The organism is Nocardioides sp. LHD-245 (genome assembly GCF_030929495.1).
Classification (GTDB): domain Bacteria; phylum Actinomycetota; class Actinomycetes; order Propionibacteriales; family Nocardioidaceae; genus Nocardioides.
Genome location: NZ_JAVFWN010000013.1, coordinates 56,736 through 113,174, shown reverse-complemented (window position 1 = coordinate 113,174; position 56,439 = coordinate 56,736). Strand labels below are relative to the sequence as shown.

Sequence of the window (56,439 nt, the reverse complement as noted above, 5' to 3'; positions counted from 1 at the left end):
CGGTCCCGGCCTGCACCGACTGCGGCGGCCCGCTCAAGCCGGACGTGGTGTTCTTCGGCGAGAACGTCCCCAAGCCCCGCGTGGAGCGCTGCTACGCCGCGGTCGAGGCGCTCGCCGACGGCCCCGACGGCGGCGGCACGCTGGTCGTCGCCGGCTCCAGCCTCACCGTGATGAGCGGCCTGCGGTTCGTCCGCCGCGCGGCGCAGCGGGGCGTGGCGGTGGTCGTGGTCAACCGTGGCCCGACCCGCGGCGACGATCTGGCGACGTACAAGGTGGAGGCCGGGGTCGGCGAGTGGCTCACCGGGCTGGCGGCGGCGCGGGGCTCTCGGTTTCATCACGTGATGTAGGCCGGCCATCGCTTCTGTAGCGGAGTCCCGCTACAGAAGCTCCCGCTCACCTACATCACGTGATGAACCTGGAGGCCCCGCGCCACCTGCTCCTACAACCGCTTGACGAAGATGTGATCGGCCGCCTCGGGGAAGATCTCGGCCGTCTCGCCACCGGAGCCGACGAGTACGCCGTCGGCCGTGGCCTGGATGGTGATGGTCTTGTCGGGCAGCGCGCCGACCCGGCGCATGGCGCTCATCAGCGCGTCGTCCTTCTGCATCTCCTCGGAGATGCGGCGGACCACGGCACGCGAGCTCTCGGCACCAGCGGCCTTCGAGAGCGGCTCGACGTCGGACATGAAGTTCTCGCCGACGGCGTTCTGGCCGAGCTCGGCGAGCCCCGGGATCGGGTTGCCGTAGGGCGACTCGGTCGGGTGACCGAGCAGCTCGATGAGCCGGCGCTCCACGGTCTCGGACATCACGTGCTCCCAGCGGCACGCCTCCTCGTGCACCAGCTCCCATTCGAGGCCGATCACGTCGGTGAGCAGGCGCTCGGCGAGGCGGTGCTTGCGCATGACCCGGGTGGCGAGGCGCTGGCCCTCCTCGGTCAGCTCGAGGTGGCGGTCGCCCTCGACGGTCAGCAGGCCGTCGCGCTCCATCCGGGCCACCGTCTGCGACACCGTCGGCCCGCTCTGGTGCAGGCGCTCGGCGATGCGCGCCCGCAGCGGGATGATGCCCTCCTCGATCAGCTCGTAGATCGTGCGGAGATACATCTCGGTGGTGTCGATGAGATCGCTCACCCCTCTATTCTGACCCATTAAGAGAAAGGGCGCACACCACCGCCCTGCCATGCTGGCCCGGTGACCTCCCTGCCTCCGCTGATCGTGCCGCACCGCTTCAACGGGCCCCCGCGCTCGGGCAACGGCGGCTGGACGTCGGGCGCGCTCGCCACGACGCTCCCCGCCCAAGGACTCGGCACCGCCGTCACGGTGACCTTGCGGCAGCCGCCGCCGCTCGACGTCCCGATGCCCGTGCTCCCGACCGCCGCCGGCGCCACCCTGACCCACGACGGCCAGGTCGTCGCCGAGGCCGTGTACGCCGAGGCGCGGCCGGTGCCGGTGGCGCCGGTCCCGGCGACGGTGGCGGCCGAGGCGGAGGCCCGCTATCCCGGGCACCAGGTCCATCCGTTCCCGAGCTGCTACGTGTGCGGCCCCGACCGGCGCGTCGGCGACGGCCTGCGGATCTTCCCCGGATCCGTGGGCGGGGAGCGGGTGGCCGCCTCCTGGACGCCGTACGAGAGTGCGGTGCCGGTCGCCTGGGCCGCCCTCGACTGCCCGGGCGGCTGGTCCAGCGACCTCGAGGGCCGCCCCTCGGTGCTGGGCCGGATGACGGCCGAGGTCCGCAGCCTGCCGCGCACGTCGGAGCGGTATGTCGTCGTCGGCGAGCAACGCGGTCTCGACGGCCGCCGGACGTTCACCGCCGCGACGCTCTACGGCCCCGACGACGAGGTGGTCGCCACGGCCGAGCACGTGTGGTTCACCGTCGACCCGCGGGACTTCCGGTGACGGCGCCCGCGCCCGGGCACCCCTGGTGGCGCGACGCGGTCGTCTACCAGGTCTACGTCCGCAGCTTCGCCGACGGCCTACCCGCCGACGGCGAGGGGGGCGAGGGGGGCGACGGCGCGGCGGGCGACGGGATCGGCGACCTTCCGGGCATCACGTCCCGGCTCCCCTACCTGCGCGACCTCGGGGTCGACGCGCTGTGGATCACCCCGTTCTACACCTCGCCACAGAAGGACCACGGGTACGACGTCGCCGACTACACCGACGTGGACCCGCTGTTCGGCAGCCTGGCCGACGTGGACCGGCTGCTGGAGACCGCCCACGGTCTCGGCCTGCGGGTCATCGTCGACCTGGTCCCCAACCACACCTCCGACCAGCACGCCTGGTTCCGGGAGGCGCTCGCCGCAGGGCCCGGCTCGCCCGCACGGGCCCGCTACGTCTTCCGGCCCGGCCGCGGGAAGGACGGTGCCGAGCCACCCAACAACTGGCACTCGATCTTCGGCGGACCCGCGTGGACCCGGCTGCCCGACGGCACCTGGTACCTACACCTGTTCGACTCGTCCCAGCCCGACCTCGACTGGCGCAATCCCGAGGTCGGGGACATGTTCGAGGACGTGCTGCGGTTCTGGCTCGACCGCGGCGTCGACGGCTTCCGGGTCGACGTGGCGCACGGCCTCTACAAGGAGGCCACGCTGCGTGACCAGAAGCGCCCGGAGAAGCCGGCGAAGGCGGCCGGGTCGATGGTCGAGCGGGTCCTCAACGACGAGCCGATGTGGGACCAGCCCGAGGTCCACGACGTCTACCGCCGCTGGCGCCGGGTCCTCGACTCCTACCCCGGCGACCGGATGGCCGTCGCGGAGGCGTGGACCCAGACCGCGGCGTCCATGGCCCGGTTCATCCGCCCCGACGAGCTGCACCAGGCCTTCAACTTCGGCTGGCTCGGCACGCCCTGGTCGGCGAAGGCGTTCGCCCAGGTCATCAACGACTCCATCGCCGCGGTCGCGGCCGCCTCGTCGGCGCCGACCTGGGTGCTGTCCAACCACGACGTCGAGCGGCACCCGACGAGGTACGGCGGCGGGCCGGTCGGGCTCGCCCGGGCCCGCGCCGCGACGCTGACCATGCTGGCCCTCCCCGGCTCGGCGTACCTCTACCAGGGCGAGGAGCTCGGCCTGGAGCAGGTCGACGTCCCACCCGAGGCGCGCCAGGACCCGTCGTGGCTGCGTCAACCGGGGGCAACCGGCCAGCCCGGCCGGGACGGTTGCCGGGTCCCGCTGCCCTGGTCGGGCGACCGGCCGCCGTACGGCTTCGGCGGCCCGGCCGGGGCCCAACCGTGGATCCCCCAGCCCGACGACTGGGCGGCGCTGAGTGTCGAGGCCGAGCTGGCCGACCCCGACTCGACGCTGGCGTTCTACCGGCGGGCCCTCGCCCTACGGCGCGCGGTCTTCGCCGGGGCGGACGAGACCACCCACGCCGTCGCCGACGACGACCTGCTGGTCGTCCTGCGGGGCGACGTGGCGGTCGTCCTCAACGCCAGCACCGAGCCGGCGCCCCTGCCGGCGGGCGAGATCCTGATCAGCAGCGGCCCGGTGGCCGACGGCCAGCTGCCGCCGGACACCGCCGCCTGGATCCGCTGACCAGACTGCGATAGTCCCGGCCCAAAAGCTCCGTCCGCCGCCGGTTTCTGGTGCTTTTGGGCCGGGACTATCGCAACGGGGCCGAGGGTCAGCGGTCGGCGGGGATCCCGAGCGCGTCGTTGTAGCGCCGCAGCGATGCCGCGAACTCGCCCAGCTCCTCGGCGGCCCAGTCCCCCAGCTGCTCGGCGAGCAGTTGACGCCGCTGGGCGGCGACGGCGTCGAGCCGCACGGCGCCGTCGGCGCTCACACTGAGCAGGGTCGCCCGACCGTCCTCGGGGTCCGGCGAGCGGTCGACCAGGCCGAGGTCGATCAGGTGCTGCACCTGCCGGCTGATCGCCGCCTTGTCGATCTCGAACACCGCGCACATCGCCGAGGCCCGCAGCGGTCCGTGGTCGCGGACGTAGCCGAGCATCAGGTACGACGACGGCATCAGCTCCGGGTGCACGGCCCGGGCCCGCTCACCGATCACCCGGCGGACCCGCCGGATCAGCACGCCGACCTCGGTCTCGAGGTCCGCCAGCGCATCGGTGCGGGTCAGCGTGGTCGTCATCGTCGATCAACCCGGCGGGCATCGGCCTTGCGGACGTCGCCGCCCTCGACCTCGAAGGCCGGGTAGTCGGCCGGCTCGCCGGCCGCGACCAGGGCGGCCTCCACCTCGGACTCGGCGACCGTCGGGGCGGTCGCGCCGTTGGTCGTGCGCAACGGGACCTCCTTGATGAACAGGATGCACAGGAACGCGACCACCGCGAAGGGCGCGGCGACCAGGAACAGGTGGCCCACGGCGTCGCCGAAGGAGGACTCGTAGATCGACCGGATCGGCCCCGGGAGGTCGGACAGCTTGGGGATGTCCCCGGTGGAGTGCTCCATGGCGGTGAGCTGCTCCTGGCTGATCTTGCCGGCCTTCGCCAGGCTGGTGATGCCGTCCTTGACCCCGCTGCTGACCTGGTGCGCGAGCACGGCGCCCAGCGCGGCCACGCCGGCGGAGCCGCCGATCGACCGGAACATCGCGACGACCGAGCTGGCCGCACCGAGGTCCTCCATCGCGACGTTGTTCTGCACCGAGAGCACCAGGTTCTGCATGGTCGCGCCGAGCCCGATGCCGGTCAGCGCCATGTAGCCGCCGATCACCCACAGCGAGGTGGTGGCGTCGATGGTGCCGAGCAGGGAGATGCCGGCGATGACGAACAGCATGCCACCGACCAACCACCGCTTCCACAGACCGGTGCGGGTGATCACCCGGCCGCTGACGATGCTCGAGACGAGCAGGCCGCCGACCATCGAGACCGACATCAGGCCGGCCTCGGTCGGGCTCATGCCGCGGGCGAGCTGGAAGTACTGGCTCAGGTAGACGGTCGCACCGAACATCGCGACGCCGATCATCACCGAGGCGGCGGTGGCCAAGGTGGTGGTGCGGTCGCGGAACAGGCGCAGCGGGATGACCGGCTCGGAGGCGACCCGCGCCTCGACCCAGAGCGCGCCGCCGATCAGCACCAGGCTGCCCACGACCAGCGCCGCCGACGTACCGGAGATCCAGTCGAAGTTGGTGCCGGCGAGGCTGACCCAGACCAGGATCAGGCTGATGCCGGCCATGATCAGGGTGGCGCCCAGGTAGTCGATCCTCACGTCGCGCTTGATCGTCGGCAGGTGCAGGGTCTTCTGCAGCACGACGAACGCGATCGCGGCGATCGGGATGCCGACGATGAAGCAGCCGCGCCAGCCCATCGGGCTGTCCACGATCAGGCCGCCGAGCAGCGGTCCACTGACCGTGGCGGTGGCGAAGACGGCGCCGATGTAGCCGCTGTAGCGGCCCCGCTCACGCGGGGACACCATCGACGCGATCACGACCTGGACCAGCGCGGTCAGGCCGCCGACGCCGAGGCCCTGGAATGCACGGGCGCCGATCAGCACGCCCATGTTGGGCGCCACCGCGGCGACGACGGAGCCCGCCGAGAAGATGACCAGGGCCACCTGCACGAGGAGCTTCTTGCTGAACAGGTCGGCGAGCTTGCCCCAGATCGGGGTGGTCGCCGTCATCGTCAGGAGGGTCGCGACCACGACCCAGGTGTAGCCGGTCTGGCTGCCCTGGAGGTCGGTCACGATCGCGGGGAGGGCGTTGCTCACCACGGTGCTGGAGAGCATCGCCACGAACATCGCGAGCAGCAGCCCGGTGAGGGCCTCCATGATCTCGCGGTGGGTCATCTGGCCCGGTTCGGCGGTAGCCGACGGAGCTGTCGTCATCGAGTCGTCATCTCATCTCGTCATCACTCGAATAGTTGTCGTAGATCAACCATATGACCGTTGGTTGATCTACGACAACATTCTGTGACGTGGGAGACACGGGGCGGTGGGCGCCGGGGACGCCGAAGCCGCCGGGAGCGAGAAAAGCAGCGACCCGCAGGTGTGGCCCCGGGACGGGACCCCGCCCGGTGGATGGTCCGGGCTCACCTGCGGGTCGGGTGGCTGCGTTGGATTCGCGCGCAGCCTTCAGAACGGCTGGGCTGCTAGCGAGCAGCCACCTCACGCATCCGATGAGAAATCATTCTTCGGACCACCTCCTTTCCCGTGTGCGACAACGGTAGGTCGGTCGACGGCCGCGCACAACGGGATTTTGTCGAGCGGTCCGGCGCGGGCCCGATCGGCGCGACCTCGCACCGCGCCTGTGACCGAGCCGACGTCGGCGGACGGAATGTGGAGCGGCCCGGTGTCCTTCGACCTGACATGTCCGAGCCGAGCCCTCTCATCGAGGCCCCGAAGTCCCGCCTGCCCCTCGTCATCGGAGCGGTGGTGGTGGCGCTGGCCGTGATCGCCGCCGCTGTCCTCCTGCTCACCCGCGACGGCGACGACACCCGCCGCGCGACCGAGGGCGACCAAGCGGCGGGGCTCTCGCAGGACGACCCGGTCAAGGTCGTGCTGGGCACCGTCGGCGCCAGCGACCCCTACTGGACGACCTTCGAGGACGCGGCGCGCGAGGCCGGGATCGAGCTGGAGATCCGCGACTTCGCGGAGTACCCGCTGCCGAACCCCGCGCTCGCCGAGGGGGAGCTGGATGCCAACCAGTTCCAGCACATCGTCTACCTGGCCGAGTACAACGTCGCCAACGACGACGACCTGGTCCCGCTCGGCGCGACCGCGATCTATCCGCTCGGCCTCTACTCCGACAAGTACGACGACGTCGCCGACATCCCCGACGGCGCGACCGTGATCGTGCCAGACGACGACTCGAACCAGGCCCGCGGCCTGCTCGTGCTCCAGTCGGCCGGCCTGATCGAGCTTGCCGGCGGCGGCTCGATCCTCTCCACCGTCGCCGACGTCGACGAGTCGGCGTCCCGGGTGAAGGTCGAGGCGCTCCAGGCCGACCTCACCCCGACCTCGCTGCCCGACGTCGCCGCGGCCATCGTCAACAACGACTTCGTGGAGGACGCCGGGCTGTCGTTCGACGACGCCATCGCCGTCGACGACGCGAGCGACCCGACGGCCGTGCCGTATGTCAACATCTTCGCCGTCCGGGCGGAGGACAAGGACAACCCGGCGCTGCTGCGGCTGGTCGAGGTCTACCAGCGGACGCAGGCCGTCCTGGACGGCGTCGACGCGGCCGCCGGCGGCACCGCCGAGTTCGTCACCCTCGGCCAGGCGGAGCTCGAGCAGAGCCTGCACGAGGTCGAGAAGCAGATCCGCGACCAGCAGTGACCGCTCCCCTCGTCGAGCTGCGCGGCGTCGTCAAGGAGTTCCCCGGCGCCCGCCGCGGCGACCCCGCGAACCGCGCGGTCGACGGCGTCGACCTCAGCGTCGAGCCCGGTGAGATCTTCGCGATCATCGGCTACTCCGGGGCCGGCAAGTCGACCCTGGTCCGGCTGGTCAACGCCCTCGAGCCGGTGACCTCGGGCAGCGTGGTGGTCGACGGCGTCGAGGTCACCACGCTGCCCGAGAAGGGGCTGCGCGAGCTGCGGCTCGGCATCGGCATGGTGTTCCAGCAGTTCAACCTGATGGAGTCGCGCACCGTCTGGGGCAACCTCGCGTTCCCGCTCAGCGTCGCCGGCCGGTCCCGCGCCGAGCAGCAGCGGCGGATCTCCGAGCTGCTCCACTTCGTCGGCCTGGCCGACAAGGCGCACGCCCGGGTCGGTGAGCTGTCCGGCGGCCAGAAGCAGCGGGTGGGCATCGCCCGCGCCCTGGCCACCGAGCCGCGGCTACTGCTGGCCGACGAGGCCACCAGCGCCCTCGACCCCGACACGACGCGCGACGTGCTCGACCTGCTCGCGCGGGTCAACCGCGAGCTCGGCATCACGATCCTGCTCATCACCCACGAGATGGACGTCGTACGCCGCATCGCCCACCGGGTCGCGGTGATGGAGGACGGCCGGGTGGTCGAGCAGGGCCCGACGGTCGACCTCTTCGCCGATCCGCGGCACCCGGTGACCCGGCGGTTCGTCGGCACCGTGGTCGACGACCTGCCCGACGCCGACACGCTCGCCGCGCTCCGCGCGCGGCACCCGGGACGCTTCGTCCGCCTCGCCCTCCGCGGTCACGAGGTGCGCCAGTCCGAGGTGTTCGCGACCCTCCTGCGTCACGACGTGGCCTTCGAGCTGGTCTATGGCGGCATCGAGGAGGTGCAGGGCACCACCTTCGGCAACCTCACCCTCGCCCTCACCGGCGATGCCGCGGCGATCGACCGGGCGCTGGCCGAGGTCGGGGCCCTGGTGACCTGGACGGAGGTGGCGTGATGACCGGACTCGCGACCGCATTCGGGATCGACACCCGGCTCGGCGACCTGCAACCGGAGTTCTGGCAGGCGGCGGGCGAGACCCTGCTGATGGCCACCACCGCCCTGGTGCTGGGCGGCCTGCTCGGCCTCGCCCTCGGGCTGGGCCTGTACCTGACCCGCAAGGGCGGGCTCTACGCCCACCGCCCGGCGTACGTCGTCCTCAATGTCGTGGTGAACTTCTTCCGCCCGATCCCATTCGTCATCTTCGTCGCGGCCCTGCAGCCGCTGGCGCGGGTCGTCGTCGGCACCGGCATCGGGACGCCTGCCGCGACCTTCGCGATCGTCGTCGCCGCGACCTTCGGCATCAGCCGGATCGTCGAGCAGAACCTGGTCACCGTGAGCCCCGGCGTGATCGAGGCGGCCCGCGCGATGGGGGCCAGTCGCTCGCGGATCACGTTCGGCGTGCTGGTGCCCGAGGCGCTCGGTCCGCTGGTGCTCGGCTACACGTTCGCGTTCGTCGCGATCGTCGACATGACCGCGATCGCCGGCGTCGTGGCCGGCGGCGGGCTCGGCTCGTTCGCCCAGCGCTTCGGCTTCCGGCAGTTCGACGACGTCGTCATGTGGGCCTCGATCCTCGCCCTCGTCGCGTTCGTGATGGTCATCCAGCTCGGCGGCAACCTGCTCGCCCGCAAGGTGCTGCGCCGCTGACGGTGCCGCCACGCAACGACCGATTTCGTCCCCGCGGGACCGCATCGGCGACAAATTCGGTTGGTGCGTCGCGAACCGGGTAGGCGCAGAGCATGACGAGCCCGCTCACCCGGCGTACCTCGACCCTCGCCCTGCTGCTCACCCTCGGCCTCACCGCGCTCGCGGGCTGCGGCTCCGACGAGCCCGACAGGAGCGCCCCGGCCGCGCCGTCCGCCCCGGGATCGTCGACGCCGGCCACCGCGGCCCCCGCGTCCGAGCAGCCGACCCCGCCGGCACCGGCCACCGACCTGCCGGCGCTCGTCATCCGGCCGGGCGCGATCGGCGACGCCCGGGTCGGGATGACCCGGGCGGAGTGGGAGGCGACCGGCTTGTTCGCCGACGGCGCGGCGATCTGCGAGAGCGAGCTGATCCACTGGAAGGACGACCCCGACGGCGCGGGGCTGCGGGCGCTGACCGACGAGGACGCGACCATCACCCAGCTCTGGGTGACCGCGTCCGGACCGGTGACGGCGCACGGCGACCTCCAGGTCGGCTCGACGTACGCCGAGCTCGCGGCGGCGTTCCCCGGCCTCACCGAGCCGGTCGATGACGGCTACGACCAGGCGTCGGTGTACCCGCCGGGCGAGGAGGACGGGCTCCCCTACCTCGGCTTCCTGCTCGACGCCCCGCCCGACGAGGTCACCGCCGCGACACCGATCGCCGCCATCGCGGTGACCGGCGGCGAGCCGGCGTACTTCCAGTTCGACTGCTGACCGGACCGGGCCGGACGACCGGCGGGTGCTAGGCGATGTCGAGCGGCAGCAACGATCCCGGCAGCGACACGGTCGGGCAGGCCGTCCAGTCGGTCCGGTCGGTCGGGCACGGGGTGCTGCGCTCACGGATCACCTGGACACTGCCGGCGGACGGCGTCCAGGACAGGTCGAAGGGCCGGTTCGGCTCCCCGGTGTCGCCGGCCCAGGCCATCGCTCCGCCGACCTGGAAGCGGGTCCGGGTGTCTCCTGCCGCGACCAGCCGGTGCCAGGAGCCGTCGTACGTCCAGGTCTGGTAGCTGCCGCCGCTCTCCCCGCTCCGGACGACGAACTGGACCACCACCCGCCCGCCGACCTTGTCCAGTGCGCTGATCCGCCAGCTCCGGGAGTAGCCCGGCGGCGTGCCGTAGTCGGCGGCGATCTCGCCGGTGGCCGGGTCGAGCTCGACGACCTTCTGCTCGACCGAGCAGCCGCCGCAGTCCTCGTCCTCGCCGTTGTCCTGCATGATCGCCAGCAGCGCGGAGCCGTCGAGGCTGGCCCAGAGTCGCACCAGGGGCTCGTTGCGCAGCGCCTGGGTGACCTGGTCCCCCTCGATCCGGAACAGGCCGTGATCGGTCAACGTGTCGTCCTCGCTGTTGACGCCCCACTCGACGAAGGTCACCCCGCCCAGCGTGTAGGGCCGGCCGTGCAGGTGGAACTCCGCATCGAGGCCGCCGATCTGGTCGCTCTCGGCCTCCGCCGCGGGAACGTCGATCCTGCGGACGTCGCCCAGCGCGGCGTCGTACACGAGGACCCGGGCCGGATGCTCGGTCCGGGTCGTGGTCAGCGCCTCCGGGGTGAGGCCGAACTCGCCGACGGGCACCCGGCCGGACACCGGGGCCCCGGTGTCCGGGTCCAGCACGAAGGCGTCGAACCCGTCGACCACGACCGCCCGGCCGTCCGCCCGCCAGGCCACCTCGGCGGCACCCGCCAGCCGGGTGGTGTGCGCGGGAGTGTGGACGAGGGTGTGCTGCCGGCCGATGAGGACCTGCTCGACGTACGCCGGCCCGGCCACCGGCACCACGTCGGCGCCCGGGAGACCGGGATCGAACACCGGGTCACCGCCGGACCCGACGGGGCCGCACCCCCCGAGGTGGACGACGCCCAGCACCACGAGAACGAGCCGCCTGACGAGTGTCATGGAGGCACACCTGCCCGATCACACCCGCCTCACACGGCGGCCGCGGCGAACTGCGCGGCGTGCAGCCGGGCGAACGCGCCGTCCCGCCCGAGCAGCTCGGCGTGGGAGCCCTGCTCGACGATCCGGCCGTGCTCCATCACCAAAATCAGGTCGGCGTCGCGGATCGTGGAGAGCCGGTGCGCGATCACGAAGGACGTCCGGTCGGTGCGCAGCGCCGCCATCGCCTGCTGCAGCAGCAGCTCGGTGCGGGTGTCGACCGACGAGGTGGCCTCGTCGAGGATCAGCAGCGCCGGCTGGGCCAAGAACGCCCGGGCGATGGTGATCAGCTGCCGCTCGCCGGCCGACAGGTTGGACCCCTCGTCGTCGACCAACGTGTCGTAGCCCTCGGGCAACGAGTGCACGAACCGGTCGACGTACGTCGCCCGCGCGGCCTCGCGGATCTCCTCCTCCGTCGCGTCGGGGCGTCCGTAGGCGATGTTGTCGCGGATCGTGCCCTCGAACAGCCAGGTGTCCTGGAGCACCATGCCGATCCGGCTGCGCAGGTCGGCGCGGCTCATCGTCGCGATGTCGGTCCCGTCGAGCAGGATCCGGCCCCGGTCGAGCTCGTAGAACCTCATGATCAGGTTGACCAGCGTCGTCTTCCCGGCGCCGGTCGGGCCGACGATCGCGACCATCTGGCCCGGGTGGGCGACCAGCGAGAGGTCCTCGATCAGCGGCTCGTCGGCGTCGTAGGAGAACGACACGTCCGAGAACTGCACCTCGCCGTTCACCACGGCCGAGCGTGTCGCATACGTCGCTTGCCGCCCGGCCGGGCGGACCTCCACCGGATCGACCTCCTCCTCGGCGTCGAGCAGCTCGAAGACCCGCTCGGCCGAGGCCACGCCGGACTGCAGCAGGTTGGCCATCGACGCGATCTGGGTGATCGGCTGGGTGAAGGTCCGCGAGTACTGGATGAACGCCTGCACCTCACCGAGGGAGAGCGATCCGGACGCGACCCGCAGGCCGCCGACCACGGCGACGACGACATAGTTGAGGTTGCCGATCAGCATCATCATCGGCATCACGAGGCCGCTGATGAACTGGGCGCGGTACGACGACTGGTAGAGCTCCTCGTTGGCGGCGTCGAACTCCTCCTCGACCGCCTGGCGCCGGCCGAACACCGTGACCAGGGCGTGCCCGGAGATGGACTCCTCCACCTGCGCGTTGAGCCGGCCGGTCTGTCGCCACTGGTTGATGAACTGGGACTGCGAGCGCTTCATGATCCGGCTCGTGGCGAACATGGCGATCGGCACCGACACCAGCGAGATGACCGCGAGCAGCGGGGAGACCCAGAACATCGCACCGAGCACGCCGACGACCATCAGCAGCGAGGTGAGCAGCTGGCTCATCGTCTGCTGGAGGTTCTGGGCCACGTTGTCGATGTCGTTGGTGACCCGGCTGAGCAGCTCACCGCGCGGCTGCTTGTCGAAGTACGCCAGCGGCAGCCGGTGGACCTTCTCCTCGACATCGGTGCGCATCTGCCGCACCGTCGCCTGGACGATGTCGTTGACCAGATAGCCCTGCAGCCAGCCGAGCACCTGCCCGCCGAGGTAGACGAGCAGGGTGATCAGCAGGATGTGGCCGACCTTGTCGAAGTCGACGCCCTGACCGGGGACGATGTCGAGACCGCGCAGGAAGTCGGCGAAGCCGCCGTCACCCGCGGCCTCGGCGTTCGCGACGGCGTCGGCCTTGGTGCTGCCCTCGGGGAGCCGTCCGCCGATGAAGCCGTTGAACACCTCGTCGGTCGCCCGGCCGAGCAGCCAGGGTCCGACCACGACGGACGCGACGCTGCCGATGCCGAGCAGGAGGACCGCGACCGCGCGGCCCCGCGCCGGCCGCAGCCGCGCGATCAGCCGCCGGGCGGAGCTGCCGAAGTCGTCGGCCTTCTGGCCGACCATGCCGCCCATCGGACCGCGCCCGGGCCCGCCCTGCTGGACGATCCGCTCGGTCTGCTTCATGGTGCCGCCGGCCTTCTTGGCGTCGCTCATGCGAACACCCCCTCTCCCTTGATGCCTTGCGAGGCGGCGATCTCCTGGTACGTCGGGTTGTCCCGCATCAGGTCGTCGTGGGTGCCCTGGCCGACGACCTCGCCGTCCTCGAGCACGAGGATCACGTCGGCGTCGCGGATGGTCGCGATCCGCTGCGCGACGATGAGGACCGTCGCGTCGCGGGTGACCGGCTTGAGGGCCGCCCGCAGCCGCGCGTCGGTCGCGACGTCCAGCGCCGAGAAGGCGTCGTCGAACAGGAAGATCTCCGGTCGCCGGACGAGCGCCCGGGCGATGGCGAGGCGCTGTCGCTGACCGCCGGAGACCGTCGTACCGCCCTGGGCGACGGAGGTGTCGAGCTGCTCGGGCATCGCGCGGACGAAGTCGGCGCCCTGCGCGATCTCGAGCGCCGCCCACAGCTCGTCGTCGGTGGCCTCGGGGCGGCCGTAGCGCAGGTTGGACGCGATCGTGCCGGAGAACAGGAAGGCCCGCTGGGGCACCAGCCCGATCCGCGACCAGAGCAGCTCGGGCTCCAGGTCGCGCACGTCGACGCCGTCGACCCGGACCACGCCCTCGGTCGCGTCGAGCAGTCGCGGCACCAGGTTGACCAGCGTGGTCTTGCCGGCGCCGGTCGAGCCGATGACGGCGACCGTCTGGCCCGGCCTGGCGGAGAAGGTGACGTCGCGCAGCACCGGCGCCTCGGCACCGGGATAGGTGAGGCCGACCCCTTCGACGTCGAGATGGCCGGCGACGGCGACCTCGGTGACCGGGCGTGCCGGCGGGACGACGCTGGTGCTGGTGCCGAGCACCTCGCCGATCCGGTCCGCGCTGACCGAGGCCCGCGGGATCATCATCAGCATGAAGGTGCCCATCATCACCGACATCAGGATCTGCATCAGGTAGGACAGGAAGGCGGTCAGCGCACCGACCTCCATCTGACCGCCGTCGACCCGATGGCCGCCGAACCAGATCACGCCGACGCTCGCGGCGTTGGACACGGCCATCACGAGCGGGAACATGACCGCCATCCAGCGACCGGCGCGCAACGAGACCTCGGTCAGGTCGTCGTTGGCCCGCTCGAAGCGCTGCACCTCCTGGGGCTCGCGGACGAACGCGCGCACCACCCGGATGCCGGAGATCTGCTCGCGCATCACCCGGTTGACGTCGTCGAGCCGCTCCTGGACCTGCCGGAAGGCGGGCACCATGCGGGACACGACGAGGCCGATGCAGACGAAGAGCACGGGGACGACGGCGACGACCAGCCAGGACAGGCCGAGGTCCTCGCGCATCGCCATGATCACGCCGCCGACCATCATGATCGGGATGGTCACCGCCATCAGGCACGTCATCATCGCCAGCATCTGCACCTGCTGGACGTCGTTGGTGGCGCGGGTGATCAGCGACGGGGCGCCGAAGGTGGAGACCTCGCGGGCCGAGAAGCTGCCGATCCGGCCGAACAGCGCCTTGCGCAGGTCGCGTCCGAACGCCATCGCGGTCTGACCGCCGAACCAGGCCGACGCCATCGAGCAGGCGGCCTGGACCAGGGCGATGACGAGCATGACGCCGCCGACCTTCACGACGTAGCCGGTGTCGCCGCGGGCGACGCCCTTGTCGATGATGTCGGCGTTGAGGCTGGGCAGGTAGAGCATGGCGGCGGTGCCGGTGAACTGCAGCACGACGATGGCGGCCAGCCAGCCCTTGTAGGGGCGCAGGTAGTCGCGCAGGAGCGGGGCGAGCATCAGTGCGGGTCCTTTCTCAGAACGCCGTTCAGGACGGTGTCGACGATCTCGACGGGGGTGAGCAGGTCACCGTCGGCGATCTCCTCGTGGGACGCGGCGAAGGTCAGCAGCCGCCAGACGTGGAGCACCCGGTCCGGACCACGGTCGAAGCGGTCGAGGTCGGGGGCGATGAGCAGGTAGAGCCGGTCCTGCACCTCCGCGAGGCCCTCCTTGATCTCGGGCCGCTCGGCGAGATGGTCCGGTGGGCCGACGAAGCCCATGGACCTCATCAGGCCGAAGATCGCCAGGAACCGCTGCTGGAGGACCGCGGTCATCGCTATCATCCGCTCGCGCAGTGGCAGCGCCAGGTCGATCTCGTCCAGCCGACGCAGCACGGCACCCGGCTCGAAGCACCGGGCGATGGTCGTGTCGATCAGGTCGTCCTTGGAGTCGAAGACCCGGAAGATCGTGCCCTCCGCGACGCCGGCTGTCTCGGCGATCAGCCGCGTGGTCACCCGCCGGCCGTGCTCGTAGAGCAGCGGCCGGGTCGCCCGGATGAGCATCTCCCGGCGGTCGTCGGGCGACAGCGGTGCGGCGCGGGGTGGCATGCCGGACACCATAAATGAGTGAGTACTCACTCACAAGTTCTTTTCCGGCGGCCGGGTCGCCGGAGGAGGAGATGCGGCACCACGCGACGGTCCGTAGGGTCCGGTCCATGAGCTACGTCTTCGTCATGGTGCGTCGTGTCCGGGCAGCGGACGCGACGGGACTGGGGATGGCACCCACTCCGGCCTGACTGGGCGCGGCGTCTCGTCGCCGACAGCCCCGTCGCCGCGGGCGACCTGGTCCTCGACGTCGGCGCCGGGCACGGTGCCCTGACCGGACCGCTGGTCGACACCGGCGCCCGGGTCATCGCCGTCGAGCTGCATCCGGGCCGGGCCGCCGCCCTCCGGGAGCGGTACGCCGAGCGCGGGGTGCGCGTGGTCCAGGGCGACCTGCGCGACCTGCGTCTGCCCTCCCGGCCGTTCCGGGTCGTCGCCAGCCCGCCGTACTCCCAGTCCACGCCCCTGGTCCGCCTGCTGCTCGGCACCGACCGACTGCTGTCGGCCGATCTCGTGCTGCAGTCCGCGACCGCCCGGCGGCTCGCCGCGGCGCCGCCCCGTGCCCGGCACGCCCGCCGCTACCGGCTCCGGGTCGAGCGATCCGTGCCGCGCGCCGCGTTCCGGCCGCCGCCGCGGGTGGACTCGGTGGTGCTGCGGATCGAGCGGTGAGGCCGACGGCGACCGGAACGGCGCTGCGACGCTCAGCCGCCGAGGGCGGCGGTCAGGTCGCTGCCGGGCAACACCGGGACCCGCAGCCGGGCGCCGTCGGGGCCGCCGACCCGGATCGTGTGGAGGGCGGGCAGCGACAGCGGCGAGAACAGGGACGTCCCGACGATCTGGATCCGCAGCCGGTGGCCGGCCCGGAAGACGTTGCCGACCGGCCACAGCTCGACCTGGTAGCGCCGGATCTTCCCCACCGTGGCCCGGTCCACGGTGCCGTAGTCGCCGTAGGGCTGCACCACCGCGCCGCCGGCGTCGGTCAGGGACCGGCCCGGGACGAGGTCCGGATAGCTCGTCGACAGCCGGCCGACCGTCAACGGGTGCGAGGAGCCGTCGGGGGCGACGTCGGAGAGGATCGCCCAGATCCCCGAGCCCGGCGTCGTGGTCGCCAGCGGCAGGTCGAGGGCGAGCGGACCCGCCAGCGCCACGTCGGCGGACAGCGCGTCGGTCGTGTAGGTCAGGCCGGTCAGCTTCTCGACGGCCACCGCGTTCGTACGGCCGAGGAAGGGCAGCGCCCCGGTGAGGGCCTTCGCGCCCCCGGCCTCCAGCAGCGACCAGGTCGGGACGTCGGACATGGTCGGCAGGGTCGGCAGGGTCAGGTAGGACTCCTTCCGCGCGGCGGCCGGGGGCTCCGTCGTCAGCCGCTTGCCCCCACCGAGTGCGAGTTCGGTCCAAGTGGTGCCCGGGACCGGCCAGTCGGCGGCCTCCCGGACCGTGTACTGGCCGTCGAGGTACGCCGCCCGGTCGCCGTGGGCGAGCAGCAGCCGGACCGCGGGCCGGCTCTCGATGTCGTTGTCGACACCGCGCAGGTAGTGGTCGAGCCAGGCCCGCGCCTCGCCGACGCCGCCGTCGGTGCCGGCCGGCGTACCGTCGTGGCCGCCCTCCATGACCAGGTGGGCCCCGTCGTCGCGCAGCGCCTGGAAGGCCTGGAACACACCACGCGACTCGACGTCGTAGAAGCCGTTGAGCATGAGCACCGGGATGTCGTTGGCGTCGCCGCGCCAGCCGCGCTCGGCCCACCAGGAGTCGAGGCTGGGATGGGCCAGGACGCCGAGGCCGCTGGCGAACAGCCCGCCGACCACGCCGAGAGAGGGCGCCGGGTCGCGCCGCAGCCGGTCGACCCCTTGGAGCAGGGCGGGGGCACCGATCATGCCGATCACACCGGCACCGGGGACGAGGTTGAGGATGCCGCCGGGCACGAGCAGGTCGCGGTAGAGCTCGTGGGTGCCCGAGCGCAGGATCGCCGCCTTCACACACGGCAGCCGCTGGTGCCAGGAGTTGTAGAGCACGATCGCACTGGCGGAGAAGCCGTTGACGGCCAGGTCACCGTCGCTGAACGGCTGCGTGCACGCCCACTGCAGCACCTCGACCACGTCGCGCTGGCTCCGGGGACCGAGAGCGTCGAAGGACCCGTCGCTGTCGCCGGTGCCGCGGATCTGGACCAGGAGGAAGTTGTAGTCCGGCGTCACCTCGAGCGTCTGGCTGTCGTCGCCGTACGGCGAGAACTCCACCACCGTGGGCTTGGCCGTCACCGGTCCGACGCTGGTCAGGGTCGTCTGCAGCTCGACGCCGTCGGAGGTGGTGAACCGCTGGTCGACGGCCACCCGCGCGGGTGGCGCCGGCTCGTCGGCACCGGCCGGGCGCGGCCAGGAGGACAGCCCCGTCACGGCGAGGCTGAGGGCGACGAGCAGTCTGGTGAGGGTTCGCGGTCCCATGTGAGCACAACGACACGGCCACTCCTGGGCTATGTCGTCGCGACCGACACACAATGGAGGCATGGCACGCGTCGCTCTGGTCCTCGGCTCCGGCGGCGCCCGCGGGTACGCCCACCTCGGCGCGGTCCAGGAGCTCCGCGACCGCGGTCACGAGATCGTCGCGATCTCGGGTACGTCGATGGGCGCCGTCGTGGGCGGTCTGGTCGCCGCCGGCAAGGACGACGAGTTCGCCGCCTGGGCCTCGACGCTGACCGGCCGCCGCGTGGTCCGGCTGGCCGACCCCACCTGGACGGGTGGCGGCGCCGCCACCGCCGAGCGGCTGATGGCCACGCTCGACGAGATCGTCGGCGACGTCACCATCGAGTCGCTGCCGATCCCCTACACCGCGGTCGCCACGGACCTGGCGGCCCGCCGCGAGGTGTGGTTCCAGCGCGGCCCGCTGATCCCCGCGATGCGCGCGTCCTTCGCCATCCCCGGCCTGTTCACGCCCGCCCTGGTCGACGGCCGGGTCCTCGTCGACGGCGGCCTGCTCAACCCGCTGCCGCTCGAGCCCACCGCCGCCGCGGCCGCCGACTTCACGGTCGCCGTCTCGCTCCAGGGCCCGCGCGAGCCGCACGAGCCGACCTCCCCCGCCCGCGGCTTCTCGGTGCGCCGGGCGGAGTGGGCGGCCGACCTGCGCCGCCGGTTCCGCCGGGGCGAGGAGGAGCTGGCCGAGGACGCCTCCGCACCGGCCGCACCCGAGGCCCCGGCCGAGGCGCCACCGGCCGACGCGGTCGACGTACGACCGGACGTGCGGACCTCGGAGGTCGTGTCGCTGTCCTTCGACGCGATGCAGAGCCTGATCACCCGCTACCGCCTGGCCGCGCTGCCGCCCGACGTCCTGGTCACCATCCCGCTCAGCGCCGCCCGGACCATCGACTTCCACCGCGCCGCCGAGCTGCTCGACCTCGGCCGCACCCTGACGAAGACCGCGCTGGACGACGCCGGGCGCTGACCGGCCGGACGGAACGCGGACCGGAGTGTCCGATTCCGCCCCGCGCGGCCGGATCACGAGGCAGGATGCGCCCATGGACATGGGGGTCCACCCGGACGAGCGCGCGCTGCTGGAGGCCTTGATCGCCGCAGCGGCTCCCGACCCGCTGCCCGCGGACCAGGCGATCCCGCTGCTGTGCCGGGTCGAGGAGACCGAGGTGGCGGACCTCGGCCGGCTGGCCTACCGCGCCCTGACCGGCGTCGATCCGGGAACGGCCGGCACCCCGCCCTCACCGGCCGAGCTGGTCCCCGGGTTCCCGTCCTTCGCCGCCGAGGTCATCCAGCGGGCGATCGCGGGCCCCGAGGAGCGCCGCCCCACGATCCAGGGGCTGCTGGTCGTCCTCGAGACCGTCGGTCCCGCCCTCTGGCCTACCAGCGGCCGGCCGCATGTCGTCATCGGCGAAGATGGGCCCGTGCCCGCCGACGACCCCGCAGCCTCCGACGACCTCGCGCGCGCCGAGGAGCGGCAGCGCGTGCACGCCGAGTTCCGGTCGCTGCTGATCCCCACCCGCGAGGTGCCCCGGTTCGACCCGCTCTTCGACACCCTCTCCGACCCGCTGGGCGACCCGGTGCCGGAGGACGACGCGGAGCCTGACGCGGAGGGTGCGGCGGAGCCCGACGTGGAGGGGGCCGCGGGCCCCGCCGTGGAGGCGCCGGAGGAGTCCGCGGACGAGAGCGCCGGCGAGCCCCTCGACGAGCACGACGCCTTCCGGCGGGTGGTGGCGACCGGACACACGGTGCCGCGCTTCGACCCGCTCGACGGCGCGGGCGACGTCCCAGGGCTCGGCACCGAGATCGTCCGTCGGCGCCGCAGCAAGCGCCGCCGCTCCGCGAGCCACAGCACCCGCCCCCGGCCGGTCGCTCCCGCAGCCGAGGACGTCGAGGCGATCGAGGACGAGCTCGAGGTCCTCGATCCCGACGACATCGAGTTCGAGATCGCCGAGCCGGCGCCCGACGTACCCGACGACGTCCAGCCCGAGATCGTCGAGCCGACGCCCGCCCGACCCGAGGTCGAGCCGGAGGCCGTCACCCCGGCACCGGCCCGCGCCCCCGCCGGCGGCGCCGACAAGCGCGAGACCCTGATCCTGGTCGCGGTGGTCGCGGTGCTGATCCTGCTCGGCGCGATCTACGCGGCGGCGCAGAAGTCCGACCGGCCCCACGACAGCGGCACCCCTCAGGGCGCGAGCCTGGTGACCTCCCAGCCGGTGGCGGTGCGGGCGTAGCGCAGCCGGTCGTGCATCCGGCCGGGGCGCCCCTGCCAGAACTCGAAGGACACCGGCTGGACGCGGTAGCCGCCCCAGACCGGCGGGACCGGCACGTCCACCCCGGCGAAACGCTCCTCGGCCTCGCCGTAGCGCCGGTCGAGCTCCGCCCGGCCGTCGACCACCCGGGACTGCGGTGAGGCCCAGGCGCCGAGCTGGGCGCCGCGGGGGCGCGAGCCGAAGTACGCCGCCACCTGCTCCGCCGCGAGCGGATACGCCGTCCCCTCGACCCGGACCTGGCGCTCCAGCGGGTGCCACGGGAAGAGCAGCGCGCAGCGCGGCTCGGCACCCAGCGCGGCGCCCTTGCGCGAGCCGGTGTTGGTGAAGAACGTGAACCCGTCGTCGGGGCCCTCGGCGGCGACGCCCTTGAGCAGCACCATCCGCGCCGACGGCGCCCCGTCGGGATCCACGGTCGCCACGACCATCGCGTTCGGCTCGTGCACACCGGCGGCAGCCGCGTCGTCGAACCAGCGCTGCCACAGCGGCCACGGCGCATCGGGGACGTCGACCTCGGCGAGCCCGCGGTCGCCGTACTCCCTGCGCAGCGCGGCCAGGTCGGAGGACGGGGTCGGGTCGAGGGCCATGGACCCACCTTAGGGACCGCCTCTGTGGAGCCGTGGGGCAGAATGCCGGGTGGCCCGCGGGTCGCCCGGCTCGGACGCACCTGCACTCATCGCTTCGAAGGAGTTCGCCGATGCCCGAGGTACACCACGGACTGGAGGGCGTCATCGCCTTCGAGACCCAGATCGCGGAGCCCGACAAGGAAGGCTCGGCCCTGCGCTACCGCGGTGTCGACATCGAGGATCTGGTCGGCCGGGTGCCCTTCGAGAAGGTCTGGGGCCTGCTCATCGACGGCTCCTTCAGCCCCGGCCTGCCGCCGGCGGAGGCGTTCAGCCTCCCCGTGCACACTGGCGACGTCCGTGTCGACGTCCAGGCGGCGATCGCCATGCTCGCGCCGGCGTTCGGCTTCGGCCAGACCTACGACATCACCGACGAGCAGGCCCGCGCGGACCTCGCCCGGGTCGCCGTGATGGTCCTGTCGTACGCCGGTCAGTCGGCGCGCGACCTCCACCTGCCCGTCGTACCCCAGAAGACCGTCGACGAGGGCAAGACCCTCGCCGAGAAGTTCCTCATCCGCTGGCGCGGCGAGGCGGACCCCAAGCACGCCCACGCCATCGACGCCTACTGGTCCTCGGCCGCCGAGCACGGCATGAACGCCTCCACCTTCACCGCGCGCGTCATCACCTCGACCGGCGCCGACGTCGCCGCCGCGTTCTCGGGCGCCATCGGGGCGATGAGCGGCCCCCTGCACGGCGGCGCGCCCTCGCGGGTGCTGCACATGATCGAGGAGGTCGAGAAGAGCGGCGACGCCGAGGGCTACGTCAAGGGCCTGCTCGACTCCGGCGAGCGGCTGATGGGCTTCGGCCACCGCGTCTATCGCGCCGAGGACCCGCGCGCCCGGGTGCTGCGCCGGACCGCGCGTGAGCTCGACGCCCCGCGCTACGAGGTCGCCGAGGCGCTGGAGAAGGCCGCCCTGGCCGAGCTCCGGGCCCGCCGTCCCGACCGGGTGCTGGAGACCAACGTCGAGTTCTGGGCGGCGATCGTCCTCGACTTCGCCGAGGTCCCGGCCAACATGTTCACCTCGATGTTCACCTGCGCCCGCACCGGCGGCTGGTCGGCCCACATCCTGGAGCAGAAGCGGACCGGTCGCCTGATCCGCCCCTCGGCGATCTACACCGGCCCGGCCGCCCGCCCTGCCAGCGACATCGAGGGCTGGGACGCCGCCTGGGGCCAGTGAGCACGGGGCCGGTCTGATTTCGTCGTACCGGACATATCGGTCGTGATCTCGCTGAATTCACGACCCGGATGTCCGGCACGACGCGTCTCAGAGCCGCCCTGCGTACCAGGAGAGCCGGCCGCGCGCACCCGCCCGGGTGAGCGAGATGTGCACGTGGTCGCGGTGCCGCAGGGTGCGGGAGCACTCGCGCTTCGTGGGGCAGGCCGCGTTGAGGTACGGCGCGGGGGCGAACCGCCGCCACGAGGACCAGGTCGTGTCGTCCCAGATGACGTACATGACGCCCATCCGGCGGGCCAGGGCCGCGGGGTTGCCGGCCGCATCGGGCGCGAAGAGGGCGGCGAGGAGGGCGCGGACGCGACGACGGTCCGCAGCTCGGCGTACGTCCACCGTCCAGTCGAACGCGCGTCCCTCGCTGTGCTCCGACGGACTGGCCCCGCAGGCCCGGGAGATGCCACCGAACCCGCCGCCGAAGCGGCGGACCGTCCACCGGGCGAGGGCCTTCGTCCCGGGGCGGTCGCGCGGGGAGCAGCGGACCGGCGGCTGGTACGCCGCGTAGCCCTCGAGCGGGGCGGCGTCTGCCTGTGCGGCCTGTGCGGCCTGTGCGGCCGGGGCGGGCAGGCCCGGCAGCATGATCAGCGCCGTCGCCAGGAGAGCGGCGGCGACCAGGGCGCGCAGGACGGACACACCGGTCCATCGGCGCCCGCGGCCCGGACCTGAGCCGGCGGGCCACGGTCAGAGCGCCACGCCGACCTGCTCGAGGAAGGCGGCGGCGGCCGGCGCGGGCCCGAACCTGCTCCACACGACGTGCTCGGTGCGCACCGGCGCCCGGGCGACCGGGACGGCGACCAGCCCGGGCAGCTGGTCGACGAAGGTGGACGCCAGCAGGGCCACCGCGAGCCCGGCGCGCAGGATCCGGCCCATCAGCAGCATGTCGGTGGTCTCGAAGCTGACCTCGCGGCGCAGCCCGGCGTCCGCGAACGCCCTGTCGGCCTGGAGGCGTCCGGTGCTGCCGGCCGGGAAGTCGACGAAGGTCTCGCCCGCGAGCCGGCCCAGGGTCAGCCGGGAGCGCTCGGCGAGGGGGTGCTCGGGCGCCAGCACCGCACGGTGGCGGTCGCTGGCCAGTCGACGACCGGCCACGCCGGTGATCTCCCAACCCTCGGGGAGGCCGAGGAACGCGAGGTCGAGCGTGCCGTCGGCGACCTGCTGCACGTGGGTGTCGCTGTTGCCGCTGGTGAGCCGGACCTGCACCTCGGGATGGCGCTCACGGAAGGTGCGCAGCGCCGTGGGGACGTCGACCGCCGCGACGGTGGGGATCACGCCGATCGACAGCGGGCCGCGCACCTCCCCCGTCGCGGCCGCGACCTCCGCCCGCGCCCGGTCGGCGGCGTCGAGGCACTGCCGCGCGACCGGCAGGAAGGCCTGACCGGCCGGGCTGAGCCGCACCTGCCGGCTGGTCCGGTGGAAGAGCCGTACGCCGAGCTCCTGCTCCAGCCGGGCCACCTGGTGGCTGAGGGCCGACTGCACGACGAAGCAGGCCTCTGCCGCTCGGGTGAAGCTGCCGTGCTCGGCGATCGCGACGACATATCTCATCTGCTGCAACTCCATCCATCCATCTTGAACCACGATCAATCAGATGAAAAGCATGTGTTGGACTCATAGATGGGAAGGGCGGAACCTGGAGACATGACCACGACCACCGAGATCCAGCACCCGGCGCCTGGTACCCCGGGCACCGCCGGCACCCCGGGCACCGCCGGCCTCACCGCACTGACGGCGCTCGCGCCCGCAGTATGGGGCACGACCTACCTGGTGACGACCGAGCTGCTGCCGCCCGGGCACCCGCTCCTCGCGGGCCTCCTGCGCGCCCTGCCGGCCGGGCTGCTGTTGCTCCTCGTCCTCCGACGACTCCCTCAGGGCGTGTGGTGGTGGCGCTCGCTCACCCTGGGCGCCCTCAACATCGGCATCTTCTTCCCACTCCTGTTCGTCGCGGCCGAGCGGCTGCCGGGCGGCGTCGCGGCGACCGTCGGCGCGGTCCAGCCGCTGCTCGTGATCGGCCTCGCACTCCCCCTCCTGGGCGAGCGGCCGACCGTCGCCCGGGTCGGGTGGGCGCTGGCCGGCGTCGGCGGGGTGGCGCTGGTGGTCCTCGGCCCCGACGCGACGCTCGACCCGGCAGGCCTCCTCGCGGGCCTCGGCGGAGCGCTGTCGATGGCGGCGGGCGTCGTCCTCACCCGCCGCTGGGGACGGCCCGAGGGCGTCGGCTCCGGCGTCCTGGTGAGCTGGCTGCTGACAGCCGGGGGGCTGGTCCTGCTGCCGGTGACCTTCCTCGTCGAGGGCGCCCCGCCGGCGATCGACGCTCCGGCCGCAGGCGGCTACCTCTGGCTGGGCGCGGTCGGCGGCCTGGCGGCGTACCTGCTCTGGTTCCGCGGCCTGGGCTCGCTGCCGGTCGTCGCGACCGCATTGCTCGGCCTGCTCTCGCCCGTCGTGGCGGCCGCGCTCGGCTGGCTGGTCCTCGGCGAGGCCCTGCGGCCGGTCCAGCTGGCCGGCTTCGCCCTCGCGCTGGCCGCGATCCTCGGCGGACAGCTCACCCGTCGCTGAGCGCCGTCAGCGCACCACGTGGTCGAGGAGCTCCTCGCCGGCCGCCGCCGCGACGAGCGGGTCGCCCTGCCGGATCGCCTCCAGGACCGCGTCGTGCTCGGCCGCGAGGACGTCGGCGTCGGTCATCGGCTGGATGCTCGCGCGCAGGGTCGGGACCAGTCCGTCGTACAGCTCGACGAGCAGCGGGTTGTGGGCGGCGGCCACGACGGCGCGGTGGAAGTCGACGTCGGCCTCGACGGAGGCCGGGCCGTCGCCGTCGCGGACCGCGTCGCGGCGCCGGGCCATGATCGCGTCCAGGCCCGCGAGGTCGTCGTCGGTGCGGCGCGCCGCGGCCAGCGCGGCCGCGCGCACCTCGATCGCGTGCCGCACCTCCAACAGGTGCTCGATCTCGACCCGGTCGAGCTGCTTGTGCATCAGCGCCTGCATCTCGGTCGTGGCCGCGACATAGGTGCCGTCGCCGCGGCGCACCTGCAGGAGGCCGAGGTGGGCGAGCGCCTTGACCGCCTCGCGCACGGTGTTGCGGCTGACGCCGAGGGCCGCGGCGAGCGCCGGCTCGGGCGGGATCCGGGTGCCGACCTCCCACTCACCGCTCTCGAACAGCGCACGCATGCCGGCGATGGCCTGGTCGACCAGCGAGGCGGGGCTGGCAGGGGCGAGGGGCACGGCAACCTCCCTTCATTCGTCCAATCATCCTATGTCTGTCATCCTAGAGGCATGTCCGCCTCCGTCCATGATGCCGCCGCCGGTCCCGACTGCGCAGCGGACGGCCCGCCCGCACCGGCGAACGGGTCGTCGACGCGTGCGGGCGTCGGTCTCGTCGTCGCCGTCCTGCTGGTCGCCTTCAACCTGCGACTGGCGATCACGTCGCTCGGCGCCCTGCTCGACGAGCTGCGCGACCTCGGCGTCTCCCCCGCGACCCAGGGCCTGCTGACCTCCCTGCCCGTCCTCTGCTTCGCCGTCGTCGGTGCGACGGCGATGGCGGTCACCCGGTGGATCGGCGTCGACCGCGGCCTGGTCGGCGCCCTCGGCCTGCTCACGGTCGGCCTGGTGCTGCGCGCCGTGGACGGCACCCCGGCCCTCATCGCGGGCACGGCGGTCGCGTGCGCCGGCATCGCCCTCGCCAACGTCCTGGTCCCCGCGATCGTCAAGGAGCACTTCCCCCACCGGGTCGGCGTGATGACCGGCGCCTACACCACCGTGCTCTCGTTCGGGTCGGCGATCGGCGCCGCCGCGACCGTCCCGATCGCCAACGCCGCCGGCACCTGGCGCGTCGGGCTGGGCGTCTGGGCGCTGACCGCACTCGCCGCCGCACTCGCCTGGGCGCCGTACTGCCGCCGGAGCGACCCGCGTCGCGCCGACGTCCGCCGGATCTCCCTCTGGCGCAGCCCCACGGCCTGGGCGGTCACCGTGCTCTTCGGCGCCCAGTCGCTCTACGCGTACGTCATGATGAGCTGGCTGCCCAGTGTGTACGCCGGCGCGGGGTTCAGCGACGAGACCGCCGGGCTGCTGTTGGCGACGAGCATCACGATCGGCCTCCCGTTCTTCTTCCTCGCGCCGACCCTGGCGGTGCGGCTGCGCCAGCAGGGCCACCTGGTCCTCGTCCTCACCCTCCTCACGATGCTCGGCTGGGCCGGCCTGTGGCTCGCGCCCGCGGGCGGCGCCTGGCTCTGGGCGGCCCTGCTGGGGGCGGGCGGCGCGGTGTTCCCGGTGACGCTGTCGTTCTTCGCGATGCGCACGACGTCGACGGCCGAGACCGCCTCGCTGTCGGCGATGGCGCAGAGCATCGGCTACCTCATCGCCGCCGGTGGCCCGCTCCTCGTCGGCATCCTGCACGATGCCAGCGGCAGCTGGCGGCTCCCCTGCGCCCTGCTCGTCGGGATCGGCGCGGTCCAGATCGGCGCCGGGTACGTCGCGGGGCGGCCGGTGCGGATCAGCGCCAGCCGCTTGTAACTAAGGGTTACAGCATGGTTATCCACCACATCCGTCCCACCAGTCCCAAATCGCGTACGTAACACTTAGTTACAAGCGGCTCAGCGCGCCGACCAGGACGTCGAGAGCCCGATCCAGCTCCTCGTCGGTCGGGCCCCCGAAACCCACGACGAGGCCGCTGAGCCGTGCGGTGCGGCAGTAGTCGCGCAGCAGGTTGACCCGGAAACCGGCGCGCTCGGCGGCGGCGCGGGCCCGGACCGCGCGGGCGTGCGGCAGCAGCCAGGTGGAGTACATCCCGGCGACCGGCCCGGCCAGCTCGGCGTACGGGGACAGCGCCGCGACCACCCGCGGCGCCCGCTCGGCGTACACCCGCCGGGCGGAGCGGACCACGGCGTCGACGTACCCGTCGCGGAGCAGGGTGACCAGCGCACGCTGCACCGGCCACGGCGGCGCGTCGTGGGTGAGCGCCCGGTGCTCGTCGACGGCGTCGAGCAGCTGGTCGGGCACGACCGCCCAGCCCAGGCGCAGGGAGGGCAGGATCGCCTTCGAGGCGGTGCCGAGGTAGACCACCCGAGCGCGGTCGAGCGAGGCGAGCGCGGGCACCGGCGCGACGTCGTAGCGGAACTCGGAGTCGTAGTCGTCCTCGACCACGAGCGCGTCGTCGCGGCGGGCGGTCGCCAGCAGGCGCAGTCGCTCGGCCGCGGGCAGCACCCGGCCGAGCGGGTGCTGGTGGGCCGGGGTGACGTACGCCGCCGCGCAGCCCGCCAGGTCGGTGATCGGGGCGAGCGCGGGCAGGTCCCGGACCGGCCGGCCGGATCCGCGCACCGTGGCGAACGCGGCGCGGTAGCCGGGGTCCTCCAGGGCGACCGCCCCGGGTGGCAGCACCGCGAGCAGGTGGCGCAGTCCGGCGGCGGTGCCGCCGGTGAGCCGGACCCGGTCGGCGTCGACGGCGAGCCCGCGGGTGCGCCCCAGCCGCTCGGCGAGGAGCGCACGCAGCTCGGGCAGACCGCGCGGGTCGTCGTAGCCGCGCGGCGGCGTGGCCGCCGACACCTCCCGCCAGGCCCGTCGCCACACGGCCTGATGGCGAGGATCGATCCAGGGGGTGCCGGCGTCGAGCATGACCAGCGCCCGCTCCGGCGCCGGGGTACGCCGGCGGCCGGGTGCCGCGCGGTGGCCGGTCGTGCCGTCGGCGACCCAGGTGCCGGAGCCCTGTCGCGCCTCGAGCCAGCCCTCGGCGAGGAGCTGGTCGAAGGCCTGGGCGACGACCGCGCGGGAGACGCCGAGGTCGGCGGCGAGGCGGCGGGTCGCGGGCATCCGGTCCTGCCGGGCGAGGGCGCCGTCGAGCACCAGCTGGCGGACCTGGTCGGCGAGCTGGGTGCCGAGCGGGCGTGGGTCGGCGCGGTCGAGCCGGACGGGAAGCACGATTGGCCTGTCTGAATGGGCAGGAACTGGCCCGTGTGCACAGGCCACTTGTCGGTCACGATGGTGCCATGACCCCGCGGACCACGCAGCCTCCGGCGCCCCTGGAGCCCCTGGAGCCCTCCGACCGCACCCGGGTCCGGCGCGGCCGCAACCGCGCGGTGGCCGACCGGGCCGAGCTCCACGCGCTGCTGCGCGGCGCCCTGATCGCTCACCTCGGGGTGACCGTCGGCGACCATCCCGTGGTGCTGCCGACGGCGTACGCGATCGACGTCGACGGTCCGGACCAGGGCGGCACGCTCTACGTCCACGGCTCCGTCGCGGCCCGCTGGCTGCGGGAGTCCGCCGACGCGACGGTGTGCGTCACGGTCACCGAGCTCGACGGCCTGGTCGCGGCCCGCTCCGCCTTCCACCACTCGATGAACTACCGCTGCGCCGTCGTGATCGGCCGGGCCCGGACCGTCGAGGACCCCGCGGAGCGCCGTCGTGCCCTCGACCTGATCGTGGACCACATGATCCCCGGCCGTGCCGCGACGCTGCGCCCGAGCACCCGCAAGGAGCTGGCCGCCACCGCCGTGCTCGCCGTCCCCCTCCACGAGGCGTCGGTGAAGGCCCGCGGCGGCGACCCCGTCGACGACCCGGAGGACGTCGAGGCCGGTGTCTGGGGCGGTCACCTCCCGGTCCGCCAGGTCGTCGGCGCCGCCGTGCCCGCGGCCGACAACCTGCCGGGGGTCGGCGTCCCGGCGGACGTGCGCTCACGGAGCCTCTGAGCGACCGAGCCCCGACTCGATAGCGAACACCACCAGCTGCGCGCGGTCGCGGGCCTGCAGCTTGACCATGGCCCGGCTGACATGGGTCCGGACGGTGTCGGGACTGACCACGAGCGCCTGCGCGATCTCGCCGTTCGACCGGCCGGTGGCGACCCAGCCGAGGATCTCGCGCTCCCGCTCGGTGAGGTCGCCGATCCGCGGGTGCGGACGGGCGGGCCGGCGCGCCCCGAAGTGGTCGATCACGGTGCGGGTGACCGACGGCGCGAGCAGCGAGCCGCCGTCGGCGACGACGCGGACCGCGTCGAGGATCGCGGTCGGCTCGGCGTCCTTGAGCAGGAAGCCGCTGGCACCGTGGCGCAGCGCCTCGAAGACGTACTCGTCGAGCTCGAAGGTCGTCAGCATCACCACCCGCACCGCGGCCAGCGCCGGGTCGGCCGCGACCTCGGCGAGCAGACCGAGCCCGTCGAGGACGGGCATCCGGATGTCGCAGAGCACCACGTCGGGCCGGGTACGACGGACCAGGGCCATCCCCTCGCGTCCGTCGGCCGCCTCGCCGGCGAGCTCCAGGTCCGGCTCCGCCGCGACCAGGGTCGCCAGGCCCATCCGGACCAGCGGCTGGTCGTCGACCAGCGCGACCCGGATCGGGGCGCTCATCGGGGCAGCACCGCGCTCACCTCGAAGCCGCCGTGCTCCAGCGGTCCGGCCCGGAAGGTGCCGCCGACCGCGGTCACCCGTGTCCGCATGCCGCCGATGCCCATGCCCTCATCCTGCACCGCCCCACCGCGCCCGTCGTCGCAGACGCGGAGGGCGAGGGTGCCGGATCCGGCCTCCCAGGCGATCGTCGCGGCGCCGGCGCCCGCATGGCGCAGCACGTTGGTCAGCGCCTCCTGCACCACCGCGTAGGCGACCTCGCCCGCCCGCGGCGGCAGGGTCGCGAGATCGGCCGGGTCGCCGATCACCTCGACCGGCAGGCCGGCGGCCCGGATCCGGTCCACCAGGGCCGGGATCGCCTCGACCCCGGCGACGGGTCGCCGGGGAGCGGGCTCCCCCGCGATCGTCGCCAGCTCGGTCCGGAGCGCGTCGAGCGCCTCCCGGCTGGTCGCGCGGATCGCCTCGAGGCTGCTGCGCGCGGCAGCCGGGTCCCGGTCGAGCACGTGCAGCGCGACCCCGGCCTGCATGGCGATCACCGCGAGCCCGTGGCCGACGCCGTCGTGCAGGTCCTGGGCCATCCGCAGCCGCTCCTCGGTCGCCGTCCGCTCGACCCGCTCGGCACGCGCCTCGAACCGGTTGCGGGTCGCGGTCGCGACCGCTCCCGCCGCCAGCACGATGCCGACCATCCCGATCGCCTGCCACAGGCTCTTGTGCGGCTCGTCGGCGTGCCACTCCCACCGCGCCCAGAGCCCGGCGGCGAGCAGCCCGACACCCACCAGCGCGCCCGGCAGCCAGCGCGCGACCGGGACCGCCGCGGCGATCAGGAAGGTCACGACCGGCAGCGCGAGGAAGACCGGGCCGTCGGCGTACCCGAGGGCGAAGTAGAGCCCGCAGAGCGCGCCCGACGCCGTCAGCGCGATCCCGGCGAGCCGGCCCGGCAGCGGCGGCAGCACCGCCGGCAGCGTGGCGACGACGACGAGGAGCACGCCCAGCGCCACCGGATGGGGGACGTCGTTCTTGCCGTTGGACGCCGCGGTGCCGAGCAGCACGATGACGAGCACGGCCCACGGCCACCAGGAGCGGTGGGCCCGGGTCAGCTCGGCGACCGACGGGTGCATCCCGGCGAGCGCACGGGCGTGCGCGGTCGGGCGGCCGGTCGGACTGCCGGTCTGGCGGCCGGTCGGGCTGCCGGTCGGGCTGCCGGTCGAGTGGGTCATGCAGCGAGGCTAGAGCGCCGCGGTCCCGGAGGCGTACGACGACGGGCGCCGTCGCCGTACGCAGAACTGCGTAGGTCACCGCCTCCGCACGGCGGACGCGCGAACGGCCGCGACCGACGACGGTGGAGGCATGACAGCGAACACACCGGTGGCGAGCACCGACAAGCTCACGAAGGTCTACGGCGACCGGGTCGCCGTCGACAAGGTCACGATGACCGTGCGGCGCGGCGAGGTCTACGGCTTCCTCGGCCCCAACGGGGCCGGGAAGACCACGACCCTGCGGATGCTGCTCGGGCTGGTCCGGCCCACCTCCGGCACCGCCAGCATCACGACGGGTCCGGGCCACGTGTCGGTCGGCGCGCTCATCGAGGGCCCCGGCTTCCACCCGTACCTCTCCGGACGCGCCAACCTCCGGGTGCTCGCCCGGCACCGGGGCCAGTCCGACGCCGAGGTGGAGCGGGTCCTGGCGCGGGTGGACCTCGCCGCGCGCGGCGACGACCGGTTCAAGGGGTACTCCCTCGGGATGAAGCAGCGCCTCGGCGTCGCGGCCGCGCTGATGGGCGACCCCGAGCTGATCATCCTCGACGAGCCGACCAACGGCCTCGACCCGGCGGGCATGGCCGACATGCGCGCGCTCGTGGTCGACCTCGCCCGCGGCGGCCAGACGGTCCTGCTCTCCAGCCATCTGCTGGCGGAGGTCCAGGAGATCTGTCACCGGGTCGGCGTGATCGACGACGGCCGGCTGCTCCGGGAGTCCACCGTGGCCGAACTGCGCGGCGGCGTCTCCCTCCGGATCCGGGCCACCCCCGAGCCGGAGGCACTGGCGGTCGCGATGCGGCTCGCCGGCGACGACGGCGTACGCCGCGAGGCCGACGGCGCACTGCTGCTGACCCTGCCCGCGGACCGGGCCCCCGACGTCGCCCGCGCGCTGGTCGGCGCCGGGGTCGACGTCCATGAGATCACCGCTGCCGAGCGCAGCCTCGAAGAGGTCTTCTTCGAGATGACGAGCCAGAAGGAGGCCGTGCGATGAGTACGACGACCGCCACCGTCCGCAGCACCCGGGCCGAGCTGATGCGCCTGCGCGCCTGGCCGGCCGTGTGGATCACCCTGGGCGCCTGGCTGGTGCTGAGCGTGATGTTCGGCTACCTGTTCACCTATCTGTCCTACACCAGCGGCGACCCGGGCTTCGCCGACGAGGGCACCACCCAGGCGCAGCAGCTGGCCCGGATGATGCCGGACGCCGTGCCCAACGTCTTCCTGCAGGGCATGCCGATGTTCGGCGGTGCGCTGATGATGGTGCTCGGCGCCCTCGTCGCCGGGAACGGCTACGGCTGGGGCACCTGGAAGACCCTCTTCTCGCAGGGCGTGCGCCGCACGCCCGCCCTGCTCGGCTCCGTGGCCGCGCTCACCGCGGTCGTGGTCGGCACCCTCGTGGTCACCTTCGGGCTCGACCTCGGCATCTCCCTGGTCATCGCCGCGAGCGAGTCGCAGGACGTGGTGATGCCCTCCCTCGGCTCGGTGGGCGAGGCCGCCGGCGCCGGCTTCCTGGTGCTCGAGATGTGGGCCCTGCTCGGCTTCCTGCTCGGCACCCTGGCTCGTGGCCCGGCCCTCTCCGTGGGCCTCGGCCTGGTGTGGGCGCTGGTCGTCGAGAACCTGCTCCGTGGCGTCGGCCAGCTGCTCGGCTGGGTCGAGAGTCTCACCGAGGTGCTACCCGGCACCTCCGCCGGCTCCCTCATCGGTGCCGTGATCGGGATCGACCCGACCTCGGGCGACCAGACCCCCGGCGTCCTCGACACCGTCCCCGCCGACCGGGCCGCGATCACCGTCGCCGTCTACGTCGTGCTCGCGGTCGTCACCAGCATCGCCCTGGTCCGGCGCCGCGACGTGGCCTGAGCCTGCGCCCGGTCCGGGCGGATCAGCCCTGCTGGTCGTGCAGCCGCAGCTGCAGGGCCAGCAGGAGCCGGTCGTCGGGGTCGGCCAGGTCGTAGCCGGCGACGGACTCCAGCCGCCCGATCCGGTAGCGGACGGTGTTCTGGTGTGTCGTCAGCGCCTGCGCGGCCGGACCGTACTCGCCATGGAAGCGCAGCCAGACCCGCGCGGTCTCCAGCAGGTCGATGTTGCTCCGGTCGTCGTAGGCGACGAGTGCGCGGAACCGCTCGTCGTCGAGGAGCGAGGGCCGGGGCAGGGCCTCGAGGCACTCGGCGAGCAGCACGGTGGTCCGGTCACTGTCGAGGGTGACGACCGGCCGCGCGGCCGAGGGAGCCGTCCGGGCGCAGACCCGCTCGATCTCGGCGCGGGCGGCGCGCACCGAGCCGGCCGAGACCGACGAGCTCACGGCAGCCCGGAAGCCGGCGTGCCGCTGGCTCTGGAGATGGGCGACCGTCCGCTCGGCCCAGGCGACATCGCGGGTCGCGTCGGCCGGACCGGGGGCGAGGACGTAGAGCCGCCCGGCATACGGCGCCACCATCGCCTGCTCCGCCAAAGACACCGCCCGCATGCTGAGCAGTGCGACCGCCTCGGACGACACCAGCCACGCGGACGCCAGATCGTCGTCGACCGCCTCGAGTCCGATCAGCGCGAAGCTGGCGGGCTCGCGCACCCGCAGTTGGGGGACGTCGTCGCCGGGCCCGGGCCCCTCCGGCGCCAACAACCGCTGGACCAGCTCGGTGCTCACGGAGTGGATCTGCCGGGCCTGGCTGACCAGCCGCGCGGCGTACCGCGAGGCACCGACGAGATGGTCCTCGAGCTCGGGGCCGAACGGGACGTCGGTCTCCTGCGCCCAGATGGTGCCGAGGTAGACCCCCGTCCTGGGGTCGGCCATCCCGATGCCGAGGCGGCGGCGCACGTCGCCGGCCTCCGGCAGCTCGACGACGTTGCCGGGGACGCGGAGACGGTCGTAGACCCGCTCGGCGCGCAGTTGCTCGACGTGCCACTGTGGTGGCTCCCGGCCGAGGATCGCGAGCCGCCGGATCGGGTCGGCGTGGTCGCTGTAGGGCGAGAAGGCCATCACCCGGGCCCGCTCGTCCTCGATCGAGATGAGCGTCCCGGTCGCGACCCCGAGGGCCTGGGCGACGTCGAACAGGTCGGTGTGCTCGGCCAGTGCGCGGCTGAACCGCGAGCTGCCCGCGTCGTGGCGGCGGGGCTCACCGACCACCCGGAGCGCCTCGGCCAGCAGCGCGGACCACTCCGGGCCGCGCGGGACGACGACGACCGCACCGCCCAGCAGCGCATCGGGAACCGGGACGCCCGGCTCACGCAGCAGGATCGCACCCGGCGCCCGGGCGACCAGGTCGTCGACCAGCGCGCCGAGCTGGCCGGGCGTGTCTCCCGTGAGGACGAGCAGCCCGGCGCCGGTCTCCTCGGGCAGCGGCTCCGCGGCCAGATCGGCGGCGTCGACGATGACGTGGGTGCGCACCGCGAGCTCGGGATCCGCACGTCCGAGCAGGCGCACGCCGGTGATCAGGCGCAGTGCGTGGACGAGGTCGCGCAACGAGGCCGACACCGCCGGCGACAGCCCGGCGGACTGCGGAAACACGTCCGACACAGGCATGGAAGATCCTCAAAGACCGCACTGGATTCTCTGAAGGATCCTACATGGACTGATCAGATCGCGGCTCCCTACGGTGGGGACACCCGGTAGCCCGACGCCGGACCGAGACCCACGGGAGCCCGTCATGTCGAACACCTCCACTCTGCGCCGCCGGATCGGCGGGCTCGCCCTCGCCGCGCTCACCGCGACCACGGCGCTGACGGGCTGCTCCTCCAGCGACGATGCCGGGGACGGTGGCGACGGCGGGGGCGGCTCCACCCTGGTCATCCCCCAGCAGGTCGGCGTCCCGCCGTACAGCTACCTCGACGACAAGGGCGAGTTGGCCGGCCTCCTCCCCGACCTGTCCACCGCACTCGGCGAGGCGCTGGGCCAGAAGGTGGAGAACGAACAGGCGTCGTTCGAGAACTCGCTGCTCGGGCTGCAGCGCGGCACCTACGCGTGGGTACCGGGCGTCGACGTCACCGCCGAGCGACTGGAGAAGTTCGACTTCGCCACCAACCTGATCGAGAGCTACGGCTTCCGGGTCAAGGCCGGCGGCATCGACATCGGCGACACCATGGACGACCTGTGCGGGCTGTCGATCGCCGTCACCGCCGGGTCCAGCCCGGTGCCGGTGCTGCAGGACCTGTCGAAGACCTGCAAGGAGGAGGGCAACGGCGCGATCGACGTGCAGACGTTCGCCGACCAGGCCACCGCCGACCTCGCCGTCAAGAGCGGCCGGGCCGACGCGGTCACGGCCACCAGCAGTGGCCTCGCCTACCAGGTGACCACCGAGCCCGACGTCTGGAAGATCACCGGCCCGATCTACCAGGCGATCGACATCGGGTTCGCCGTGATGAAGGGCGACGACATGGCCGAGAAGCTCGTCGAGGCCACCGACGAGATCATCGCGAACGGCACCTATGCCGACATCCTCGCCACGTACGGCGCCGAGAAGATGGCCGTCGACGCGTCGGTGCTCAACCCCGAGCCCGCATCGTGACCGAGACCATGGCCGACCCGGGTCGCGACGCGGCCGCGCCGGATCCCGCCGAGCCGGCGTCCCGGGGCACCGGCGCGGCGTGGGACGAGCATCTGGCGCAGCTCGCCGCGATCCCCCATGCGCGACGGCTCCACCTGCTCCGGGCGCTGCTCGCCGTCGTCCTGGTCGCCGCGAGCGTGCGGCTGGTGTGGAGCATCGTGGAGAACCCCGCCTTCGAGTGGGCCACAGTCCGCTCGTACTTCTTCTCCGACCCGGTGCTGACCGGCCTGCAGAACACGATCACGCTGACCGCACTGTCGATGGCCCTGGCCCTGGTGGTCTCCGTGCTGATCGCCAACATGCGACTCTCGGACAACCCGGTGCTGCGCGCCGCGGCCGGCGTCTACGTGTGGTTCTTCCGCTCGATCCCCCTACTGGTGCTGCTCATCCTCTGGTTCAACATCTCGTTGATCTACCCGACCTTCAGCATCCCCCTGCCCGGCGGCGGATGGTCCTGGGAGACCCGCGACTTGATGACGGCGTACTGGTCGGCGGTCCTGGCTTTCGGCCTCCAGCAGGCGGCCTACACCTCGGAGATCATCCGCGCCTCGCTGCTTGCGGTGCCCGCCGGGCAGCGCGAGGCGGCGCTCGCGCTGGGCATGCCGCCGGGTCAGATCTTCCGGAGGATCGTCTTCCCCCAGGCGATGAAGATCGCGGTGCCGCCGGTGAGCAACGACCTGATCAACCTGCTCAAGGCGACCGCACTGGTGGCCTTCATCTCCGTGCCGGACCTGCTCTACTCCGTGCAGCAGATCTACAACCGGACCTTCGAGGTCGTGCCCCTGCTCATGGTGGCCACCGTCTGGTACATGATCCTGGTCAGCGTGCTCTCGCTCGGCCAGTTCTACCTCGAGCGATGGCTCGGGCGATCGGCTGTCGCGCGGGTGAGTCCGCGTGCCCGGGCAGCGAGGAGCACGACATGACCACCCTGGCGACGACCCCGACCGGCGGACAGCTCGACGGCCCCCTGATCAGCGCCCGCGGGATCAGCAAGTCCTTCGGCGGGCACCAGGTGCTGCACGACGTGTCGCTCGACGTACGCCGGGGCGAGGCGGTCTGCCTGCTCGGTCGCTCCGGCAGCGGGAAGAGCACCTTCCTGCGCTGTCTCAACCTCCTGGAGCGCGCCGAGCAGGGCATCGTGATGCTCGACGGCGAACTGCTGGGCCATCACGTGCGGCGCGGCCGGGTGCACCGCCTGCCGGCCCGCAGGGAGGCGGTGCAGCGCCAGCAGCTGGGCATGGTCTTCCAGCAGTTCAACCTGTTCGCCCACAAGACCGTGCTGGAGAACGTCATCGAAGCGCCGGTGAAGGTCGCCGGCCGGTCCCGGCGGGAAGCCGGCGCCGACGCAGTGGGCCTGCTGGAGCGGGTGGGCCTCGCCGAGAAGGTGGACGCCTACCCGGGCCAGCTCTCCGGCGGCCAGCAGCAGCGGGTCGCGATCGCCAGGGCCCTGGCGATGCGCCCGAAGGCGCTGCTCTTCGACGAGCCGACCTCGGCGCTGGATCCGGAGATGGTCAACGAGGTGCTCCAGGTGATCCGCGACCTCGTCGTGGGCGGCATGACCACGATCATCGTCACCCACGAGGTCGGCTTCGCCCGCGAGGTCTGCGACCGGTTCGCGTTCCTCCAAGAGGGTCGCATCGTCGAGGAGGGACCGGCCCGCCGGCTCGCCGAGGGCGCCGAGCACCCCGCCACCCGGGACTTCCTCAGCAAGGTCCTCTGACCTCCGGCCCGCTGTCCAGCGGCTCCCCGCACCCGCCCGTCACTCACCCATCCAGCCACCCCCAGCCACACCCGGCTCAACCCAGCCCAGAGAGGCACCAACCCATGTCATCGGGAGGCGCGAGCATGCCCTCATCCACCCCCAGCGGCTTCCGGGTCGCCGTCATCGGCGGCGGTTTCGCCGGCATCGCCGCCGCCCGTGAGCTGCACCGCCGTGGGTACGCCGTCACCGTCTTCGAGTCCGGCGACGGCCCCGGCGGCACGTGGCGGGTCAACCGCTTCCCCGGCGTCGAGGTCGACACCCCGGCCCTCATGTACTCCTACTCCTTCGCGCCCGGCGCGTGGAGCCGTGAGTTCCCCGGCGGCGCGGAGCTGCGCGCGTACCTCGAGCGGGTCGCCCGCACGTCAGGCCTGCTGCCCCTGTTCCGCTACGGCTGCCGGGTGACCCGACTGGTCTGGGACGAGTCGGGCGCGAGCTGGTCAGTGACCGCGCAGGACGTGGCGACCGGGGCGGACGAGACCGAGACGTTCCGCGCGGTCGTCTCCGCGGTCGGTCTGCTCAACGTGCCCCGTCACCCCGACTGGCCGGGCCGCGCCGACTACACCGGCGAGATCTTCCACACCGCCGAGTGGCCCGCCGACCTGGATCTCGCCGGCCGCCGGGTCGCCGTGGTCGGCACCGGCTCCACCTCCGCGCAGGTCGTCGCCGAGCTCGCCGGCGTGGCCAGCCACCTCACGGTCTTCCAGCGCCAACCGGGCTGGGTGGACCCCAAGGTCGGTCGGGTGTACGACGATGCCGAGCGCGCCCGGCTGCGGCACCCGGTGCACCGCCGGATCGCGCGGTGGCGGCTGTTCCTCGGCCTCGAGCGCCGTTGGCTGGGAGGCCGGATCATCCGCCCCGGCAGCGACGTCGACACCACCCTCGTCGACGCCTGCCGCCGCTATCTCGACGAGGTCTTCGCCGACCATCCCGAGCTGAAGGCCCACCTGACCCCCACGTCGGCGTACCTCGGCAAGCGCGCGGTGCACTCCTCGACGTTCTACCCGGCGCTGCTGCGCGAGGACGTCACCCTGGTGCCCCGTGCCGTGGTCGGCATGCACGAGAAGGGACTGGTCGACGCGAGCGGCGAGGAGCACGTCGCGGACGTCGTCGTCACGGCGACCGGATTCCGGGCCGCGGAGTTCCTCGGCGGCATCGAGGTCGTGGGCCGCGGGGGCACCGTCCTCGCCGAGAAGTGGGGCGACGACCCGATGGCCTTCCTCGGCATCACCGTCGACGAGATGCCCAACCTGTTCCTGCTCTACGGCCCCAACACCAACTGGTACGCCCCGGTGTTCGGCATGGAGAAGCAGGCGCTGTTCATCGGCCGCACCCTCGATGAGCTGCGCCGTCGTGGCGCCCGCTCCGTCGAGGTCAAGGCGTCGTACGTCGCCGCGCTCAACCGCTGGCTGAAGCGACGGCTGGACGCCAGCTCGTTCGCGCAGACACCCAACTACTTCCGCTCACCCTCCGGGCGGGTGGTCACCCAGTGGCCCGACGGGGCATCGGTCTACTGGCTGCTCAGCCGAGTGCTGTGGAAGCGGTCTGCCCGCTTCGAGTGACCGGGGCGCCTTCACAGCACCGTCAGAGCAGCTTGCCGAAGCACCGTGACAGCGGGGCATCCTGGTAGAACCCGAAGCCGTCGATCTCCTCGTAGCCGGCGCTGCGGTACAGGCCGATCGCCTCCGGCTGCCGCAGGCCGGTCTCGAGGACGACCAGGTCGTGCCCGGCGCCGCGCGCCGTGTCCTCCAGCTCGGCCAGCATCGCCCGGGCGAAGCCCCGTCCCCGCCGCTCGGCGACCACGAACATCCGCTTCACCTCGACCGCGCTGGCGCCGCCCAGCACCCGCACCTCCGACCGGCGCCAGGCGCCGGTCGCGACCGGGTCGGCGCCGTCGTACCCGACCAGGAAGAGGCCCTCCGGCAGGTCGAAGCCGGCCGGGTCGACGGGGCTCTCGTCGGGCGAGCCGTACCTCTCGACGTACTCCTGCTGGACCCGGGCGACGAGTGCGGCGGCGTCGGGGTGCAGGTAGCCGACGGTGCGGAGGTCGAGGGAGGGCTGCATGGCGAAACCGATTGAACAGGGCCGTGCGGGGCCTGTCACAATGGGGACATCTCTGACAGCGTCGTCAGCCTGTCCTCTCTGCCTGTGCCGATCGAGAAGGTTGACCACGTGACCGACATCCAGATCCCCGCCGAGCTCAAGCCCGCCGACGGCCGCTTCGGCGCCGGGCCCTCGAAGATCCAGACCAGCCACCTCGACGCGCTGGCCGCGACCGGCGACACACTGATGGGCACCTCGCACCGCCAGGCGCCGGTCCGCAACGTCGTCGGCCGGGTGCTCCAGGGCCTCGGCGACCTGTTCCCGGTGCCCGACGGCTACGAGGTCGTGCTCGGCAACGGCGGTGCCACGGCGTTCTGGGACATCGCGGCGTTCGGGCTGATCGAGAAGAGGTCGCAGCACCTCACCTTCGGTGAGTTCTCCAGCAAGTTCGCCTCCTCGGTCAAGGCGGCGCCGTGGCTCGACGCGCCGTCGGTCATCGCATCCGACCCGGGCACCCGGCCGGTCGCGGTCGCCGAGGCGGGCGTCGACGTCTACGGCTGGGCGCACAACGAGACCTCCACCGCCGTGATGGCGCCGGTGGTCCGGCCCGAGGGCGTCGACGACGGCGCCCTCGTCCTCATCGACGCCACCTCGGGCGCCGGCGGCCTCCCCGTCGACCTGCTGGAGAGCGACGTCTACTACTTCGCCCCGCAGAAGAGCTTCGCCTCCGACGGCGGCCTGTGGTTCGGCGTGTTCAGCCCGGCGGCGATCGAACGCGCCGAGCGGATCGCGGCCTCCGACCGCTACATCCCGCCGTTCTTCAACCTCAAGACGGCCATCGACAACAGCCGCCTCAACCAGACCTACAACACCCCGTCGGTCGCCACGCTCTTCCTGATGGCCGAGCAGCTGGACTGGATGAACGGCCAGGGCGGCCTCAAGGGCATGGTCGAGCGGACCACCGCGTCGTCGGACGCGCTCTACGGCTGGGCCGAGCGCACGTCGTACACGACCCCGTACGTCGCCGACCCGGCGCACCGCTCGCTGGTGATCGGCACCATCGACTTCGACGACGCGATCGACGCCGCCGAGGTCGCGAAGGTGCTGCGGGCCAACGGGATCGTCGACACCGAGCCCTATCGCAAGCTGGGCCGCAACCAGCTGCGGATCGCGATGTACCCGGCGATCGACCCCGCCGACGTCGAGGCGCTGACGGCGTCCATCGACCACGTCGTCGGTCGCCTCTGACGCACCGCCGTCAGCGTCCGCGCCGGGACCTGCGCCGGGCCCGCCGCGCGAGCGCCAGGAGCAGGTCCCGCGCGGACGCGTCGTCGAGGGTGGTCGTCGTACGACGCCGCTCGGCGAGCCGGGCGACCTTGCGCTCCAGCCGGCGCACCTTCCGCGCCGCGCGCTCCTCGACCTCGTCGACGGCGAGCCGGGCGACGGTGTCGGCGAACCAGCCCGCCGAGACCACCGTCACCTGGTCCGGCGCGGTGGTCTCCACCGGATGATCCGCGGGGTCGACCAGGAGATGGGCCGGGTCGCCGACGACCGTCGCGGCGGAGGCCTCCAGCGCGGCGATCGACTCGCGGGCCTGCTCGTTGATCCGTTCGGCCGCCCACCGCGGCACCCGGACCTTCGCGGTGCCGGCCCCGCTGGGCGGCGCGTCGCCCATCCGGCGCGCGGTACGACGCAGCACGCGCGTCCACAGCTCGCCGTCCTCGCCACCGCGCCCGTTGGCGAGGTTGAAGTGGCGCAGCATCTCGATCTCGGGGTACGGCGGCGACGAGTTGAGCACCGGCTGGAGCTCCAGCACCCCGTCGATGCCCAGCAGGCTCTCGAAGGTGCGGTGGTTGAGCATCCGGTCGCCCGGGTCACCCGGGTCTCCGCAGACGAAGACCAGCCGGTCCTCGCCGAACCGCCGCCCCCACGACGCGATGATCGCGGCGGGGTCGTAGCGCCGGATGTTCGCGGCATGCGGGTGAGCGGGGTCGAGGACGCCGGCCAGCCACTCCTCGAACGACTCGAGACCACCGCGCCGCAGCGCCTGCTGCCAGATCGAGGGCAACAGCGCGGCCACCGGCCGCAGCGTCACCACGACGGTGGCCTCGCCGCCCAGCCGGTCGCCGATCCAGGCCACCCGATCGGGTGCCGCGCCGCTGAAGCCCTCGCTCGACAGGACGACGTGGGCCGCGGTCGACGTACGGAAGTCCTCGGCCAGGCGGTCCCAGCGCCGCTCGAGGCGCGCGGTGTCGCCGGTCGCGGTGCCGGCGGCGAAGCGTGCGGCCGACAGCGGGTTGGCGCCCCTGCTGACGTAGTCGACGCCCCGCCGGCCCAGTTCCTCGCGCGCCGCGTGGAAGGAGGCCTGCAGGGCCGAGGTCCCGGTCTTGGGGAGTCCGATGTGGAGGATGCGGGACCCGGCGGGCAATGGTGCGGGCAGATCCACCCTGCGCATGGGAGACGGCTCCTCGCTCGACGGACGGGACGGTCCGTCACCCTATCCGAGCGGGGATCAGCCCCCGTCAGGCGTAGGTGTCGACCCGGCGCGCACCGAGCGCCACGAACAGCTCGGTGCGGGCCGGACCCCGGATGGCGCCCGGAGCGGCCAGGGCCCCGGCGACGGCGCGCTCAAGGTCCCGGTGCTCCTGGAAGTGCCGCAACGCGGCACGACGCCACTCCTCGATGTCCGGCCCCATGCCCGGCATCGAGGCCGACCCACCGCGCGCACGGGCCAGCCAGCCCGCGCAGAGGAGGGCGAACGCCAGCAACAGGACTGCGGTGATCAGCTCCAGCGGCATCGTCGGCTCCCTTCGGTGGATCGGTGCCTGACCAACGACGCCCCGGTCCCGAGGTGACGACCCCGGCCCGAAATCGGGACCCGGTCCCGGGTCCGCACCGACCCGGCGCATCTGAACGCCTGAGAGGCATCGACCCGGCGCGTTTGAACGCGCCGGGTCGATGGCCGCCGGGTCCGGCCTACAGCCGGCCCGCGATGAGGTCGTACGCCGATCGTCCGAAGGCGACCATCCGCGCCAGCTCCACGTCGGTGGGCGTGCCGCGCAGGGTCTCGAGCGCCGCGTCGACGGCGTCGTCCTTGGGCCAGCCGTAGACGCCGGCACTCACCAGGGGGAAGGCGACCGAGCGGGCACCGAGCTCGTCGGCCACCGCGAGCGCACGGCGGTAGCAGGAGGTGAGCAGCGAGCGGTCGGTCTCGCCGGCCTTGCGGTTGGGCCCGACGACGTGGATCACCCAGCGGGCGGGCATCAGGCCGGCCGTGGTCCAGCCGGCGTCACCGGTGGCCAGGCCGTCGGGGAACCGGCGCAGGCAGTCGGCGAGCACCGCCGGCCCGCCGGCCGCGTGGATCGCGCCGTCCACCCCGCCGCCGCCACGCATCGCCCGGTTGGCGGCGTTGACCACGGCGTCGAGGTCCTGCGCGGTGATGTCGCCCTCGACGACCTCGATCTCCATCAGTCGACCGTACGGAGCCGCACCGTGCACGGTCCACCCTCGACCAGACCCTCGGCCATGCGCACCGCCTTCTTCACGGGCAGCACGAAGGTCCTCTCCTCGGCGCTGGGGAAGACCGAGGTGCGCCACGTGCTGCCGCCCACCGTCACCTCGACCCGCACGCTGCCGAACCCCTTGCGCGGCCCGGCCTCGTCGATCAGGTCGGAGACCTCGAACGGCAGGCTCACGAAGAACCAGGCGCCGCCGGTCTCCTCGTCGCGCGCCTGCCAGCGCCACAGCTCGGCGGTGAACTCGTGCTCGGTCACGGGTCGATCGTCCCACCGGCCGCCGATCAGTGGTCCCTAGCCCGAGAGCAGGCGCAGCGTCGCCCGCTCCAGGGCGGCCTGACGCGCGTCGACGTCGTCGTACCGGCGCCGGACGGCGGCCCGGATCGTCTGGCCCTCCTCGTAGGCGTCCATCACCCGCGGGTCGACGTACGCCGAGCGCGCGAGCGCGGGAGTGTTGCCCAGGAACTCCGCGACCTCGCGCATCGCGGCCGCCACGGCGCGCTTGCGGGCGGTCTTCGAGGCGTCCGGCCCGGGCGCCTCGGCGAGCGCCGCCGCGGCCAGCACGGTGCCGTGCCAGGTGCGGAAGTCCTTCGCGGTGGCCTCGAGGCCGCTCACCTCCCGCAGGTAGCCGTTGACCTCGGTGCCGGTGACGTCGAGCAGTCGCAGGTCGGCCCGCCGGCGCCGACGACGCCGGTCGAGGGCGCGCACCGCCACCGGATCGTCGACCTCGACATGATGCTCGATGCCGGACTTCCCGGTGAACGCGAAGACGAGCACGTCTCCGGAGCGCCGCACGTGCCGGCGTTCGAGCGTGGTGAGGCCGAAGGAGCCGTACTCCTCGGCGTACACGTCGTTGCCGATCCGGAAGCAGCCCAGGTCGATCAGCCGGACCGCGAGGGCGCAGGTCGCGCGCGATCCCAGGCCGTCGTCGGCGAGGTCGGCGAGCACCCGCTCGCGCACCCGCGGCAGCCGACGTCCGAATCGCACCACCCGGGCGTGCTTCTCCGCGGCCCGCCGCTCCACCCAGTCCGGGTGGTAGAGGTACTGCCGCCGCCCCGCCGCGTCGACGCCCACCGCCTGGAGGTGGCCGTTGGGGCGCGGGCAGATCCACACGTCGGTCCACGCCGGGGGGATCACCAGTGCCTTGCACCGAGCCGCGTCCTCCGGCGGCAACGGGCGCCCGTCGAGCCCGAGATGGACGAACCCGCGTCCCGCCCGGCGCCGGGTCCAGCCCGGCTCGTCGGGGGAGGTACGACGCAGCCGGGCCACGTCGGACAGGTGCCCGGAACCGGCCGGCTCAGTCCCTCGGGCGCAGCGAGCGCAGCAGCACGCCCACGATCACGATCCCCGCGACCCCGCCCAGGGCCCACGGCCACAGGGAGCGCTCGTCGTCGGCCGGGACCGCGGACCGCTCACTGTCGGCGTTCGGCGACGCCGGAGGCGACGCGTCGGACGGTGAGGCGGTCGGTGAGGCGGACGGCGCGTCGAACGGCAGCTCGACGCGCAGCACCTCGGCGCCCTCGCCCTCCGAGCTCAGCAGCACCTCGCCGGTCTCGCTGATCGCGAGTCCCTCGCCCTGCGGCTGGCTCGGCAGGTCGACCTGCGCGACGCGCTCCAGCCCGGGCCAGGTGTAGACGGCGGCCTGGCCGTAGTTGCGCAGCACGAGATGCCGTCCGTCCGGGTGGAAGCTACCGTCGGTGGCGATGCCGAGCACCTGGTCGACGGCGGTCAGCTCGTTGGGCCCGTCCGGGTCGAGCCGCTCGGGGGCGGCGTACAGGCGTCCGATGAACTCCTTGGCGACGACGTACAACCGCCCGGTCGCGGGGTCGGCGAGCAGCGTCTCGGCGTCGTGGGGTCCGTCGGGATAGACCAGCTCGTACGTCGGCGCGTCGACCTCGCGCTCGCCGCGGCCGAACGGCACCCGGGCCACCTCGACGTGGTCGCGCGACCCCAGGTTGTCGCCGATGTCGCCGACCCACACCTCCCCGTCGCCGGCGGGGGCGAGGGCCTCGATGTCGCGCGCCTCGCCCGGCCAGCGGGTGGTCCCGACCGTGTCGCCGGTGGCGGGGTCGACCGTGAAGATCCGGTTGCCGTCGCCCGAGTCGTTGACCGTGACGACCAGGCCGTCGCGGGCGACCAGGCCGCTGGACTCGGTGATCTCGGGATCGGTGAACCGGAACACCGGCTCCCCGGGTGCCGGCTCGACGGCGGCGCCCGGCGCGAGGAACCCGATCGCGAAGGGCACCGCGAGCACCAGCCCGGCGAGCAGGTTTCTCACCCGCGCGGCTCCGCCAGCAGGGCGCCCAGCCGGGGACTGATGCCCCAGGCGGCCACCAGGTCGTCGTACTCCGCGCCGTCGCCGGGCTTCCCGGTCCGCACCGCGCGCAGCAGCGTGTTGCGCGGCGTGTGCCGGCTGTCGACGAACTCCATCACGTCGACCCGGTAGCCCTCACGCCGCAGCAGCAGCGCGCGCAGGGTGTCGGTGAGGGTGTCGGCGAAGCGCTCGCGCAGGATCCCGTCACGCACGAGGGAGGCGTACGGCGCCGGGGCGGGTGCCGTGCGCAGCTGGGCCGCGATGTCGTGGTGGCAGCACGGGGCCGCGAGGACCAGTGGCGCGGCCCAGCCGACGGCGCGAGCGAGCGCGTCGTCGGTGGCGGTGTCGCAGGCGTGCAGGGCGAGCACCACGTCGGGCGCCTCGTCGAGGACCGCGTCGCCGATGGTGCCGGCGACGAAGGTGGCCTCGATGCCCAGGGTCCGCGCAACCGAGGCGTTGTGGTCGCGCGACTGCTCCTTCACGTCGACCCCCGTCAGCCGGACCGGCAGGCCGCGGCGCTCGCTGAGGTAGCGCTGCGCGGTGAAGGTGAGATAGCCGTTGCCGCAGCCGAGGTCGACCACGCGCAACGGGTCGGCCCCGGTCGGGGTACGCAGGTGCCCCTTGGCGATCGCGTCGGCGACCGAGCGGTCGAGGATGCGCAGGAAGTCCTCGACCTGGCGGTACTTCGCCATCCGGCTGGGCTTGATCCGGCCCTGGGCGTCCGCGAGCCCGAGCGCCGCGAACACCGGGTCGTCCTCGGGCAGCAGCCGCTCCTTGGCCCGGTCGTGGCTCCGCTCGACCGGCGCCTCGCTCTTCCGGGCGGTCGTGTGCACCGCGGCGTCGCCCTTCTTGGTCACCCGCAGGCTCAGCTGCCGCTCGGCGGTCTCGACCGTCCAGTTGCCGAACGGCTCGGCCAGCAGTGCGTCGACCGCCTCCTCGGCCGCGCCGCCGCGCGCGTGGTTGGCGGTGTGAGCCTGCGTGGCGTCGTACCGGACGACCTGGAGATGGCGCCCCGCCTTGAGATCCACCCAGCGCAGCTCGACCCGGCGCCACGGGGGCGCGGCGGACCGGCGGCGGCCCGAGCCGACAGCCCGGACCAGGCGGTCCTCGGCCAGCAGGTCCGCCCGGACCCGCGCCAGGCCCTCGTCGAGCGGCTGGGTGCTCATCGGACGCTCACTTGAGGAGAGCCGCCACGATCACGATGAGCAGGAGCGCCACCAGCGCGGCCGGGATGATCAGGCGGCGGTGGCGTGGGTTCACCCGTCGATGGTAGACGGGCGGACCCACGCGCCCGGCGCCGGATCAGCGCACCCGCTTGGCCTTGCTGACCGCCACGCCGCTCGCCGTGCCGTTCTGCACGGTGACCCGCACCGACAGCCGGCGCCCACGATCGGCCCGGGTGACCTGGTAACGGGCCTTGGTCGCCTTCTTGATCGGGCGGCCGTTGCGCAGCCACTGGTAGCGGACGGACGTCACGCCCGCCGACCAGCTGCCCGTGGTGGCGCGCAGCACCTTGCCCACCTTGGCCGCGCCGCGGGCCTTCGGCGGCGCCACCGCCGTGAGCGGCGCGACGTCGCCAGGCTGGCCGCCGTTCGCGCCGCCGCTCGGACCGCCGTTCGGGCCGCCGCCGGCCGGCGGGCTGAGCGGCGCGGCGGACCAGTCCGGCTCACTGCCGCCCGGCAGCAGCAGGCTCAGCGCACCGGTGCAGGCGGGGTTCTTGTTGTCCGCGAAGGTCCAGATCCCGTCGGCCGCGCCGAACGCCAGCGTCGTGCTGTCGGGCGACCAGGTCGGATCGGTGATCTTGTCCGCGGCCTCGCCGTCGAGGTTGCACGCGTCGTCGGGGAGGCCGGGGACACCGCCCGAGCGGATGTTGCCGTTGATCCGGTAGGTCATGATGTCGCGGCCGTCGCCGTACCCGCGGACGCCGGCCAGCATCGTGCCGTCGGGCGAGACCTCCGTGTTGCCGTAGTCCTCGCTGGGGTACCAGATCTCGCCGTCGTCGAACCAGTGCTGCTGGGTCGCCGATCCCACGTCGTGCACCATCACCTGGTGGCCGTAGCCGCCGCTCTGCAGGGTGCGGCGGTTGGTCACCCAGGACGGGTCGCCGTAGAAGGACGTTCCGTACGACGCCGGCGTGCCGGCGCCCGTCGTGCTGACGTACCCCGTCGCGGTGCGCCAGCCGCAGCCGTTGGTGCAGGAGTGCTCCGAGAAGGTGTAGGCGATGAGGGCACCGTCGGGCGAGATGGCGGCGTTGACCGGGCTGCCGTCCATGGTCCCGCCGAGCGAGCTCGGGAGTCGGGGCGGGTCGATCTCGGCGAGCACCCGCCCCTGCTGGTCCAGGGTCACGATGTTCTGGTAGCGCACGGCGGCGACCACGCCGCCGTCGGACTGGCTGGGAGCACGGTAGGGCAGTCCCGCGCTGCCGTCGGTCGTCAACGGACGGGCGCCGGTGCCGTCGCCCCGGGCGATCCAGACGTTGTGGTCCTTGATGTAGGTGATCGTGCCGGCGCCCGACGCCGCCGCGGACGCGTGCGGCGTGACGTGCGGGAGCGGGAGCAGCAGGGCACCGGCGCACAGGGCGGCGAGCCCGGCACCGGCGATCCGGCCGGGTCGGTGGGTCATGGGTTCTCCACGTTCGAGGGGTTCTGGGGGTCTAGATAGGTCTCCCCCACCGTCTCGACGCGGAGAGCCCGGCGGACAGGTGCAGGAGTCCCCGAACGCCCGGGACGCCGTGGAGCCACCCCGCCCGTCACCACGGCTTCCTGGTGTGCATTCACCGAAACGTCGGTGACACGACGCCGACATACGCGATCGCTAGCTTGCCGAGCGACCGACTGCCCGACCGGGAGCCGGTCGGACCGACAGAAGGAGAGTTCGTGAGACCCGACCCGCACACGCTGCGCGCCTCGCTACGCCGCCGACTGCTGCCCGGCGTCGCGGCCGGAGCCCTGGCCACCGGCCTGCTCGCCACCGTCCCGACGCCCGCGGACGCGTGGAACTCCGTGCCGACCGTCGGCGGCGACACCTGGGGCGTGCACGACGCCGCGAACCCCGGTCTCGACACGGGCAGCGTCCGCAGCACCGGCGGCAACGCGCTGCAGGGCTACGGCGGTCTGCGGATCGAGGTCGAGGACGGCACCAGCCGGCTCAACGGCGTGCTGCTGCGCGGCTTCGGTCTCACCTACGACGGCCACGAGACCTTCACGACGACGAAGGGCGTCGACGTCGACGGTGTGGTCGTGCGCCGCGAGCTCGTGGTCCCCGAGGGCGAGAGCTACGGCCGCTTCCTCGACACGTTCACCAACACCACCCACGAGGCCGTGACCTTCGAGGTCGCCTTCGGCGGCCAGCTCGGCTACGACACCGGCGAGAACCAGAGCGAGATCAGCGCCACCGGCAGCGGCGACGACACCATCGACAGCGCCGACGGCTGGGCGTCCTGGTCCACCCCGACGACCGCCGCCGGGAACCCCAGCCAGAACGGCCCGTCGGCCACGGTCTTCGGCACGCCGGACCGCGCCGAGTCGCTCGACCGGACGGGCAACTTCCTGCTCGACCCCTTCGGCACGCCGCTGCCGACCGCGGGCGACGCCGCCAACCACCCCGGGTTCGTCAACACCATCACGGTGGCGCCGGGGGACAGCGCCTCACTCCTGCGCTACGTGGTGACCGGCCTGCCCGAGGGCCGTGCGGTGCTCGGTGCCACGCGACCGGCCGGGTCCGAGGTCAGCCGGGTGGAGGCCGCGGCCGCGACCCTGGCCGCGGTGCCCGACGTCGACGGGCTCAGCGTCGCCGAGCTCTGCTCGGTCACCAACTTCGACGCGGGCGCGCTCGGCCTCGGCGGCGCGGAGTGCGACCAGCGCGCGAGGAACGAGCTGGTCAACCAGGCGCGGGGCGCCACCGCGGCCGTCACCCCACCCACCACCTCGCCGTACGACGTGGTGGGCAAGTCCATCACCGAGCTGGTCGCCGACCTCAAGGCCGGCCGGACCAACTCCCAGCAGATCGTCCGGGCCTACCTCGACCGGATCGCGGCCTACGACCGCGGCCCGCTCGGGCTGAACTCGGTCATCGCCGTCGCGCCCGACGCGATGGCCCAGGCCCGCGCGGCCGACCAGGCGCGGAGGAACGGCGACAGCCGACCGCTGCTCGGCATCCCGGTGCTGGCCAAGGACATCATCGACACCAAGGACATGCCGACCACCGGCGGCTCGCGTGTGTTCGACGGATACCAGCCACCGACCGACGCCTTCCAGGTCGGCCTGATGCGCGAGGCCGGGGCGATCGTCCTGGGCAAGGCGAACCTCGCCGAGTTCGCCAACGACGGCCACTTCAGTCCCAACGGCTACGGCATGGTCTGGAACGCCTTCGACCCCTCACGCAGCCCGATCGGCTCCAGCGGCGGCTCGGCCGTCGCCGTCGCGTCGAGCTTCGCCGCCGCAGCCTGGGGCACCCAGACCGGGGACTCCCTGTGGGGGCCCTCGGGCGCCGCCAGCCTGTACTCCCTCCGGGGCACCGACGGCATGCAGTCCAGCGCGGGCACCATGCCTCTCACCCTGATCCAGGACTACGTCGGCTGGATCGGGCAGTCCATCGAGGACCTCGCCCTGCTGCTCGACGTGACGGCGGTCGACAACCCCGACGACGTGCTCGATGACGTCGCCAACGGCCACCGCCCCGACGACTGGACGGCACACCTGTCGGGCGACGCGCTGCGGGGCAAGGTGATCGGCGTCCCCGCCACCGCGTTCGACGACCCGTTCGGGACCAGCGAGGTCAGCGACGTCCTGGAAGCCAGGTTCGCCGACTTCGAGGCCGCCGGAGCGACGATCGAGGTGATCCCCGACTTCGCCGCCGCGCCGACCCGCGGCAACTACGGCAACACCGGCTACGAGGGTTGGCTGCAGTGGCTGGCCGCGCACCCCGACGCGCCGTACGACCGGCCGGAGCAGATCACCAACGACCCGCTGCGAGTGCCCTACCAGTACCCCGGGGTCTACACCGGCGACGGGACCGGGATGACCGAGCAGCAGCAGCGTGACTTCGAGGCCTACCGCGCGCTGTACCGCGACAACATCGCAGGCTGGATGGACGACAACGGGGTCGACGCCGTGCTCTACCCCGCCGAGCTCAGTGAGATCCACCTCAACGACTCGATCCAGCCCAGCTTCGGCCGCAAGGACCCGCAGTCGTCGGCGGCAGGGGTGCCCACGGTCATCTTCCCGGCGGGCGCGACGGAGAACGGCAACCCGGTCGGCTTCCAGCTCCAGGGCAAGGCGTTCCAGGACGCCGAGCTGATGGGCTTCGCCTACGCCTTCGACAAGATCGCGAACGGGCGGGTCCTGCCGACCGACGTCACACCCCGGCTGGAGTACGACGCCGACGCGGTACCCGACGACGTCGACCCGCTCGACCCGCTGCCGGAGCCGCCCGTCGTCACGCCGGCGGCCGCCAAGCGGCTGACCGTGCTCGACCCGCGTGCCAAGGCGAAGCTGCGCGGGGGCAAGGCACGCGTGGCGTTGAGCATCGGCTGCGCCAGCGTCACCGACGACTGCACCGGCCTGGTCCAGGTGCGGATCGGGAAGCGCACCTTCACCGCGCCGGCGACCGTCGGCGCGGGCGGCCAGTCCACCGTCACGGTCCGGCTGGCCAAGAAGACGTCGACCAAGCTCCACAAGGGCCGCAAGCTCGCGGTGTGGGTCACCTTCAGCGGCACCGACACCACAGCGAGCACGACGACACCGGTCAAGGTCAAGGTCCGCCGCTGAGCTCGGGCCCCCGGGCCTGTGCCCCCGTCGTACCGGACGAAATGGCTGCGATCCGCGCCGATCCACGACCATTTCGTCCGGTACGACGGAGGAGCCCGCTCACCAGTGCTCGAGCGAGGCGGTCATGATCGCCGCGAGATCCTCGCCGGCCACGTCCTTCGGGGCCGTCGCGAGCAGCCGCTGCTGTTGCAGCGCACCGTCGACGAGCGCGTCGACGTCGCCGGCGGCGTACCCGACCTCGGCCAGGCCGTTGGGGATCCCGATGTCCCGCATCAGCGCGGCGATCACCCCGGGCAGCACGTCCGGGCCCGCGCCCTCGACGCCGGGCGACAGCAGCCGGGCCGCCCGCAGGTGCCGCTCGGGGGCGGCGTCGAAGGTGAAGCGGAAGGCCTCGGGCGCGGTCAGCGCGACCGCCATGCCGTGCGGCACCATCGCCTCGTCCTGCGGATAGTCGGCGGGGCGGAAGTCGCGGACCCGTCCCGCGATCGGGTAGGCGTTGGCATGCGGGATGTGGACGCCGGCGTTGCCGAACCCGAGCCCGGCGAAGGTCGCCGCGAGCGCCATCTGCTCGGCTGCCCCCGTCGACCCCGTGCCGCCGACCTCCTCCCTCGCCTCGCGGACGGCAGCCCGGAACGACCCCGCCAACAGGCCCAGCGCGCGCTCCGACCAGAGGTCGGCGATCGGGTTGGCACCGCAGTAGGGCACCCGTTGCTCGGGCTGCTTGGCCGGGAGCTCGCCGTACCAGCGCGCGGTGTAGCTCTCCAGCGCGTGACACAGGATGTCCATCCCCGCCGCCGCGAGCACCCCCGGCGGCTGGGTCGCCGACAGCGCCGGGTCCACCACCGCGAGCCGCGGCCGCAGGGCCGCGTGACTGATGCCGGTCTTCACCTTGAGGGCCAGCACGTCCATCACGCAGATCGTGGTCGACTCGGCGCCGGTGCCGGTCGTGGTCGGTACGGCGGCCAACGGCAGCACCGGCTGCTCGGGCGCGCGCGCCTTGCCGATGGGCGCATTGACGTAGTCCATCAGCTCGCCCGGATTGGTCACGAGCAGCGCGACCGCCTTCGCGGTGTCGATCGAGGATCCTCCGCCGACAGCGACGACCGCGTCGAACAACCCCGCACCGCGCGCGAACGCGACGGCCTCCTCCAACGAGGCGTCGGTCGGCTCGACCCGCGCCCCGGCGTAGGTCACGACCTCGACGCCGTGGGCGCGCAACGACGCTGCGACCGTCTCGGCGTGCCCCGCAGCCACCACGCCCACGTCGGTGACGAGCAGCGCCCTCCGAGCGCCCCAGCCGCGGACGTCGTACCCGACCTCGGCGGCGGCGCCGCGGCCGAACTTGAGGGCGGGTGCGGCGTAGGTGAAGACGGTCTCGGTCACGCCTCGACAGTATCGCCGGCGGCGTCGATGGCGGCGCGGACCGATCCGTAGACCTTGATCCGGCGGGCCGCGACGTCGGCCAGCGGGACCCAGGCGACCTCGTCGGTGGTGCCGTCCTCCTCCACGACGCGCGGCTCACCGGGGCCGACCCGGGCGCGGTAGATGACCCCGATCGCGTGGAAGTCCTCCTCGCGGCCGTTGGGGGCCGTGCCGGTGAAGTGGTGGTCGAGCACCGTCAGCAGGTCGCCCGCCTCCCCCTCGAGCCCGCACTCCTCCCACAACTCGCGGCGGATCGTGTCGCGCGGCGACTCGCCGTGGTCGATGCCGCCGCCGGGTAGGTGCCAGGTGCCGGGGTCGGGGGCGAGGTCCGAGGTGCGGGTCAGCAGGATCGCGCCGTCGCGCACGACGTAGGCGTAGGCGGCGGTGCGCTGACGCTGACGCACCGCGTGCGACGCCAGCGCCTCCGTCACGAGACCGACCGTCGGCACGGTGCCGTCGAGGACGGCCGCGATCGGCTTCCAGGCCGCCTCCGCGGTCGACCCGTCGACCTCGGTCACGTGCGGCTCGGGCGCGTCGGCAGGCACCCAGCCCTCGTAGACGATCCGGACGGAGTGAGCGTCGACCCGCCGCCCGCGACGCCAGGAGTCGGCGACATGGAGCGAGTGGACATGGGCGGTCTCGCCGACCTGGGCGTGCAGCCCGGTCTCCTCGTAGACCTCACGGACCACCGCGTCGCGCGGGTCCTCGCCGTGGTCGACGCCGCCGCCGGGCAGGGACCACAGCTCGCGCTTGGTCACCCGCTCCGCCAGCCGGGACAGCAGGATCTGGTCGCCGCGGACGATGACGGCGTACGCCGCCAGCCGCTGCACCCGCTGCACCATGCCCGCCCTATCCGTTGAGTCGTCGGTCCTGACCGGTTGAGTCGTCACTTCTGACCTGTCGAGTCGTCGGTCCTGACCCGCGAGGATCACAGCCAGGAGCCTATGCCGTACCGCCGCGATCCGAGCCAGCGGGAGAGGGCAGCTCAACGGTCAGTTTGCGGCAACTCGACGGGTCAGACGTGACGACTCGACAGGTCAGATGTGACGACTCAACCGAACAGGGGGCGGCTGTCGCGGGCCAGGGAGTGCCGGCCGGCCCAGCGCCAGATGCGCGCGGAGCGGTCGCGGTCCTCGTCGGTGACCAGGTTGCCCATCCAGCGCAGGGCGAGGGTCATCAGCAGGTCGGAGCGCATGCCGATCGGGCCGAGGGCGGGCAGCAGCCGGGGCACGGTCACCAGCCCGGCGAGCCGGCGTGCGATCGAGAAGGACTCGCCGTAGTGCTCGCGCAGCAGCTGCGGCCAGACCGCTCCCAGGTCGGCGTCGGCCGACTCGGCGAGCAGCTCGGCGACGACCCGGCCGGTCTCGAGGCCGTAGTCGATGCCCTCGCCGTTGAGCGGGTTGACGCACGCGGCGGCGTCGCCGATCAGCGCCCAGTTGCGGCCCGCGACGTTGCTCACGGCGCCGCCCATCGGGAGCAGCGCCGAGGTCGGCGCCCGCAGCTCCTCGCCGAGGCCGAACTCCTCACGCAACCGGTCGGCGTACAGCTTCATCAGGGGCTTGATCGCCACGTCCGCGGGCCGCTTCGCGGTCGCGAGCGTGCCGGCGCCGAGGTTGACCTCCCCCGTGCCGGAGCCGAGCGGGAAGATCCAGCCGTAGCCGGACAGGATCTCGTCCTGCTCGCCGCGCAGCTCGAGGTGCGAGCTGATCCAGGGGTCGTCGGCGCGGGTGGAGGTGACGTAGGAGCGCCCGGCGACGCCGTACACGGTGTCGCGGTGCCACTCGCGGCCCAGCACCTTGCCCAGCGGCGAGCGGACGCCGTCGGCCACGACCAGTCGCCGGCAGGCGACCGAGCGGCCGTCCTTGAACTCCACGGCGGCGACCCGCTCGCCGTCCATCCGTACGCCGACCGCGCGGGCACCGTCGAGGGCCTGGGCACCGGCCTTGAGGGCCGTGGTCCGCAGGTGGTCGTCGAGCTCGGTGCGGGCGATGGCGCTGCCCCAGTCCGGCAGACTGCCTCCCGGCCAGGGCAGATGCAGCGTCTGCCCGAACCCGTGCGCCCGCAGCCCCTGGTGGACGGTGTGCGAGCGGACCCAGTCGCGCAGCCCGAGGCGCTCCAGCTCCCCGATCGCCCGCGGGGTCAGACCGTCGCCGCAGGTCTTGTCGCGCGGGAACACCGCCGCGTCGGCGAGCACCACGTCGAGCCCCGCCCGCGCCGCCCAGGCGGCCGCCGCGGAGCCGGCGGGACCGGCACCGACGACGAGGACGTCGGTGCTCAGGTCAGGGGCTGCGCTCATCCCCCGATTGTGTCAGGACCCCATCGCACCGCGGAGCACCAGGGCGACCGCGGTCTCCGGGAGGTCGTCCGGGAGGTCGTCCGGGAGGTCGTCCGGCATCTCGCCGTCGAGCTGGGCGACGTACCTGTGCGCCAGGCCGCCGAGCATGGCGATCACCAGATGCGGGTCCGCATCGGGCACAGGCCACCGGCCCGTCCCGGCAAGTTGGGCCGAGCGGCCCTGGATCCCGGGCCGACGGGACGGCGAGGGTCGGCGGCATGCGACCTTCACGACCTCTGCGCCTCCTGGTGCTGACGACGCTCGCCCTCGTGGCGAGCGTCCTCGGCCTTCCCGGAGCGGGCCCCGCTCCGGCCACCGCCGCCCCGTCGAACGCAGGCACGATCGTCTACCTCAAGGGCTACGACGTCTACGTCGCCCGGCCCGACGGCACCGGCGAGCGCCGCCTGACCACCGACGGCACGCTGAGCGACCCGTGGCTCTCGCCGAGCAGCGCGGACGACGGGACCGTGGTCGCCGCGCGCGGCACCACCGTGGTCCGGATGGACCAGTGGGGCACCGTCCTCAACGCCTTCGACCCGCCGGACCTGTGGGACTCGGCCGGCGAGACCATCGGCGGCCGGATCGACCACGTCGTGGTCTCACCCGACGGCTCGAAGGTCGCCTACACCTACGAGCACGACAGCTGTCCTCCGCGTGGCGCCTGCCGGCTGCGGTGGACGACGGCGATCAGCGCGTCCACCACGCTGACCTCCGCGATCCCGCACGGCTTCGCGTTCTACCCGGACCCCTCCTGGGTCACCGGCTCGCGGCTGGTCACCGGTGGCGACACCGACGACCTCCACGTCTACGATCCCGGCGTCAGCGAGAACCTCTGGTTCTACGACGCCCAGCCCAACGTCAGCGACCCGCACGACCTGTTCGAGCCGACGATCTCGCGGGACGGCACGATGATGGCGACCGTCCGAGGGATCGGGACCGAGCAGCACATGGGGATCTGGCAGCTCAACGGCAACATCCTCACCGGCCCGGTCCGGGCCGGTGAGCCATCCATCTGGCCCACCTTGATCTGCAAGTGGGTCGAGGCCACCTTCTCCAGTCCCACCTTCTCGCCGGACAACTCCTCCCTCGCCTGGGCCGAGGGCGACGGCGTATGGGTGCTCGAGGACCCGCTGGGCTGCGACAGCCCACCGTCGCTCGTGATCCCCGGCGCCTACGCGCCGAACTGGACGGCAGCGCCCCTGCAGTCGGTACGCCCGACCTACCCGCCGAAGCCGGGCAGCGGTGGCGGCTTCGCTCTCACCGACTCCCCGAGCGTGAAGGCCAAGGGCGCCGTGCGGGTCGGCGCGAAGCTGCGGGCGACCACCGGTACCTGGCAGCCGGCCCCCACCGGGGTCCGGTACCAGTGGCTGCGTGACGGCAAGCCGATCAAGAAGGCCACGAAGGCGTCGTACAAGGTGAAGAAGGCGGACCGGCGCCACCGGGTGAGCGTCCGGGTCACCGTCAGCCGCGCCGGGTACGCCGACGCGGTCGCGGTCAGCAGGAAGCTGAAGGTGAAGCGATGAGGACGACACGAGCGCGCCCGTTCCTTCGCGCGGCGCTGGCCGTCCCTGTCACCGTCGTCACCGTCGCGGCTCTGGCCGCGTGCGGGGGCGGGGACGGCGAGGACGACGGCACCGACACGACCGGAGCCGATGCCGGGTCGACGGTGGAGGAGGGCACCGGCGTCGACGACGGGCCCGCCGGCGTGCCCGAGGAGTGCGGGGCGGCCTTCCCCCAGGCCCTCGGGCCCGCCGACGTCGCCGACCTCGCCCTCCTTCCCGACGGGTTCCCGGATCCTCCGGTCGAGGCGACCTTGTGCATCACGGCCGAGACGGTCGGCGGCAGTCAGGAGACGGCGTCCTACGCCAGCGACGCCACGGCCGAGGAGATCCTGGCCGGCTATGAGGCAGCGCTCGCGTCGTACGGTGCGGCGCGTGATCAGGACGGCATCGGCCGACCGATCGTGACGGCGGCCGACGGGGACCTCATCATCCAGGTGACACCGCAGGACGGCGGCTTCGTGCTGGCGTTCTCCGGCTGAACCCGCCACCTCGGGCTGTCGGAGCGACCATGATGGGCGTCGTGCCCGCGCCCGAGCTGCCGTCGCCACGCGGCCACGCGGCCCGCGGCGCCGCGGGCCGCGTGGCCGCGGCGCTCGGGGTGACGCAGCTGCTGCTGGCGGCGGCGACCCTCGGGATCCTCCTGGCGACATCGCAGGTCCCGGAGCCGGACTACGAGGTGCGCCGGGAGCTGGCCCCGCTCGACCTCGTCGCGAGCCTGCTGTACGGACCGCTCGGGACGCTCATCGTCACCCGCAGCCGGCACGCCGTCGGGTGGGCGTTCCTCGTCATCGGGGGCGGGTACGCCGCCACGGCGGCCGGCATCGCCTGGACGATCCTGTG

54 protein-coding genes (2 of these 54 running past the window's edge) are annotated in these 56,439 nt (G+C 73.2%); 25 read left to right on the top strand and 29 right to left on the bottom strand.

Annotation, left to right across the window (positions count from 1 at the left end; genetic code table 11):
• A protein-coding gene (locus RB608_RS19525; protein WP_308089720.1) for a Sir2 family NAD-dependent protein deacetylase crosses the window boundary here: on the top strand, nt 1–347 show its 3' end. 538 nt of this gene lie to the left of the window's left edge; only the last 347 of its 885 coding nucleotides appear in the window; its start codon lies beyond the left edge, outside the window; it ends in the stop codon at nt 345–347.
• Between the two features lie 92 nt (nt 348–439).
• Here RB608_RS19525 and RB608_RS19520 read toward each other — a convergent pair whose 3' ends face one another.
• Complete coding sequence (locus RB608_RS19520; protein ID WP_308089719.1) at nt 440–1,126, bottom strand: metal-dependent transcriptional regulator; 687 nt, start codon at nt 1,124–1,126, stop codon at nt 440–442.
• Between the two features lie 60 nt (nt 1,127–1,186).
• On the opposite strand from RB608_RS19520, the gene RB608_RS19515 reads away from it, so the two are divergent.
• Nucleotides 1,187–1,891, top strand: a complete 705-nt coding sequence (locus tag RB608_RS19515; RefSeq protein ID WP_308089718.1) for a hypothetical protein — start codon at nt 1,187–1,189, stop codon at nt 1,889–1,891.
• On the top strand, nt 1,888–3,522 hold the full coding sequence (locus RB608_RS19510) for a glycoside hydrolase family 13 protein (protein ID WP_308089717.1): 1,635 nt from the start codon (nt 1,888–1,890) through the stop codon (nt 3,520–3,522). Before RB608_RS19515 ends, RB608_RS19510 begins: the two co-directional genes overlap by 4 nt.
• A gap of 88 nt (nt 3,523–3,610) precedes the next feature.
• On the opposite strand, the gene RB608_RS19505 is transcribed toward RB608_RS19510, so the two are convergent.
• Complete coding sequence (locus RB608_RS19505) at nt 3,611–4,072, bottom strand: MarR family transcriptional regulator (RefSeq protein WP_308089716.1); 462 nt, start codon at nt 4,070–4,072, stop codon at nt 3,611–3,613.
• Entirely contained in the window at nt 4,069–5,760 is a 1,692-nt protein-coding gene (locus RB608_RS19500) for an MDR family MFS transporter (protein WP_308089715.1), read from the bottom strand. Before RB608_RS19500 ends, RB608_RS19505 begins: the two co-directional genes overlap by 4 nt.
• A gap of 480 nt (nt 5,761–6,240) precedes the next feature.
• Between RB608_RS19500 and RB608_RS19495 the strand changes: the two genes are divergently transcribed.
• The 4 genes from RB608_RS19495 (at nt 6,241) to RB608_RS19480 (ending at nt 9,681) form a co-directional block, all read left to right on the top strand.
• Nucleotides 6,241–7,209 (top strand): MetQ/NlpA family ABC transporter substrate-binding protein, encoded by a 969-nt coding sequence (locus RB608_RS19495; protein WP_308089714.1) that lies wholly within the window; start codon nt 6,241–6,243, stop codon nt 7,207–7,209.
• Complete coding sequence (locus RB608_RS19490; protein WP_308089713.1) at nt 7,206–8,240, top strand: methionine ABC transporter ATP-binding protein; 1,035 nt, start codon at nt 7,206–7,208, stop codon at nt 8,238–8,240. Before RB608_RS19495 ends, RB608_RS19490 begins: the two co-directional genes overlap by 4 nt.
• Nucleotides 8,240–8,929, top strand: coding sequence for an ABC transporter permease subunit (locus RB608_RS19485; RefSeq protein WP_308089712.1), 690 nt, complete (start codon nt 8,240–8,242; stop codon nt 8,927–8,929). Before RB608_RS19490 ends, RB608_RS19485 begins: the two co-directional genes overlap by 1 nt.
• A gap of 92 nt (nt 8,930–9,021) precedes the next feature.
• Nucleotides 9,022–9,681 carry a hypothetical protein gene (locus tag RB608_RS19480; protein WP_308089711.1) on the top strand — a complete coding sequence of 220 codons (660 nt, stop codon included), beginning with the start codon at nt 9,022–9,024 and terminating at the stop codon, nt 9,679–9,681.
• Nucleotides 9,682–9,709: 28 nt separating this feature from the next.
• Here the strand turns inward: RB608_RS19480 and RB608_RS19475 are convergent, their stop codons facing one another.
• Genes RB608_RS19475 through RB608_RS19460 form a run of 4 tightly spaced genes read right to left on the bottom strand, consistent with a single transcriptional unit; the run spans nt 9,710 to nt 15,208 of the window.
• Nucleotides 9,710–10,858, bottom strand: a complete 1,149-nt coding sequence (locus RB608_RS19475; protein WP_308089710.1) for a hypothetical protein — start codon at nt 10,856–10,858, stop codon at nt 9,710–9,712.
• Nucleotides 10,859–10,887: 29 nt separating this feature from the next.
• On the bottom strand, nt 10,888–12,885 hold the full coding sequence (locus tag RB608_RS19470; RefSeq protein WP_308089709.1) for an ABC transporter ATP-binding protein: 1,998 nt from the start codon (nt 12,883–12,885) through the stop codon (nt 10,888–10,890).
• Complete coding sequence (locus tag RB608_RS19465; RefSeq protein WP_308089708.1) at nt 12,882–14,621, bottom strand: ABC transporter ATP-binding protein; 1,740 nt, start codon at nt 14,619–14,621, stop codon at nt 12,882–12,884. The genes RB608_RS19470 and RB608_RS19465 overlap by 4 nt, the downstream gene beginning before the upstream one ends.
• Nucleotides 14,621–15,208: a TetR/AcrR family transcriptional regulator gene (locus RB608_RS19460; RefSeq protein ID WP_308089707.1), complete on the bottom strand. Its 588-nt coding sequence runs from the start codon at nt 15,206–15,208 to the stop codon at nt 14,621–14,623. Before RB608_RS19460 ends, RB608_RS19465 begins: the two co-directional genes overlap by 1 nt.
• Before the next feature lie 135 nt (nt 15,209–15,343).
• On the opposite strand from RB608_RS19460, the gene RB608_RS19455 reads away from it, so the two are divergent.
• Nucleotides 15,344–15,871: an rRNA adenine N-6-methyltransferase family protein gene (locus RB608_RS19455; protein WP_308089706.1), complete on the top strand. Its 528-nt coding sequence runs from the start codon at nt 15,344–15,346 to the stop codon at nt 15,869–15,871.
• Nucleotides 15,872–15,903: 32 nt separating this feature from the next.
• On the opposite strand, the gene RB608_RS19450 is transcribed toward RB608_RS19455, so the two are convergent.
• A complete protein-coding gene (locus RB608_RS19450; RefSeq protein WP_308089705.1) occupies nt 15,904–17,637 on the bottom strand; it encodes a CocE/NonD family hydrolase in 1,734 nt (577 codons plus the stop codon).
• A gap of 61 nt (nt 17,638–17,698) precedes the next feature.
• On the opposite strand from RB608_RS19450, the gene RB608_RS19445 reads away from it, so the two are divergent.
• Together RB608_RS19445 and RB608_RS19440 are read left to right on the top strand one after the other, a co-directional pair.
• A complete protein-coding gene (locus tag RB608_RS19445; RefSeq protein WP_308089704.1) occupies nt 17,699–18,631 on the top strand; it encodes a patatin-like phospholipase family protein in 933 nt (310 codons plus the stop codon).
• A gap of 73 nt (nt 18,632–18,704) precedes the next feature.
• Nucleotides 18,705–19,892 (top strand): hypothetical protein, encoded by a 1,188-nt coding sequence (locus tag RB608_RS19440; RefSeq protein WP_308089703.1) that lies wholly within the window; start codon nt 18,705–18,707, stop codon nt 19,890–19,892.
• On the opposite strand, the gene pdxH is transcribed toward RB608_RS19440, so the two are convergent.
• Nucleotides 19,844–20,515: a pyridoxamine 5'-phosphate oxidase gene (gene pdxH / locus RB608_RS19435; RefSeq protein WP_308089702.1), complete on the bottom strand. Its 672-nt coding sequence runs from the start codon at nt 20,513–20,515 to the stop codon at nt 19,844–19,846. The genes RB608_RS19440 and pdxH overlap by 49 nt on opposite strands.
• A 110-nt stretch (nt 20,516–20,625) precedes the next feature.
• Here pdxH and RB608_RS19430 point away from each other — a divergent pair, with 110 nt between their 5' ends.
• Complete coding sequence (locus RB608_RS19430) at nt 20,626–21,729, top strand: citrate synthase 2 (protein WP_308089701.1); 1,104 nt, start codon at nt 20,626–20,628, stop codon at nt 21,727–21,729.
• An 87-nt stretch (nt 21,730–21,816) separates the two neighbouring features.
• Here the strand turns inward: RB608_RS19430 and RB608_RS19425 are convergent, their stop codons facing one another.
• Nucleotides 21,817–22,413, bottom strand: a complete 597-nt coding sequence (locus RB608_RS19425; protein ID WP_308089700.1) for a hypothetical protein — start codon at nt 22,411–22,413, stop codon at nt 21,817–21,819.
• Nucleotides 22,414–22,461: 48 nt separating this feature from the next.
• Nucleotides 22,462–23,334: a LysR substrate-binding domain-containing protein gene (locus RB608_RS19420; protein WP_308089699.1), complete on the bottom strand. Its 873-nt coding sequence runs from the start codon at nt 23,332–23,334 to the stop codon at nt 22,462–22,464.
• 78 nt (nt 23,335–23,412) lie between these two features.
• On the opposite strand from RB608_RS19420, the gene RB608_RS19415 reads away from it, so the two are divergent.
• Nucleotides 23,413–24,324 (top strand): EamA family transporter, encoded by a 912-nt coding sequence (locus RB608_RS19415; protein ID WP_308089698.1) that lies wholly within the window; start codon nt 23,413–23,415, stop codon nt 24,322–24,324.
• Nucleotides 24,325–24,330: 6 nt separating this feature from the next.
• Here the strand turns inward: RB608_RS19415 and RB608_RS19410 are convergent, their stop codons facing one another.
• Nucleotides 24,331–24,987: a FadR/GntR family transcriptional regulator gene (locus RB608_RS19410; RefSeq protein ID WP_308089697.1), complete on the bottom strand. Its 657-nt coding sequence runs from the start codon at nt 24,985–24,987 to the stop codon at nt 24,331–24,333.
• Between the two features lie 51 nt (nt 24,988–25,038).
• Here RB608_RS19410 and RB608_RS19405 point away from each other — a divergent pair, with 51 nt between their 5' ends.
• Nucleotides 25,039–26,274 carry an MFS transporter gene (locus RB608_RS19405; RefSeq protein ID WP_308089696.1) on the top strand — a complete coding sequence of 412 codons (1,236 nt, stop codon included), beginning with the start codon at nt 25,039–25,041 and terminating at the stop codon, nt 26,272–26,274.
• A 69-nt stretch (nt 26,275–26,343) separates the two neighbouring features.
• Here the strand turns inward: RB608_RS19405 and RB608_RS19400 are convergent, their stop codons facing one another.
• A complete protein-coding gene (locus RB608_RS19400) occupies nt 26,344–27,675 on the bottom strand; it encodes a PLP-dependent aminotransferase family protein (RefSeq protein ID WP_308089695.1) in 1,332 nt (443 codons plus the stop codon).
• A gap of 68 nt (nt 27,676–27,743) precedes the next feature.
• Between RB608_RS19400 and RB608_RS19395 the strand changes: the two genes are divergently transcribed.
• Nucleotides 27,744–28,442 carry a pyridoxamine 5'-phosphate oxidase family protein gene (locus tag RB608_RS19395; protein WP_308089694.1) on the top strand — a complete coding sequence of 233 codons (699 nt, stop codon included), beginning with the start codon at nt 27,744–27,746 and terminating at the stop codon, nt 28,440–28,442.
• Here the strand turns inward: RB608_RS19395 and RB608_RS19390 are convergent.
• Entirely contained in the window at nt 28,428–29,096 is a 669-nt protein-coding gene (locus tag RB608_RS19390) for a response regulator transcription factor (RefSeq protein ID WP_308089693.1), read from the bottom strand. The genes RB608_RS19395 and RB608_RS19390 overlap by 15 nt on opposite strands.
• Entirely contained in the window at nt 29,093–30,310 is a 1,218-nt protein-coding gene (locus RB608_RS19385; protein ID WP_308089692.1) for a sensor histidine kinase, read from the bottom strand. Before RB608_RS19385 ends, RB608_RS19390 begins: the two co-directional genes overlap by 4 nt.
• Nucleotides 30,311–30,440: 130 nt before the next feature.
• Between RB608_RS19385 and RB608_RS19380 the strand changes: the two genes are divergently transcribed.
• Both RB608_RS19380 and RB608_RS19375 read left to right on the top strand, forming a co-directional pair.
• Nucleotides 30,441–31,340: an ABC transporter ATP-binding protein gene (locus RB608_RS19380; RefSeq protein WP_308089691.1), complete on the top strand. Its 900-nt coding sequence runs from the start codon at nt 30,441–30,443 to the stop codon at nt 31,338–31,340.
• Nucleotides 31,337–32,203, top strand: a complete 867-nt coding sequence (locus RB608_RS19375) for an ABC transporter permease (protein WP_308089690.1) — start codon at nt 31,337–31,339, stop codon at nt 32,201–32,203. The genes RB608_RS19380 and RB608_RS19375 overlap by 4 nt, the downstream gene beginning before the upstream one ends.
• Nucleotides 32,204–32,225: 22 nt before the next feature.
• Here RB608_RS19375 and RB608_RS19370 read toward each other — a convergent pair whose 3' ends face one another.
• Complete coding sequence (locus tag RB608_RS19370; protein ID WP_308089689.1) at nt 32,226–33,860, bottom strand: helix-turn-helix domain-containing protein; 1,635 nt, start codon at nt 33,858–33,860, stop codon at nt 32,226–32,228.
• 124 nt (nt 33,861–33,984) lie between these two features.
• On the opposite strand from RB608_RS19370, the gene RB608_RS19365 reads away from it, so the two are divergent.
• From RB608_RS19365 to RB608_RS19350, 4 genes are all read left to right on the top strand, one after another.
• Nucleotides 33,985–34,842 carry a transporter substrate-binding domain-containing protein gene (locus tag RB608_RS19365; RefSeq protein WP_308089688.1) on the top strand — a complete coding sequence of 286 codons (858 nt, stop codon included), beginning with the start codon at nt 33,985–33,987 and terminating at the stop codon, nt 34,840–34,842.
• Nucleotides 34,839–35,804: an amino acid ABC transporter permease gene (locus RB608_RS19360; RefSeq protein ID WP_308089687.1), complete on the top strand. Its 966-nt coding sequence runs from the start codon at nt 34,839–34,841 to the stop codon at nt 35,802–35,804. Before RB608_RS19365 ends, RB608_RS19360 begins: the two co-directional genes overlap by 4 nt.
• Entirely contained in the window at nt 35,801–36,601 is an 801-nt protein-coding gene (locus RB608_RS19355) for an amino acid ABC transporter ATP-binding protein (protein ID WP_308089686.1), read from the top strand. Before RB608_RS19360 ends, RB608_RS19355 begins: the two co-directional genes overlap by 4 nt.
• A gap of 125 nt (nt 36,602–36,726) precedes the next feature.
• A complete protein-coding gene (locus RB608_RS19350) occupies nt 36,727–38,202 on the top strand; it encodes an NAD(P)/FAD-dependent oxidoreductase (protein WP_308089685.1) in 1,476 nt (491 codons plus the stop codon).
• Nucleotides 38,203–38,224: 22 nt separating this feature from the next.
• Here the strand turns inward: RB608_RS19350 and RB608_RS19345 are convergent, their stop codons facing one another.
• Nucleotides 38,225–38,704, bottom strand: a complete 480-nt coding sequence (locus RB608_RS19345; RefSeq protein WP_308089684.1) for a GNAT family N-acetyltransferase — start codon at nt 38,702–38,704, stop codon at nt 38,225–38,227.
• 108 nt (nt 38,705–38,812) lie between these two features.
• Between RB608_RS19345 and serC the strand changes: the two genes are divergently transcribed.
• Complete coding sequence (gene serC, locus RB608_RS19340; protein ID WP_308089683.1) at nt 38,813–39,931, top strand: phosphoserine transaminase; 1,119 nt, start codon at nt 38,813–38,815, stop codon at nt 39,929–39,931.
• Nucleotides 39,932–39,941: 10 nt separating this feature from the next.
• On the opposite strand, the gene RB608_RS19335 is transcribed toward serC, so the two are convergent.
• From RB608_RS19335 to RB608_RS19300, 8 genes are all read right to left on the bottom strand, one after another.
• Nucleotides 39,942–41,138 (bottom strand): hypothetical protein, encoded by a 1,197-nt coding sequence (locus RB608_RS19335; RefSeq protein WP_308089682.1) that lies wholly within the window; start codon nt 41,136–41,138, stop codon nt 39,942–39,944.
• A 67-nt stretch (nt 41,139–41,205) separates the two neighbouring features.
• A complete protein-coding gene (locus RB608_RS19330; protein WP_308089681.1) occupies nt 41,206–41,481 on the bottom strand; it encodes a hypothetical protein in 276 nt (91 codons plus the stop codon).
• A gap of 178 nt (nt 41,482–41,659) precedes the next feature.
• Nucleotides 41,660–42,154: a macro domain-containing protein gene (locus tag RB608_RS19325; RefSeq protein WP_308089801.1), complete on the bottom strand. Its 495-nt coding sequence runs from the start codon at nt 42,152–42,154 to the stop codon at nt 41,660–41,662.
• Nucleotides 42,151–42,456 carry a DUF1905 domain-containing protein gene (locus RB608_RS19320; RefSeq protein ID WP_308089680.1) on the bottom strand — a complete coding sequence of 102 codons (306 nt, stop codon included), beginning with the start codon at nt 42,454–42,456 and terminating at the stop codon, nt 42,151–42,153. The genes RB608_RS19325 and RB608_RS19320 overlap by 4 nt, the downstream gene beginning before the upstream one ends.
• A gap of 36 nt (nt 42,457–42,492) precedes the next feature.
• The gene (locus RB608_RS19315; protein WP_308089679.1) at nt 42,493–43,467 is read right to left on the bottom strand and encodes a DNA topoisomerase IB; all 975 of its coding nucleotides are present in this window, start codon (nt 43,465–43,467) and stop codon (nt 42,493–42,495) included.
• Nucleotides 43,468–43,495: 28 nt separating this feature from the next.
• Nucleotides 43,496–44,476, bottom strand: a complete 981-nt coding sequence (locus tag RB608_RS19310) for a hypothetical protein (RefSeq protein WP_308089678.1) — start codon at nt 44,474–44,476, stop codon at nt 43,496–43,498.
• Nucleotides 44,473–45,678 (bottom strand): SAM-dependent methyltransferase, encoded by a 1,206-nt coding sequence (locus RB608_RS19305; protein WP_308089677.1) that lies wholly within the window; start codon nt 45,676–45,678, stop codon nt 44,473–44,475. The genes RB608_RS19310 and RB608_RS19305 overlap by 4 nt, the downstream gene beginning before the upstream one ends.
• A gap of 136 nt (nt 45,679–45,814) precedes the next feature.
• Entirely contained in the window at nt 45,815–47,134 is a 1,320-nt protein-coding gene (locus RB608_RS19300; protein WP_308089676.1) for a hypothetical protein, read from the bottom strand.
• A 254-nt stretch (nt 47,135–47,388) separates the two neighbouring features.
• Here RB608_RS19300 and RB608_RS19295 point away from each other — a divergent pair, with 254 nt between their 5' ends.
• Nucleotides 47,389–50,280, top strand: a complete 2,892-nt coding sequence (locus RB608_RS19295) for an amidase (RefSeq protein ID WP_308089675.1) — start codon at nt 47,389–47,391, stop codon at nt 50,278–50,280.
• 99 nt (nt 50,281–50,379) lie between these two features.
• Here the strand turns inward: RB608_RS19295 and RB608_RS19290 are convergent, their stop codons facing one another.
• The 4 genes from RB608_RS19290 to RB608_RS19275 form a co-directional block, all read right to left on the bottom strand.
• Nucleotides 50,380–51,663 carry a hydroxyacid-oxoacid transhydrogenase gene (locus RB608_RS19290; RefSeq protein WP_308089674.1) on the bottom strand — a complete coding sequence of 428 codons (1,284 nt, stop codon included), beginning with the start codon at nt 51,661–51,663 and terminating at the stop codon, nt 50,380–50,382.
• On the bottom strand, nt 51,660–52,544 hold the full coding sequence (locus RB608_RS19285) for an NUDIX domain-containing protein (RefSeq protein WP_308089673.1): 885 nt from the start codon (nt 52,542–52,544) through the stop codon (nt 51,660–51,662). Before RB608_RS19285 ends, RB608_RS19290 begins: the two co-directional genes overlap by 4 nt.
• A 209-nt stretch (nt 52,545–52,753) precedes the next feature.
• Nucleotides 52,754–53,998, bottom strand: coding sequence for a geranylgeranyl reductase family protein (locus tag RB608_RS19280; RefSeq protein WP_308089672.1), 1,245 nt, complete (start codon nt 53,996–53,998; stop codon nt 52,754–52,756).
• 12 nt (nt 53,999–54,010) lie between these two features.
• A complete protein-coding gene (locus tag RB608_RS19275) occupies nt 54,011–54,178 on the bottom strand; it encodes a hypothetical protein (protein ID WP_308089671.1) in 168 nt (55 codons plus the stop codon).
• A gap of 77 nt (nt 54,179–54,255) precedes the next feature.
• Between RB608_RS19275 and RB608_RS19270 the strand changes: the two genes are divergently transcribed.
• The 3 genes in view from RB608_RS19270 to RB608_RS19260 are tightly spaced (at most 41 nt apart) and all read left to right on the top strand, a layout consistent with a single transcriptional unit that may run on beyond the window.
• The gene (locus RB608_RS19270) at nt 54,256–55,560 is read left to right on the top strand and encodes a hypothetical protein (RefSeq protein ID WP_308089670.1); all 1,305 of its coding nucleotides are present in this window, start codon (nt 54,256–54,258) and stop codon (nt 55,558–55,560) included.
• Nucleotides 55,557–56,078: a hypothetical protein gene (locus tag RB608_RS19265; protein WP_308089669.1), complete on the top strand. Its 522-nt coding sequence runs from the start codon at nt 55,557–55,559 to the stop codon at nt 56,076–56,078. Before RB608_RS19270 ends, RB608_RS19265 begins: the two co-directional genes overlap by 4 nt.
• Nucleotides 56,079–56,119: 41 nt before the next feature.
• Nucleotides 56,120–56,439, top strand: partial view of an ATP-binding protein gene (locus RB608_RS19260; protein ID WP_308089668.1) — the beginning only. It continues 1,717 nt past the right edge of the window; 320 of the gene's 2,037 nt are visible here — the first part of the coding sequence; it begins with the start codon at nt 56,120–56,122; the stop codon falls past the right edge of the window.

Coding starts and splice junctions, on each gene's coding strand:
- RB608_RS19480 (WP_308089711.1), top strand. CDS start 9,022: ATGACGAGCCCGCTCACCCGGCGTACCTCGACCCTCGCCCTGCTGCTC.
- RB608_RS19485 (WP_308089712.1), top strand. CDS start 8,240: ATGACCGGACTCGCGACCGCATTCGGGATCGACACCCGGCTCGGCGAC.
- RB608_RS19380 (WP_308089691.1), top strand. CDS start 30,441: ATGACAGCGAACACACCGGTGGCGAGCACCGACAAGCTCACGAAGGTC.
- RB608_RS19500 (WP_308089715.1), bottom strand. CDS start 5,760: ATGACGACAGCTCCGTCGGCTACCGCCGAACCGGGCCAGATGACCCAC.
- pdxH (WP_308089702.1), bottom strand. CDS start 20,515: ATGGCCCTCGACCCGACCCCGTCCTCCGACCTGGCCGCGCTGCGCAGG.
- RB608_RS19475 (WP_308089710.1), bottom strand. CDS start 10,858: ATGACACTCGTCAGGCGGCTCGTTCTCGTGGTGCTGGGCGTCGTCCAC.
- RB608_RS19305 (WP_308089677.1), bottom strand. CDS start 45,678: ATGAGCACCCAGCCGCTCGACGAGGGCCTGGCGCGGGTCCGGGCGGAC.
- RB608_RS19505 (WP_308089716.1), bottom strand. CDS start 4,072: ATGACGACCACGCTGACCCGCACCGATGCGCTGGCGGACCTCGAGACC.
- RB608_RS19370 (WP_308089689.1), bottom strand. CDS start 33,860: ATGCCTGTGTCGGACGTGTTTCCGCAGTCCGCCGGGCTGTCGCCGGCG.
- RB608_RS19430 (WP_308089701.1), top strand. CDS start 20,626: ATGCCCGAGGTACACCACGGACTGGAGGGCGTCATCGCCTTCGAGACC.
- RB608_RS19350 (WP_308089685.1), top strand. CDS start 36,727: ATGCCCTCATCCACCCCCAGCGGCTTCCGGGTCGCCGTCATCGGCGGC.
- RB608_RS19385 (WP_308089692.1), bottom strand. CDS start 30,310: ATGACCCACTCGACCGGCAGCCCGACCGGCAGCCCGACCGGCCGCCAG.
- RB608_RS19440 (WP_308089703.1), top strand. CDS start 18,705: ATGGACATGGGGGTCCACCCGGACGAGCGCGCGCTGCTGGAGGCCTTG.
- RB608_RS19420 (WP_308089699.1), bottom strand. CDS start 23,334: ATGGAGTTGCAGCAGATGAGATATGTCGTCGCGATCGCCGAGCACGGC.
- RB608_RS19355 (WP_308089686.1), top strand. CDS start 35,801: ATGACCACCCTGGCGACGACCCCGACCGGCGGACAGCTCGACGGCCCC.
- RB608_RS19450 (WP_308089705.1), bottom strand. CDS start 17,637: ATGGGACCGCGAACCCTCACCAGACTGCTCGTCGCCCTCAGCCTCGCC.
- RB608_RS19470 (WP_308089709.1), bottom strand. CDS start 12,885: ATGAGCGACGCCAAGAAGGCCGGCGGCACCATGAAGCAGACCGAGCGG.
- RB608_RS19365 (WP_308089688.1), top strand. CDS start 33,985: ATGTCGAACACCTCCACTCTGCGCCGCCGGATCGGCGGGCTCGCCCTC.
- RB608_RS19495 (WP_308089714.1), top strand. CDS start 6,241: ATGTCCGAGCCGAGCCCTCTCATCGAGGCCCCGAAGTCCCGCCTGCCC.
- RB608_RS19460 (WP_308089707.1), bottom strand. CDS start 15,208: ATGCCACCCCGCGCCGCACCGCTGTCGCCCGACGACCGCCGGGAGATG.
- RB608_RS19405 (WP_308089696.1), top strand. CDS start 25,039: ATGTCCGCCTCCGTCCATGATGCCGCCGCCGGTCCCGACTGCGCAGCG.
- RB608_RS19270 (WP_308089670.1), top strand. CDS start 54,256: ATGCGACCTTCACGACCTCTGCGCCTCCTGGTGCTGACGACGCTCGCC.
- RB608_RS19280 (WP_308089672.1), bottom strand. CDS start 53,998: ATGAGCGCAGCCCCTGACCTGAGCACCGACGTCCTCGTCGTCGGTGCC.
- RB608_RS19330 (WP_308089681.1), bottom strand. CDS start 41,481: ATGCCGCTGGAGCTGATCACCGCAGTCCTGTTGCTGGCGTTCGCCCTC.
- RB608_RS19300 (WP_308089676.1), bottom strand. CDS start 47,134: ATGACCCACCGACCCGGCCGGATCGCCGGTGCCGGGCTCGCCGCCCTG.
- RB608_RS19345 (WP_308089684.1), bottom strand. CDS start 38,704: ATGCAGCCCTCCCTCGACCTCCGCACCGTCGGCTACCTGCACCCCGAC.
- RB608_RS19335 (WP_308089682.1), bottom strand. CDS start 41,138: ATGCGCAGGGTGGATCTGCCCGCACCATTGCCCGCCGGGTCCCGCATC.
- RB608_RS19465 (WP_308089708.1), bottom strand. CDS start 14,621: ATGCTCGCCCCGCTCCTGCGCGACTACCTGCGCCCCTACAAGGGCTGG.
- RB608_RS19390 (WP_308089693.1), bottom strand. CDS start 29,096: ATGAGCGCCCCGATCCGGGTCGCGCTGGTCGACGACCAGCCGCTGGTC.
- RB608_RS19285 (WP_308089673.1), bottom strand. CDS start 52,544: ATGGTGCAGCGGGTGCAGCGGCTGGCGGCGTACGCCGTCATCGTCCGC.
- RB608_RS19395 (WP_308089694.1), top strand. CDS start 27,744: ATGACCCCGCGGACCACGCAGCCTCCGGCGCCCCTGGAGCCCCTGGAG.
- RB608_RS19265 (WP_308089669.1), top strand. CDS start 55,557: ATGAGGACGACACGAGCGCGCCCGTTCCTTCGCGCGGCGCTGGCCGTC.
- RB608_RS19415 (WP_308089698.1), top strand. CDS start 23,413: ATGACCACGACCACCGAGATCCAGCACCCGGCGCCTGGTACCCCGGGC.
- RB608_RS19445 (WP_308089704.1), top strand. CDS start 17,699: ATGGCACGCGTCGCTCTGGTCCTCGGCTCCGGCGGCGCCCGCGGGTAC.
- RB608_RS19375 (WP_308089690.1), top strand. CDS start 31,337: ATGAGTACGACGACCGCCACCGTCCGCAGCACCCGGGCCGAGCTGATG.